The organism is Cupriavidus sp. GW823-FHT06D04, from assembly GCF_058795055.1.
Genome location: NZ_JBXAHL010000023.1, coordinates 1 through 56,754, shown reverse-complemented (window position 1 = coordinate 56,754; position 56,754 = coordinate 1). Strand labels below are relative to the sequence as shown.

At 66.1% G+C, this 56,754-nt stretch carries 50 protein-coding genes (1 of these 50 only partly in view); 21 read left to right on the top strand and 29 right to left on the bottom strand.

Going from position 1 to position 56,754, the window contains the following annotated elements; translation table 11 throughout:
- The 3 genes from AC1Q7H_RS24865 to AC1Q7H_RS24855 form a co-directional block, all read right to left on the bottom strand.
- Positions 1–350: the 5' portion of a thioredoxin family protein gene (locus AC1Q7H_RS24865; RefSeq protein ID WP_153953525.1), read on the bottom strand. The gene continues 169 nt to the left of window position 1, outside the view; the window shows 350 of its 519 coding nt (coding positions 1–350); it begins with the start codon at positions 348–350; its stop codon lies beyond the left edge, outside the window.
- A 3-nt stretch (positions 351–353) separates the two neighbouring features.
- A complete protein-coding gene (locus tag AC1Q7H_RS24860; protein ID WP_013953134.1) occupies positions 354–1,055 on the bottom strand; it encodes a cytochrome c biogenesis CcdA family protein in 702 nt (233 codons plus the stop codon).
- A 261-nt stretch (positions 1,056–1,316) separates the two neighbouring features.
- Positions 1,317–2,840: a Fic family protein gene (locus AC1Q7H_RS24855; protein WP_013953133.1), complete on the bottom strand. Its 1,524-nt coding sequence runs from the start codon at positions 2,838–2,840 to the stop codon at positions 1,317–1,319.
- A 1,080-nt stretch (positions 2,841–3,920) separates the two neighbouring features.
- Between AC1Q7H_RS24855 and oxlT the strand changes: the two genes are divergently transcribed.
- On the top strand, positions 3,921–5,240 hold the full coding sequence (gene oxlT / locus AC1Q7H_RS24850; RefSeq protein WP_211981571.1) for an oxalate/formate MFS antiporter: 1,320 nt from the start codon (positions 3,921–3,923) through the stop codon (positions 5,238–5,240).
- A gap of 197 nt (positions 5,241–5,437) precedes the next feature.
- Entirely contained in the window at positions 5,438–5,731 is a 294-nt protein-coding gene (locus AC1Q7H_RS24845; protein ID WP_153953526.1) for a DUF2917 domain-containing protein, read from the top strand.
- Here the strand turns inward: AC1Q7H_RS24845 and AC1Q7H_RS24840 are convergent.
- Positions 5,700–6,632, bottom strand: a complete 933-nt coding sequence (locus AC1Q7H_RS24840; RefSeq protein WP_492381847.1) for a LysR substrate-binding domain-containing protein — start codon at positions 6,630–6,632, stop codon at positions 5,700–5,702. The two genes, AC1Q7H_RS24845 and AC1Q7H_RS24840, sit on opposite strands and share 32 nt — an antisense overlap.
- A gap of 174 nt (positions 6,633–6,806) precedes the next feature.
- On the opposite strand from AC1Q7H_RS24840, the gene AC1Q7H_RS24835 reads away from it, so the two are divergent.
- Positions 6,807–8,096 (top strand): MFS transporter, encoded by a 1,290-nt coding sequence (locus AC1Q7H_RS24835; RefSeq protein ID WP_492381846.1) that lies wholly within the window; start codon positions 6,807–6,809, stop codon positions 8,094–8,096.
- 168 nt (positions 8,097–8,264) lie between these two features.
- Here AC1Q7H_RS24835 and AC1Q7H_RS24830 read toward each other — a convergent pair whose 3' ends face one another.
- The 3 genes from AC1Q7H_RS24830 to AC1Q7H_RS24820 all read right to left on the bottom strand — a co-directional run bounded on the left by AC1Q7H_RS24830 (position 8,265) and on the right by AC1Q7H_RS24820 (position 11,844).
- Complete coding sequence (locus tag AC1Q7H_RS24830; protein WP_492381845.1) at positions 8,265–9,482, bottom strand: polysaccharide pyruvyl transferase family protein; 1,218 nt, start codon at positions 9,480–9,482, stop codon at positions 8,265–8,267.
- A gap of 178 nt (positions 9,483–9,660) precedes the next feature.
- Positions 9,661–10,863: a chromate transporter gene (locus tag AC1Q7H_RS24825; RefSeq protein WP_153953528.1), complete on the bottom strand. Its 1,203-nt coding sequence runs from the start codon at positions 10,861–10,863 to the stop codon at positions 9,661–9,663.
- 24 nt (positions 10,864–10,887) lie between these two features.
- Positions 10,888–11,844, bottom strand: a complete 957-nt coding sequence (locus AC1Q7H_RS24820) for a chromate resistance protein ChrB domain-containing protein (RefSeq protein ID WP_492381844.1) — start codon at positions 11,842–11,844, stop codon at positions 10,888–10,890.
- Positions 11,845–11,965: 121 nt separating this feature from the next.
- Here AC1Q7H_RS24820 and AC1Q7H_RS24815 point away from each other — a divergent pair, with 121 nt between their 5' ends.
- The gene (locus tag AC1Q7H_RS24815; protein WP_228772340.1) at positions 11,966–12,466 is read left to right on the top strand and encodes a helix-turn-helix transcriptional regulator; all 501 of its coding nucleotides are present in this window, start codon (positions 11,966–11,968) and stop codon (positions 12,464–12,466) included.
- Between the two features lie 81 nt (positions 12,467–12,547).
- Entirely contained in the window at positions 12,548–13,417 is an 870-nt protein-coding gene (locus AC1Q7H_RS24810) for a dienelactone hydrolase family protein (RefSeq protein WP_492381843.1), read from the top strand.
- Here the strand turns inward: AC1Q7H_RS24810 and AC1Q7H_RS24805 are convergent.
- Together AC1Q7H_RS24805 and AC1Q7H_RS24800 are read right to left on the bottom strand one after the other, a co-directional pair.
- Complete coding sequence (locus AC1Q7H_RS24805; protein WP_153953530.1) at positions 13,342–14,352, bottom strand: tripartite tricarboxylate transporter substrate binding protein; 1,011 nt, start codon at positions 14,350–14,352, stop codon at positions 13,342–13,344. The two genes, AC1Q7H_RS24810 and AC1Q7H_RS24805, sit on opposite strands and share 76 nt — an antisense overlap.
- Positions 14,353–14,378: 26 nt before the next feature.
- The gene (locus AC1Q7H_RS24800; protein WP_492381842.1) at positions 14,379–15,560 is read right to left on the bottom strand and encodes a M20 aminoacylase family protein; all 1,182 of its coding nucleotides are present in this window, start codon (positions 15,558–15,560) and stop codon (positions 14,379–14,381) included.
- 155 nt (positions 15,561–15,715) lie between these two features.
- Here AC1Q7H_RS24800 and AC1Q7H_RS24795 point away from each other — a divergent pair, with 155 nt between their 5' ends.
- The 7 genes from AC1Q7H_RS24795 (at position 15,716) to AC1Q7H_RS24765 (ending at position 23,544) form a co-directional block, all read left to right on the top strand.
- On the top strand, positions 15,716–16,624 hold the full coding sequence (locus AC1Q7H_RS24795) for a LysR family transcriptional regulator (RefSeq protein ID WP_492381841.1): 909 nt from the start codon (positions 15,716–15,718) through the stop codon (positions 16,622–16,624).
- A gap of 150 nt (positions 16,625–16,774) precedes the next feature.
- Positions 16,775–19,102: an FdhF/YdeP family oxidoreductase gene (locus AC1Q7H_RS24790; RefSeq protein ID WP_492381840.1), complete on the top strand. Its 2,328-nt coding sequence runs from the start codon at positions 16,775–16,777 to the stop codon at positions 19,100–19,102.
- 16 nt (positions 19,103–19,118) lie between these two features.
- Entirely contained in the window at positions 19,119–19,565 is a 447-nt protein-coding gene (locus tag AC1Q7H_RS24785) for a phosphate-starvation-inducible protein PsiE (protein WP_153953532.1), read from the top strand.
- Between the two features lie 157 nt (positions 19,566–19,722).
- Complete coding sequence (gene fdhD, locus AC1Q7H_RS24780) at positions 19,723–20,568, top strand: formate dehydrogenase accessory sulfurtransferase FdhD (protein ID WP_153953533.1); 846 nt, start codon at positions 19,723–19,725, stop codon at positions 20,566–20,568.
- Positions 20,562–21,773: a molybdopterin molybdotransferase MoeA gene (locus AC1Q7H_RS24775; protein WP_492378055.1), complete on the top strand. Its 1,212-nt coding sequence runs from the start codon at positions 20,562–20,564 to the stop codon at positions 21,771–21,773. The genes fdhD and AC1Q7H_RS24775 overlap by 7 nt, the downstream gene beginning before the upstream one ends.
- A gap of 63 nt (positions 21,774–21,836) precedes the next feature.
- Positions 21,837–23,291 carry an aminotransferase-like domain-containing protein gene (locus AC1Q7H_RS24770; protein ID WP_492381839.1) on the top strand — a complete coding sequence of 485 codons (1,455 nt, stop codon included), beginning with the start codon at positions 21,837–21,839 and terminating at the stop codon, positions 23,289–23,291.
- Complete coding sequence (locus AC1Q7H_RS24765; RefSeq protein ID WP_010814452.1) at positions 23,278–23,544, top strand: helix-turn-helix domain-containing protein; 267 nt, start codon at positions 23,278–23,280, stop codon at positions 23,542–23,544. Before AC1Q7H_RS24770 ends, AC1Q7H_RS24765 begins: the two co-directional genes overlap by 14 nt.
- 24 nt (positions 23,545–23,568) lie before the next feature.
- On the opposite strand, the gene moaA is transcribed toward AC1Q7H_RS24765, so the two are convergent.
- The 9 genes from moaA to AC1Q7H_RS24720 all read right to left on the bottom strand — a co-directional run bounded on the left by moaA (position 23,569) and on the right by AC1Q7H_RS24720 (position 32,390).
- Positions 23,569–24,669 carry a GTP 3',8-cyclase MoaA gene (moaA, locus tag AC1Q7H_RS24760; RefSeq protein WP_492378056.1) on the bottom strand — a complete coding sequence of 367 codons (1,101 nt, stop codon included), beginning with the start codon at positions 24,667–24,669 and terminating at the stop codon, positions 23,569–23,571.
- A gap of 147 nt (positions 24,670–24,816) precedes the next feature.
- Complete coding sequence (locus AC1Q7H_RS24755) at positions 24,817–25,650, bottom strand: HlyD family secretion protein (RefSeq protein ID WP_153953536.1); 834 nt, start codon at positions 25,648–25,650, stop codon at positions 24,817–24,819.
- On the bottom strand, positions 25,647–25,859 hold the full coding sequence (locus AC1Q7H_RS24750) for a DUF1656 domain-containing protein (protein WP_013953112.1): 213 nt from the start codon (positions 25,857–25,859) through the stop codon (positions 25,647–25,649). Before AC1Q7H_RS24750 ends, AC1Q7H_RS24755 begins: the two co-directional genes overlap by 4 nt.
- On the bottom strand, positions 25,846–27,936 hold the full coding sequence (locus AC1Q7H_RS24745) for an FUSC family protein (protein ID WP_492381838.1): 2,091 nt from the start codon (positions 27,934–27,936) through the stop codon (positions 25,846–25,848). The genes AC1Q7H_RS24750 and AC1Q7H_RS24745 overlap by 14 nt, the downstream gene beginning before the upstream one ends.
- A gap of 4 nt (positions 27,937–27,940) precedes the next feature.
- Positions 27,941–28,078 carry a DUF2474 family protein gene (locus AC1Q7H_RS24740; protein WP_153953539.1) on the bottom strand — a complete coding sequence of 46 codons (138 nt, stop codon included), beginning with the start codon at positions 28,076–28,078 and terminating at the stop codon, positions 27,941–27,943.
- Positions 28,078–29,085 (bottom strand): cytochrome d ubiquinol oxidase subunit II, encoded by a 1,008-nt coding sequence (cydB, locus tag AC1Q7H_RS24735; protein WP_013953109.1) that lies wholly within the window; start codon positions 29,083–29,085, stop codon positions 28,078–28,080. Before cydB ends, AC1Q7H_RS24740 begins: the two co-directional genes overlap by 1 nt.
- A gap of 13 nt (positions 29,086–29,098) precedes the next feature.
- Positions 29,099–30,538, bottom strand: a complete 1,440-nt coding sequence (locus AC1Q7H_RS24730; RefSeq protein WP_153953540.1) for a cytochrome ubiquinol oxidase subunit I — start codon at positions 30,536–30,538, stop codon at positions 29,099–29,101.
- Between the two features lie 255 nt (positions 30,539–30,793).
- Positions 30,794–30,916: an MFS transporter small subunit gene (locus tag AC1Q7H_RS24725; protein ID WP_010809255.1), complete on the bottom strand. Its 123-nt coding sequence runs from the start codon at positions 30,914–30,916 to the stop codon at positions 30,794–30,796.
- A 43-nt stretch (positions 30,917–30,959) separates the two neighbouring features.
- Positions 30,960–32,390: an L-lactate MFS transporter gene (locus tag AC1Q7H_RS24720; RefSeq protein ID WP_013953106.1), complete on the bottom strand. Its 1,431-nt coding sequence runs from the start codon at positions 32,388–32,390 to the stop codon at positions 30,960–30,962.
- A 298-nt stretch (positions 32,391–32,688) separates the two neighbouring features.
- On the opposite strand from AC1Q7H_RS24720, the gene AC1Q7H_RS24715 reads away from it, so the two are divergent.
- Together AC1Q7H_RS24715 and AC1Q7H_RS24710 are read left to right on the top strand one after the other, a co-directional pair.
- On the top strand, positions 32,689–34,092 hold the full coding sequence (locus AC1Q7H_RS24715) for a sigma-54-dependent transcriptional regulator (protein ID WP_049800646.1): 1,404 nt from the start codon (positions 32,689–32,691) through the stop codon (positions 34,090–34,092).
- Entirely contained in the window at positions 34,065–36,128 is a 2,064-nt protein-coding gene (locus AC1Q7H_RS24710) for a sensor histidine kinase (protein WP_492378059.1), read from the top strand. Before AC1Q7H_RS24715 ends, AC1Q7H_RS24710 begins: the two co-directional genes overlap by 28 nt.
- Positions 36,129–36,160: 32 nt before the next feature.
- Here the strand turns inward: AC1Q7H_RS24710 and AC1Q7H_RS24705 are convergent, their stop codons facing one another.
- The 4 genes from AC1Q7H_RS24705 to AC1Q7H_RS24690 form a co-directional block, all read right to left on the bottom strand.
- Positions 36,161–36,955: an alpha/beta fold hydrolase gene (locus AC1Q7H_RS24705; protein ID WP_211981546.1), complete on the bottom strand. Its 795-nt coding sequence runs from the start codon at positions 36,953–36,955 to the stop codon at positions 36,161–36,163.
- A 97-nt stretch (positions 36,956–37,052) separates the two neighbouring features.
- On the bottom strand, positions 37,053–38,558 hold the full coding sequence (locus AC1Q7H_RS24700) for a DASS family sodium-coupled anion symporter (protein WP_492378060.1): 1,506 nt from the start codon (positions 38,556–38,558) through the stop codon (positions 37,053–37,055).
- Between the two features lie 108 nt (positions 38,559–38,666).
- Complete coding sequence (locus AC1Q7H_RS24695) at positions 38,667–39,800, bottom strand: DUF3300 domain-containing protein (RefSeq protein ID WP_211981544.1); 1,134 nt, start codon at positions 39,798–39,800, stop codon at positions 38,667–38,669.
- Entirely contained in the window at positions 39,797–40,690 is an 894-nt protein-coding gene (locus AC1Q7H_RS24690) for a DUF2950 domain-containing protein (protein ID WP_211981543.1), read from the bottom strand. The genes AC1Q7H_RS24695 and AC1Q7H_RS24690 overlap by 4 nt, the downstream gene beginning before the upstream one ends.
- A 396-nt stretch (positions 40,691–41,086) precedes the next feature.
- On the opposite strand from AC1Q7H_RS24690, the gene AC1Q7H_RS24685 reads away from it, so the two are divergent.
- The 4 genes from AC1Q7H_RS24685 (at position 41,087) to AC1Q7H_RS24670 (ending at position 45,202) form a co-directional block, all read left to right on the top strand.
- On the top strand, positions 41,087–41,725 hold the full coding sequence (locus AC1Q7H_RS24685) for a 2Fe-2S iron-sulfur cluster-binding protein (RefSeq protein ID WP_211982190.1): 639 nt from the start codon (positions 41,087–41,089) through the stop codon (positions 41,723–41,725).
- 14 nt (positions 41,726–41,739) lie between these two features.
- Positions 41,740–43,389, top strand: a complete 1,650-nt coding sequence (locus AC1Q7H_RS24680; protein ID WP_211981542.1) for an FAD-binding protein — start codon at positions 41,740–41,742, stop codon at positions 43,387–43,389.
- A gap of 19 nt (positions 43,390–43,408) precedes the next feature.
- Positions 43,409–44,653, top strand: a complete 1,245-nt coding sequence (locus AC1Q7H_RS24675; RefSeq protein WP_153953547.1) for a complex I 51 kDa subunit family protein — start codon at positions 43,409–43,411, stop codon at positions 44,651–44,653.
- A 147-nt stretch (positions 44,654–44,800) separates the two neighbouring features.
- Positions 44,801–45,202 (top strand): hypothetical protein, encoded by a 402-nt coding sequence (locus AC1Q7H_RS24670; protein ID WP_013953097.1) that lies wholly within the window; start codon positions 44,801–44,803, stop codon positions 45,200–45,202.
- 35 nt (positions 45,203–45,237) lie between these two features.
- Here the strand turns inward: AC1Q7H_RS24670 and cax are convergent, their stop codons facing one another.
- Both cax and AC1Q7H_RS24660 read right to left on the bottom strand, forming a co-directional pair.
- Positions 45,238–46,308, bottom strand: coding sequence for a calcium/proton exchanger (cax, locus tag AC1Q7H_RS24665; protein ID WP_492378062.1), 1,071 nt, complete (start codon positions 46,306–46,308; stop codon positions 45,238–45,240).
- Between the two features lie 126 nt (positions 46,309–46,434).
- A complete protein-coding gene (locus AC1Q7H_RS24660) occupies positions 46,435–46,839 on the bottom strand; it encodes a VOC family protein (protein WP_492378063.1) in 405 nt (134 codons plus the stop codon).
- Between the two features lie 88 nt (positions 46,840–46,927).
- Between AC1Q7H_RS24660 and AC1Q7H_RS24655 the strand changes: the two genes are divergently transcribed.
- Positions 46,928–47,506, top strand: a complete 579-nt coding sequence (locus AC1Q7H_RS24655; protein WP_013953094.1) for an NnrU family protein — start codon at positions 46,928–46,930, stop codon at positions 47,504–47,506.
- 43 nt (positions 47,507–47,549) lie between these two features.
- Here AC1Q7H_RS24655 and fdhE read toward each other — a convergent pair whose 3' ends face one another.
- Genes fdhE through fdnG form a run of 4 tightly spaced genes read right to left on the bottom strand, consistent with a single transcriptional unit; the run spans position 47,550 to position 53,074 of the window.
- Positions 47,550–48,413: a formate dehydrogenase accessory protein FdhE gene (fdhE, locus tag AC1Q7H_RS24650; protein ID WP_492378064.1), complete on the bottom strand. Its 864-nt coding sequence runs from the start codon at positions 48,411–48,413 to the stop codon at positions 47,550–47,552.
- Positions 48,410–49,084: a formate dehydrogenase subunit gamma gene (locus tag AC1Q7H_RS24645; RefSeq protein ID WP_492378065.1), complete on the bottom strand. Its 675-nt coding sequence runs from the start codon at positions 49,082–49,084 to the stop codon at positions 48,410–48,412. The genes fdhE and AC1Q7H_RS24645 overlap by 4 nt, the downstream gene beginning before the upstream one ends.
- Positions 49,085–49,097: 13 nt before the next feature.
- Entirely contained in the window at positions 49,098–49,988 is an 891-nt protein-coding gene (gene fdxH, locus AC1Q7H_RS24640) for a formate dehydrogenase subunit beta (RefSeq protein WP_013953091.1), read from the bottom strand.
- A complete protein-coding gene (gene fdnG, locus AC1Q7H_RS24635) occupies positions 49,985–53,074 on the bottom strand; it encodes a formate dehydrogenase-N subunit alpha (protein WP_492381837.1) in 3,090 nt (1,029 codons plus the stop codon). Before fdnG ends, fdxH begins: the two co-directional genes overlap by 4 nt.
- A 786-nt stretch (positions 53,075–53,860) precedes the next feature.
- Here fdnG and AC1Q7H_RS24630 point away from each other — a divergent pair.
- Positions 53,861–54,184, top strand: a complete 324-nt coding sequence (locus AC1Q7H_RS24630) for a hypothetical protein (RefSeq protein WP_013953089.1) — start codon at positions 53,861–53,863, stop codon at positions 54,182–54,184.
- Between the two features lie 155 nt (positions 54,185–54,339).
- Here AC1Q7H_RS24630 and AC1Q7H_RS24625 read toward each other — a convergent pair whose 3' ends face one another.
- A complete protein-coding gene (locus AC1Q7H_RS24625; RefSeq protein WP_492378067.1) occupies positions 54,340–55,923 on the bottom strand; it encodes an MFS transporter in 1,584 nt (527 codons plus the stop codon).
- Between the two features lie 370 nt (positions 55,924–56,293).
- Between AC1Q7H_RS24625 and AC1Q7H_RS24620 the strand changes: the two genes are divergently transcribed.
- Positions 56,294–56,754 (top strand): hydrolase (locus tag AC1Q7H_RS24620; RefSeq protein WP_492381836.1); only part of this gene is annotated, 461 nt, incomplete at its 3' end.

The window sequence follows — 56,754 nt, the reverse complement described above, 5'->3', positions numbered from 1 at the left end:
GGGTAGCGGATATCAAAGCGCTTGAGCGCTGCCTGCACGTTGGCGGTGGACTTCTCGAAGGGGAACTCCGGGGTGTGGACGCCGACCACAACCAGGCCCTTGTCGCGGTATTTGTCGTACCACTGCCGCACATGGGGCAGCGTGTTGATGCAGTTGATGCAGCTGTAGGTCCAGAAATCGACCAGCACGACCTTGCCGCGCAGCCCGGCAACGGTCAGCGGTTCAGCGTTGAGCCACTTGTCGATGCCGGTGAATTCAGGCGCCTTGCCATAGTCGGCAGGGGCGGCGGCTGCATACTGGGCGGCAACGATGGCGGTAGTGGCCAGCAGGGTACGAAGGAAGCGGTGCATGGTTCAGGCTCCAGGTTGGGAGGCAGGGAAAAGGGAGGTCAGCCAGGCGACGGCAAGCGTGTCGTACTGGAAGTACATGGCGATGGCGGTCGCCACCACCAGCACACCGAAGGCTTGCTGCAGCCGGTGCGTGTGACGGGCCAGGCGGCGCACGTGAGTGGTGGCGAACTGGCCGCCATAGGCAATGCCCAGCATCGGGATGGCCGCGCCAGCCGCGAACAGCGCCAGCAGCCCGGCGGCGCGATGCAGGTCTTGCGCCTTGGCCACCAGCGCGAGGATCGACGCCAGCACCGGCCCGGCGCACGGGGTCCATACCGCGCCCAGCGTCATGCCCAGCACAAAGCCGCCGGCCACGCCGGTGCCGGTCCGGCCGCCGGCGCCCGCCAGGCGGTCGACCACGCCGGCGAACGGGGCCGCCAGGCGCTCGAAGCCCGCCGGCCAGAGCCGCGCCAGGCCGGCGCCCAGCAGGAACAGGATGGCCGCGTTGCGCACCACGCCCGGGGCTTCGCTGAAGGCGCTGGACAGCGCGCCGAAGACAATGCCCAGTGCGGAAAAGGCGCTGACGAAGCCAAGCGCGATCGCCAGCGGGCGCAGCCGGCCGGATTCGCCCACCGAGCCGGCGAGCAGCATGGGCAGCACCGGCAGCACACAGGGCGAGGCAATGGTCAGCACGCCTGCGGCAAAGGCAAGGAAGGCGTCGATCATGGGCGGCCCCCGTTGGCGTGCGCGGTGCCGTAGCAGGCACGATGGCAGGGGCGGGGCGGCGGATGGATGGACATGGCGGAGAACTCCCGGTGTTGGCGATAGACGCATTCCACCGTCCGCACGTATCCCGGCTGTTACCGCTTCCGGGCATCCGTGCAATCTTTCATGTCTGCAGCGGCCCGGGATACAGAGCGATACATAGTAGCGCCGCACCCGCCGCACGGTGACCGCACCGGGCAGTGCCAACGCGGTGCCGCCGCTTCAGCGGCTGCCGTGGAGCTCGAGGTATTCCGTGAATTCGTCGCGCACGACGGCTTCAATGCGGGCGAGCTCGTCGTCCGTGATGTCTTCGAACAGCTTGCGCTTGCGCCTGGACAGCTCGCCGTGGTTCTGGACGATCAGGTCGATCAGGTTCGACAGGCGTGACTGGCGCAGGTCGAGCCAGCTTTCCAGGCGTGTGACGCTGGCATCGTAAGCGCGCAGGTACTGGATCTCCTGCGCAAGGTCTTGCTCGACGCACTGCTCAATGCATTCGAAGACGAATTCGCACAGCGCTGTCGCATCAAAGGATGCGTAAAGCCAGCCGGGCTGTGGCGACTTGATCAGGATCGTGTCGCTGTCCGAATCCAGCGCGTAGTTGAGCAGGGCCGTCCGCGGGGCGGAATAGGACTTCAGCAGGGCGGCATAGGTATCGATCTGCTTGAGCATCCGCGCGGACACCGGCAGCACTACGCCATCGGGCGTGACACCGGCCTGGCGCAGCAAATGGTGGATGAGGAACCGATGGAGCCGGCCGTTGCCGTCGTAGAACGGGTGGGCGAAGACAAAGCCAAACGATACGCACGCCGCGGCCACGATCGGGTTTGCCGCCTGTGCAGCGACTAGGCCCGCCACCGCGGCAATCCCGTCCATCATCGCGCCAAGCTGCTCGGGCGGCGGGGGAATATAGTCCGCGATGTTGCGCATGCGCCCGCCGCGGGACAGCCAGTTCTGCTTGTCGCGGTAGGAGAATTCAGCGCGCAGCCCCGAGATGATTTCGTTCTGCCACTCGCACAGCTGCTCTTCGGTAAGCGGGGCGGGATTGCCGGCGTACTCCAGCAGTCGCCTGAACTTGGCGACCCGCTGGTTATCGGGGATCTCGTGCTCGATGGAGTAGGTCGATCGAGTTTCCGCGAGGTAGAGGTAGTCCACCGCGCGCGCCAGCAACTCTGGCTCGAGCCGCTTGATGGCCGCGGCCACGCGGCCGGGGAGGTCGGCGGCAATGTACTGCGCCAGCTTCTCGGTGCGGCGCACCAGGGGGCAAAACGCGGCCGGGCCAAGGTGGTTGTTCTGGATGCCGAACTGCAGGTCCGGCGTTGCCGGGCCGGTCAGGTAGTGGGTCTCGTCCAGCGCCAGTACCCTGGGCGCCCCGGCCGGCAGCTTGTAGTCGAATTGCGCCCCGGCCAGCCATTTGGCATAGAACGCGCTCAGCCTCGCATAACGGGAGGTCGGGGTGGCCGCCAGCCACTCGCGTACAGCCTGCACCGCTTGCGCATGCTCGAACAGCGCCGCCAGCACGGTCAGGTCCAGGTGCTCCTTCTTCAGCGCGAACGTCAGGTGGTCCACGGTCGTGTCGGCGCCGCGGTAGCGGTTCCTTGGGTACACGGTGCGCGTGGTGCCGTCCGGTCCGGTGTGCGTGCTGAGGACCCCGGTCTTGTCGGCGAGAGCGGACGTCGAGCGCAGCGGCGGGACGCGCAAGCCGAACTTGCGGATAAGCGCATCGTAGCCTAGTGGCGCATGAGACATATGAAGTCGCAATACTTGGGTGCGGGTTTGCCCGGAGCTTACCAGAGTTTCTACAGAATTTACCAAAACCTCTACTTGATGGCCAAATGCTTTCCATTCTATCTATAACGAAGGACGGGCAACCTGATCGCCGGGCTTCCCAGGAGTTCTACAGGACTTACCGTTTCGTCTACTCTCGGGGGTAGCCTGGATGATCTTGTCTACAGGGCTTGCCTTCCGACCCGGGTAGCGGTGCCTCTGGTCGCCTGCAAATCGAAACCCATCATGACAAAAATGCCATCTTCTGAATCGGCCAAAATGGCGTTCAGGGTGTTTCGGTAAATCCGTCAGGGTTTTCGAGGGTTTCTGGTCGCTGCCCGGCAATAGGCATTGTTATTTGTTTATCTGGCTCGAATAATCGCCTATAACTGCATCTACATGCTGCGGCTGATGTCACGCATCATGCCTACGCCCGCCAGACTTGCCTGCGGGCATTTTTTTTGGGGACGCGAGGATGCTGTTTGTACGGTATTAATCGATCGGATTTATTTCGCTCATCATTCGACGCAGTCAAAATCATGACATTTCTGTAATCATGACATTTTTGTAATCATGCTGACTGACCGGTGGGTGGACTTCCGGGCATTACAAATTCGTAATGATTAAATTTAAGTCCTTTTCCTCATTCATTCAAAACGAACGCTCATCTATCGGCGGCGATTCGCCTGGAAGCGGCTCCAGCAAAGGATTTCATGGGCATCGGGTGGCGCCTGGCGACGCCTTTCTCCGGGGGCGGAGATGCATATTCAGCGTGAATATCCGGTGCCGATCCTTCCCCGTCATAAATTCAGTGAAAACCCTGCCATCCCTTTCTCTTGACTTGCTTGATATATCACATACTGTGTATCCCATCGCCACTCCGAACTTGAAGAGGGGTGAGGGCGGAGACCTCAGGTCGGCGTCGGAATAAGAGGCAAATAAATGCCAATGACACAGGAGACATGAAATGCCAGCAGCCACCCTTATGCTGAGGCGAAGCGCGTCCGCATACCCGCCCGCACCCCCGCAATTGAATGGTCAAAAGATTCAAGGAGCGCGCAAATGAATAATCCATCGGCAGCGCTGGGCGCTAAGCGCCAGGTCCCGGAAGGCACACGCTGGCTGCAATTGATTGTCGGTGTGGTCTGCATGATCGCCACCGCCAATATCCAGTACGCCTGGACCTTGTTCGTCCCTGAGATCCAGGGCACCTACGGCTGGTCGCGCGCCAGCATCCAGATCGCCTTCACCGTTTTCGTCCTTGTGCAGACCTGGTTGGCGCCGATCGAAGGCTATTTCATCGACAAGTTCGGCCCGCGCATGATGGTTGCCTTCGGCGCGGTCTTCATCGGCGCGGCATGGTGCATCAATTCCCAGGCCACTACCCTGATGGGCTTCTACGTCGGCGCAGCCGTTGGCGGCCTTGGCGTGGGCTCGATCTACGCCACCTGCATCAACAACGCGCTCAAGTGGTTCCCTGACCGCCGTGGCCTTGCGGTGGGCCTGACCGCGGGCGGTTACGGCGCCGGCTCCGCGGCGACGATCCTGCCCATCGCGGCCATGATCGAGTCGCAGGGCTTCCAGCACACCTTCCTGTTCTTCGGCCTGCTGCAGGGCGGGCTCGCCTTTGTCGCGGCGTGGTTCCTGCGCGCACCAAAGGGTAGCGAGGTGAGGGCATCGCAGAAGCTGGTCCAGGCCACGCGCGACTACACGCTCAAGGAAGCGATGTCCACCAGGCTGTTCTGGCTGATGTTTGTGATGTTCATCCTGGTCGTCACCGGCGGCATGATGGCCGTGGCCCAGCTTGGCGTCATCGCCAAGGACCTGGGCGTGAAGGAGTTCAAGGTCGACCTGCACTTCTTCGTGATGGCCGCACTGCCGCTCGCGCTGATGCTCGACCGGATCATGAACGGCATCTCGCGTCCGCTGTTCGGCTGGATTTCGGACAACATCGGCCGTGAGAAGACCATGGTCATCGCCTTCACCCTGGAAGGCCTTGGCATCATCGCGCTCGGCTACTTCGGCAGCAACCCGTACGCTTTCCTGATCCTGTCGGGCGTGGTGTTCCTGGCCTGGGGCGAGGTCTACTCGCTGTTCTCGGCACTTGCCGGCGATGCCTTCGGCACCAAGCACATCGGCAAGATCTACGGCGTGCTCTATACGGCCAAGGGCATCGGCGCACTGTTCGTGCCGGTCGGCAACCTGATGATGGAGGCGAGCGGCACCTGGTCGACGGTGCTCTACACGGTTGCGGCCATGGACCTGACCGCGGCCTTCCTGGCGATCATGGTCTTGCGGCCGGTGCTGGCCAGCCATGTTGCCACCTCCAGGAGTCTTTTCTCGAAGGAGACGGCGGCGGCGGGGACGCAAGTGCCAGCCTGACGGACAGGTCCGCAGGCGTTTCGCGGCAAGACGGGCGGGCATCTTCGGAAGCCCGCCTTTTCGTTTACCAGGGACTCGGCAATCCCGGTGGCTTTGCCGGGCCGTATGCGATCGGATAACGCATGGCTGGCCGACGCAATGCTCATGGCAAGCCGCGACGCCGGCTCGCACAATGAAATGGCTCACCGGAGCCTTTCATGCCATACACCCTTTGCCTTGAAGCGGAATGCCTGCGCTTGCGACTGCGGGCCGGCGCGGAACTGGTCTGCCGCGGCGGCAGCCTGTGGCTGACGTTCGAAACACGGGACAGGCCGTCCCCGGACGTCCTGCTCGCACCCGGCGAGCGCTATCAGCTGCATGGTGACGCCGACGTGTTTCTGGCGGCGCTGCACGGCGCCGGCCCCGTGTTATGCGGGATCGAGGCGCCGCCACCCCCGCGCCGTGCCGGCTTCCCCTGGCTCAGGTGGCTACGGGGCTCGCACGTGTCCTGACGGTGTGTGCGGCTTCCTGGTAAATCCACTCGGCTACACACCTGACGTCCTCGCGCGGATCGGCGGAGGCATGGACCAGCCAGTATGCGTTGGGGCTCGGCGGCGCTTGTAGCGCCGTCGGCACGATCACTAGCTGGCCGCCATCGATCAGGGGCCGCACCAGCTCGAGCCGGCCCAGTGCGACGCCCTGTCCCGCCAGCGCCGCGTGGATGACCTGGTCGTACTGATTGAAGCGAAGCACGCCGTGCTGGCTCGCCTGGCGGTAGCTGCGTGGCTCGAGCCAGCTGCGCCATTGCAGCCACGGACGGGGATCGTCGAATTCCAGCAGCGGCAACTGAAGCAGCGCCTCGTCGTGCCGGGCGACCCCGGCCACCAGCGATGGATGGGCAACCGGGGCGATGTTTTCGCCGAACAGGCGCACAGCATCGGGCGGCGCCGCGGCGTCGCGGCAGTAGCGCACGGCGAGGTCGATGCCCTCGGCACGCAAGTCGCTGATACGGTTGCTGGCGGACAGGCGCACATCCAGATGCGGATGCGTCTTCTGCAGGTTCCCCAGCCGCGGCAGCAGCCACAAGCCGGTCACGCCGATGCTGGCGGTGACCGTGACGGCGCGCTGGCCCTCGTTGCGGCGCACTTCGGCTACCACGTCCTGCAGCTGCTGCAGTGCGCTGTCGGCGCTGCGAAACAGCCGTTCGCCCTCGGCAGTGAAGGCCACGCCGCGATGCTTGCGCACGAACAGCGCCACCTTCAGCTGCTCCTCCAGCGCGTGGATCTGCCGGCTTACCGCCGACTGCGTCAGGCACAGGTCGTCCGCTGCCTGCGTAATGCTCATGCGTCGGCCGACAGCGACGAAGCCTTTGAGCAGGTCGAGCGGAAACAGCCGGACAAGCGGGACGGACATGCGGTGGCCTCCTGGCAGATTCGCGATACGCCATTACAGCACGATCCCCGGCCCTCTTGCCATGCGCGGCGCGCATGGCAAAACGACCAAATGATCGTTTGAAGCACGGCGCCCGGGCGGCTGCAATAGAGCCATCGCGCGCCTGCCGGCGCCATTGTCCGACAAGGGGCCGTCATGACTTCTCGCCTGCCGCACACTTGCGCCGCCATCGCCACGCCGCAGTCCGCCACGCCATGGTGGCGGGAGTTGTGGGTGCTCGTGATGGCGGGCGGCCTGCTGATGGGGCTGGCGTTGGGCGTGCGCCATGTGCAGGGTTTGTTCTTGCTGCCCATCATCGCCGAGCGCGGCTGGACCCGCGAGACCTTCGGCTTCGCGATGGCGGTGCAGAACCTGGTCTGGGGGCTGGTGCAGCCCTTCACTGGCATGCTGGCCGACAGGTACGGCTCGTGGAAGGTGATGGCCGGCGGACTGGCGTTATATGCCGCCGGACTTTACGGGATGACACAGGCCGACACGTCACCGGCCTTCGTCTGGTCGGCAGGCGTCTGCATCGGCATTGCGCTGTCCGGCACGACCTTCGGCGTAGTGTATGGCGCGCTGAGCAGAATGGCTGACACCGCGCAGCGCAGCCGCGCACTGGGCCTGGCCGGCGCCGTCGGCGGCATCGCGCAGTTCGCGCTGGTGCCGGCCGCGCAGGGGCTGCTGGTCACATCGGGATGGGCGACCACGCTGCTGATGCTCGCCCTGGCACTGGCCGTGCTGCTGCCGCTTGCGCTGCCGTTCCAGGACCGGATTGCCGCCGCGCCGGCGCCGGCCGCGGACGAGACCAACGCGGCCCGCGGCCAGCCGTCGCTGCTCGGCGCGGTGCGCGAGGCATTCGGTCATTCCGGCTTCTGGCTCCTGAACCTCGGCTTTCTTGCCTGCGGCTTCCAGCTCGCCTTCATCGCCAGCCACCTGCCCGCCTATCTGCTGGATCGTGGCATGCGTCCGGCCGACGGCATGGCCGCGCTCGCCATCATCGCGCTCGCCAATGTGGCCGGCATCTACGTGTTCGGCCTGCTGGGCGGGCGCCACAGCAAGAAATACCTGCTCGCCGGGATCTACCTCGTGCGCACCGCGGCGATGGCGCTGTTCCTGCTGCTGCCGCTGAGCACGCCCACGTTGTACTTGTTCTGCGCGGCGATGGGCTTCCTGTGGCTCGGCACCGTGCCGCTGACCAACGGGATCCTCGCACAGGTGTTCGGCGTGCGCTATCTCGCCACGCTGTTCGGCTTCGTGTTCTTCGGCCACCAGCTGGGCTCGTTCCTCGGCGTATGGCTGGGCGGGCTCGCGTTCGAACTGACGCGCTCGTACGACCCGGTCTGGTTCAGCGCCATGGCGCTGGGCGTACTGGCCGCGGCCTTGCACTTCCCGATCGACGACCGGCAGATTGTCAGGACCGGCCTCGCGCCTGTGCGGTCATGAGTCTGCGCCGCGGACCGGCGCTCGGCATATGGCTGTCGGTACTCGGCCTGGCGGGCCTGTGCATGGTGGCACTGACATCTTGGCTCGACCCGACTTTTGCGCTGGCGTGGGTACAGCTGATGGCGATGTGCCGATAGCAGTCGCCATGCCCCGCGGGACTCGATCGTGCTAGTTCTCCTGAACCAACTGGAATGCGGTCCTGCAGGCCTTGGCCCATTCCCTAGCCAATTCCCTACGCTGCGCGGTCCGGGACGCCATCGCTTCGTCCAGGCCGGCCGCAAGATCCTGCACGGTGACCGCGGCCGGCGCCCCGGCCGCGCCCCAGGCCGCGGCAAAGGCGATTTGCTTGCTGGTCCCAGGGTGTTGTGCGGCCCGGAGCAGGCCAAGCCATGGCAGGAAAAATGCGCCGGCGACAATGCCGCCGTGCAGGCTGCTGCCGACAAAACCCTGGCTGTGCGCAATCAGCGCACAGATATCCCACAGGTTGAGCGAGTCGAACAGGACCACAGGCGTGCCGCGCAGCCGTGCCGCCAGGCGCTGGTAGCAGGCCAGGTCGTCGTGCCAGGGCGCGGCGCCGGCGCGAAACAGCACCAGGCCCAGGGTCCTGGTCCGGGCGATACGTTCGAGCTGGGCCGCCAGCTGTGAAAGGGTATCGTCGTCGCCAAAATCCGCGCTGAACTGCACGGCCAGGTATCCGGCAGGGAACCCTGACACGATGCGGGCGCACTCGCCCTGGCGGGCGCGCCGGCGGATGCAGTCGCCGAACAGCTCGGCCACCAGCACGGCCGGATCAGGCTCCGGGCGGCAGTCAATGCCGTTCTCCGCGAGTATGGCCCGGGTCTGATGGTCTCGTATCCCGACGCTGGTGGCGGCCCCGAGCTTGGCCACCACCTCGGCCCGCATGGCAGGCTCAACCGATCCAAGTTCAATGCCGCCGGCGGCGTGGACAATGACACGCCGGACATTGGCAAAGATGCCGGCCGGCAACAGGTAGGGGACCCGGTCCCGTACGCCCAACTGCGCCTGGGCCCAGACCGTCCGCTCGTGCGGCCGGGCATCGAGCAGCGCCACCACCGCCCGGGCCTGCTCGGGAGGCTGCAGCATCACGGCCGCCTCCCAGAGCGAGCAGGTCAGGGTTTCGCCACCCACATGGATGACATCGACGGCGCTGTCGCCCACGGTGGCTGCCAGCCGCGCCAGGGTGTGGACCCGATGGCCGCCATGGATTCTCAGGTTGCGCTCGGCCAGGCCCCCGTAGAACGGGTTGGCCTGCCCGATCAGGCTTCGCACCACATGCGGCAGCAGCAGGTCACCGAAGTTGTGGCGATCGAAAGCGCCAAACAGGATCGTGGGGAAGCCGGTGGTTCCTGACCGGGAGGCTGGCATGGCGTTCGGCAAAAAAGTTGGCGCCCACGGGGTTCTCAGATCCGCATCGGGACGCCTCCTCCGTAGGATTAGATTCCCCAAAGCCGCCCATCGCAAGTAGCTTCGGCCACCAGGGCAGTGGGCCGGTTGCGCGCCCGAGACCGCAAAGCGATCTCATAGACTCGGCGCGGCACTCCCCTCAATGATGCATGAGCGGATAGACCACCAGGCCGATCAGCGCGGCGCCGGCCACGATCACGGGTTCGGGCAGCTTCTTGAATTTGAGCAGCAGCGCCACCGTGCAAAGCGCCAGCAGCACCGTCGGCACATCCACGATCGAACGCCTGGCCAGCACGATCACCGCGCCGGTGATGGCTCCCACCGCGGCAGCGGTCACGCCATCGACAAAGGCTAGGATGGCGGGCAGCTTGCCGTATTTCTTGAAGTAGGGGGCCGGCAGGACGGTGAACAGGTAGCACGGCAGGAAGGTGGCCAGCGCCGCAACCGACGCGCCCGGAAAGCCGGCCACCAGGTAGCCGATAAAGCCAACGGTGATCACCACGGGGCCGGGCGTGATCATGGCCACCGCCACGGCATCCACGAACTGCTTGTCATTGAGCCAATGGAAGTCGGTGACCACGCTGCCGTACAGGAACGGCACAATGGCCAGCCCCGAGCCGAACACAAATGCGCCCGCCTTGGCAAAGAACACGGCAATCTGCGCCAGCAGGGGCCAGTCAATGGCGCCGGCCACGCCGCCGGCCAGGGGCAGCTGTGTCGCCGCGGCCGCGTGCAGGCCGCCCTGGCGCAGCCATTTGGGCGGGGCGCGCCAGAACCACACCAGCAGCCCGGCCGCGAGGAACATCCACGCGATTTCGGATTCGGTGACCACCGTGACCGCGGCAAGTACCAGGTAGATCGCCCACAGCAGGCGGTCCTTGCCCACGCTCTTGGTGGTGAGCTTGTACGCGCTGATCGCAATGATGCCGATCACCGCGGCCCCGACGCCGTAGAACACGGACTGCATCCACGTCAGGCCGCCAAAGCGCACATAGGCCCAGCCCAGCGCCAGCACCATCAGGAATGACGGCAGCACGAACGCGATCCCGACCAGCGTCGCGCCCGCGATCCGGTAATGGACATAGCCCAGGTAGATGGCCAGTTGCGCGGCCAGCGGGCCAGGTGCCAGCTGTGCCAGGGCCAGCCCCTCCTTGTAGTCGGCGTCGGTGATCCACTGGCGCCGGTCTACCAGGTCGCGATGCATATAGCCGGCCAGTGCCACCGGACCGCCGAAGCCGAGCGTGCCCAGGCGCAGCATGTAGCCGACCAGCTGCCAGAGGGTGTAGTGCGGCCGTTCCGTGAGTGCGGCCGGAGGGGTTGGGGCCTGCGAGACGTTGCTCATGTCGTGGACCTCAGGGGCATGGTGCTATCGCTTTCCGGAAAAATGCACATAAAGGGAATCCAGGGTACGGCCGATTTCGGCCAGCAGTGCGTCGTCATCCGCCAGGTGCTCGCGCGCGCCGGCAAGTACGGCTTCGAAGCCGCTGGCTTCGGGCACCTGGGCCCCGCCGATATCCAGGGCGTGGACCATGCTGGCCAGGCGGGCCAGTCCGCGGTCGGCGTCCAGCCCGAAGCTGGCCAGCAGCACCTCAAATGAAACCTTGTTGCCCACATGCGTGAAGGCGGCGCCGTCGAAGTCGAAACCCAGCGCGTCATGCGGGCAGTCCGCGGGATGCTCCAGCCACAGGAAGCGCGCATGCGGGTCAATAAAACGCTGGATCAGCCACGCGCAGGCAACCCGGTCCACCCACAGGTGGCGCCGCGTTGCCCAGTCGCGCCCCTGGTATTGGGCAGGATCCCGGCGCGGGATGCCGCCGCTTGCAGGCTGGGGCTCGCCTGGCGAGCGCAGGGTTTCGACCGCACTGTTGAAGTCCCGCCATTGCAAGGCGGCGTTGGCCGAGGCGTCGTTGGGGAAAAAGTCGGTCCCGGCGATGGCATCAAAGGCACGGCCGTGCCGGCGCAGCAGGCGGGCGATCCCGGCTTCATCCTGGCCGGACAAGCTCTTGCGGTCCTCGGAGAGGGCGGCCAGCCAGCCGGCGTAGTCGGCCGTGCGGTCAAACAGTGTCCGGTAGGCGTGAGCCTCCGCCGGATCTTGCGCGCGCACGTTCAGCAGCCAGGCCTGGCCGCCTTCCTGGATGGTTTCATCGGCCAGGTCGCGCAGTTGAGCGCTTTGCGCGCTTGCCGTCGGCAACAGATAGGCGCCGTCGCGCAATGCAGCGCAGCCTAGTGCCTTGAGGGCTCGCCAGATGCGCATCCGGGCAGTAGCGCCCTTGGTTGGCAGGCTGATGACGAGGAGGGTCCACAGTTCCGGAGCTGGTTCCATGGGCCGATACTAAGTATTTGTAGAGTGTTGATCAACTATGTAGCGATATCTACAAATTCATCTGTGAGTGCCTTTATCACAAGGCGCGCCGCGGCGGCCACACCGTCAACTAGCGCCGGTAGTGCTATTAAATGCCCTGGCCGGATACCTTGGGGATGGCGCGGCCCACGCGCTCAGCGCCGACCTGAGCGCCGCCTGGACGCCGGCGCGGATTGCCTGCCAGCTGGACGCGTGGTTGCTGCAGCGCATGACGGCTATCCGGCCGCCTGCGGAACTGGCGACGATCAGGGCGGCGCATGCGCTGCTGCGCCAGGGACGGCAGGTGCAGGAAGTCGCCAGCCTGACCGCCGTCAACCGGCGCCAGCTGAACCGCTGGTTCGAGCGGCACCTCGGCCTTGGCCCCAAGCAGTTGATGGACCTGGAGCGATTGCAGTTCAGCATCCAGGCCGTGCAACGCGGCGAGGGCGACGCGCTGTCGGGCTATAGCGATCAGCCGCATAAGATCCGGAGCTGGCGACGGCGCCTGGCCCAGACGCCGGGCGACTATGCGCGCAACGGGCCATCGCCGCTTGCCGAGTACTTCGGACGCCTGCCAGACGATGCCCCGGCCTTCTATCTCTGACGACGCAAGCACCTGGCGTCCCAAACGTTCAATACAGCGCTCCCAGCCTGCCGCATGCTGGCGGCTCGAAAGAAGCATGCTATGGACGCCGGGAAACTGCCGCTGGAACGATCGTTGGTCGAGTACACGGATGGCACGACTGTCTTCGAAGGGTATGTAGCGCGGCCCGCCGGGCTGGCGCAACGCACGCCGTGCGTGCTGCTGGCCCATGAATGGAGTGGACTCAACGCCGCGATGCGCCGCTGCGCCGACCAGCTCGCGGCACTGGGCTACATCGGCTTTGCCGCAGACGTGTACGGCAAGGGCGTCCGTGGTGACGAGCTGGGAGACAACGCGCATCTCATGGGCCCGATGATGGCCGATCGCCGCCTGTTTCGCCGGCGCCTGTTGGCCGGGTTCGATGCGGCCACCAGGTTTCCCGGAGTCGATGCGCACCGGATGGCCGCGCTCGGGCATTGCTTCGGCGCCCTGTGCGCCCCGGATCTGGCGCGCGCGGCCCCGCCAAACCTTCTGGCTACCGTCAGCTTTCACGGGGTGCTCCACGCGCCGCGGATCGGCCCGCAAGCACCCATCACCTCCAGCATCCTGCTACTGCATGGTTGGGAAGACCCGGTCGCGCCGACGAACGACGTTCTCGGCATTGCAGGGGAACTGACCGGCGCCGGCGCGGACTGGCAGCTACATGCCTATGGCCATGCCCGGCACGCATTCACGTTCGAGGGGCGAATCTTCCGGAACGTGGCATTGCCTATGATGCGGCGGCGGACCGCCGGTCCTGGGCGGCAATGCAGGCCTTCCTGGCCGAACGGCTTGCCCCAGGTGTGTCACCCAAGGCAGCCTGACCGGCCAGCTCAGGCGCCTGCTGCGACAAGCCTTCAGGACGCGTTGGTCTTGCGGCCCACGTTCCGGATCAGTTGTGTGACACGTCCCAGGTACTGGTCGAAGACCTGATTCGCCTGCTCCTGGCTGTCGATCGGCTGTGCGACCGTACGTCCCTCGGCTTCCAGCTTGGCCCGGATCTCGGGCTTGGCAAGGGCTTCGCCAATCGCCTTGCGCAGTACCGCCACCCGGCTCGCGGGCGTGCCCTGCCTGACGAAGTAGCCGCCGCCGATCGAGTACTCGAAGTCGGGCACCATCCGGCTTTGCGAGATCAGCGGAATATGCTTGAGTGCCGGGGGCAGAGCCCTGGCGAAGCTGCTTAGCACCTTCAGCCGGCCCTGTTGCTGCATGCTGTCGAAACTGGACTGGTAAGGCAGGATGGCAAAGTCGACCTCACCGCCGGCAAGGCCCTGCAGCGCCGGTGCGCCGCCCTTGTACGGCACGTGCAGGAAGGGCACGCCGAGCCGGGCAGCGAGGGCATCGCCCATGAGGTGATAGATGGAGTCGATGCCGACCGTGGCGTAGGTCAGCGGTTTTCCCTTGCTTTGCTTCGCATAGTCCAGGAACTTGTCCAGGGCATCGACGGCAATGCCGTTCCTGACGAGCAGCACGATGTTGGCGTCGCTGATGGGTGCGGCCAGCTGGAAGTCCTGCGGCTTGTAGCGCGCCGCCGGGTTGAGCATGGGGGCCAGGAAGACCTCGTTGATCGACCCGTGGAAGAAGGTGTAGCCATCAGCCGGTGCGCCCAGCACCTTGTTGGCGCCGATCAGCCCAGTACCGCCACCGTAGTTCTCGACGATCACCTGCTGCCTGACGCTCTTGCCGATGGATTCCCCGAAGATGCGGGCAGAAGTGTCGCTGGCACCGCCGGCCGGGTAGGGGACCACCAGGGACAGCGACTTGGCGGGAAAGTTGTCTGCGGCAAAGGCCGGCAGGCCGGCCAGCACGGAGGTGCCGGCGGAAAGACCGGCGTATTGAAGGAAGCGGCGGCGGTTCAGTGAAGCCATGGCGGATGTCCCCGGGGAATTGTTGTTCAAACCAGATAGCTTTGCGTCAGGTGTGCCCAGAATGCGGCACCGACAGGCAGAGCCTTGTCATTGAAGTCGTACAGGGGGTTGTGGACCATGCAACCGCCATCTTCGCCCAGGCCGTTGCCAAGCCGGATGTAGGCACCGGGCCGGTGCTCCAGCATGTAGGCGAAGTCCTCGCTGCCCATCACCGGCGGGCGCTCGACCACGTTGTCCGCGCCCACCAGCCGGATCGCGGCCTGGCGCGCGCGCTCGGTCTGCGCGTCGTGGTTGACCAGCACCGGGTACATGCGTTCGTAGACGACCTCGGATTGCAGCCGGAAGCTCTGGGCCTGGGCGGCGACAAATTCGCTGATGCGCGCCTCGACCAGCGTGCGCACCTGCGGGTCCAGCGTGCGCACGCCGATCTTGATCGTTGCGCTATCGGGCACGACGTTGTAGGTGGTGCCGGCCTGGATGGAGCCCACGGTAATGACCGCCGACTTGAGCGCATCGATCTCGCGGCTGACGATCGATTGCAGGCCCAGCACGATGCTGGCGGCGCACTGCATGGCGTCGATGCCATGATGGGGCATGGCGCCATGGGCGCCGCGGCCGCGCAGCGTGACCGTGGCGCGGTCGAACGAGGCCATGGCAGGGCCGGCGATGACCCCGATCTGGCCGACCGGCAGGCCCGGGGAATTGTGCAGCGCATAGATTTCGTCGCAGGGGAATTGCTCGAACAGCCCATCTTCCAACATGCGCAGCGCACCGCCTTCGTTCTCTTCGGCCGGCTGGAAGATCAGGTTCAGCGTGCCATTGAAATCGGCGGACTCGGCCAGGTACCTGGCGGCGCACAGCAGGATCGCCGTGTGCCCGTCATGGCCGCAGGCGTGCATCTTGCCGGCGATGGTGCTGGCGTAGTCCAGGCCGGTCTTCTCCTGGATCGGCAGCGCGTCCATGTCGGCGCGGATGCCCAGCGCCTTGCTGCCTTGCCCCTTCCTGAGCCTGCCCACGACACCGGTGGTGCCCATGCCACGATGCACTTCGTAGCCCCATGCCGCCAGCCGCCCGGCGACCAGATCGCTGGTCCGGCGCTCTTCAAAGGCCAGTTCGGGGTGTGCATGGATCTTTCGGCGGATCTCAACGAACTCCGGCGACAGGGTCTGGATGGATTGGTGCAGATCGGCAAGCGGGGCCTGGTTCATGGCGGTATCGGAGCGTGGTCGTCCACCGCATTCTCCACGCATGCGCTTGCCGAAACCATGACAATGGTAAGAGCGAAACGTTGCATAATTTGCAACATTAGAAGAATCCGCGCGCTGCCGTCCTGGGCCGGCGCCGCGAGCCAGAGGAGGAAGACATGGAAGATGTGCTGGACCGCAAGCGCGCGCTGTGCCTGTTGCAGATCATCGAGACCGGCACTGTGCGCGGCGCGGCCGAGGTGCTTGAGTTGGATCCGTCGGTGGTGAGCCGCGCCGTGGCGAAACTGGAGCAGGATACCGGGCTGACTTTGCTTGAGCGGCGCGGGCGGGGTGTTGTCGCCACCGATGCCGGGCGCCTGCTGGCGCTGTTTGCCCGGCGCCAGCAGGACCTGAACGATACCTTCCTTGCCGAGGTCAACAACCTGAAGAATGCCCGGCGTGGCCACGTGGAGCTGGTCTTTGGCGAAGGCTTCGTCGACCTGGTGCTAGAGCCCGTGCTGCAGGGCTTCCTGCGCAAGCATCCCGACGTGAGCTGCAGCATCCAGGTGGCCGGCACCGATGAAACGGTGCGGCATATCCTGGAGGACCTGGCGCATATCGGCTTTGTCTTTCAGCCGCCCGACGATGTGCGCCTGCGCTCGCACTATTCAAGGCTGTCGCCGATCCGCGTGCATGTGCACAAGGACCATCCGTTGGCGCGCAGGCGCCGCGCGCTGACGCTCGCGGACCTGGCGCCGCACCAGGGAGCGGCGCTGACGGAATCGTTCGGTGTGCGCAAGCATATCCAGGCGGCGGAGCTGGACGAGCACGTCACCCTGAAGCCGATGCTTGTGACCAACTCGTTCAAGGTGCTGTGGGAATATGCAGCGATGGGGCTGGGCTACATCATGACGGCACGCTCGGTGGCGCTGAAGGAGCCGCAGTTCAGGCAGCTGGTGTCATTGCCGCTGGCCAATCCCATCCTGAACAATAGCCGCATCCACATCATCACCCGGACCGGCCGGCACCTGTCGCCGGTGGCTGACAGCTTGCTGCAGCACCTGGTGAAGGCGTTCCCGCTGGTCTGAAGCAACTGTGCTCCCCGGGGGAGCGCCTGTTTGTATGTACCCGTGGGCACCCGGGAAATCTAATCTGGTGACACCGCAACGATCCGGCCCCCTTCGATAAGCAGCGCAGGCCGCCGGACAGCGCCCCCGTCGTTACAGGACACCACGCCAATGAGCTCCCCGACCCCTGAAAAAGGCCACATCGCCCCCTACACCCACCCCGCTGCCGGCTGGGGTGCGCTGAAGTACGTTGCCATCAACCTGATCAAGGAGAAGGTTGCCGGAGGCAAGTACAAGATGCTGTTCAAGCAGAACCAGGCCGATGGCTTCGACTGCCCCGGCTGTGCCTGGCCGGACCGGCAGCACGCCTCCACCTTTGAATTCTGCGAGAACGGCGTCAAGGCCGTGGCCGCCGAATCCACCAGCATGCGCGTGACCCCTGAGTTCTTTGCGCAGCACACGGTGACGTCGCTGATGGCGCAGACCGATTATGAGCTGGAGCAGCACGGGCGGCTGACGCACCCCATGGTCTATGACGCGCAGACCGACAAGTACCGTGCGATCGCCTGGGACGAGGCCTTTGCGCTGATCGGGCGCCACCTGCGCGCGCTGCCGGACCCGAACCAGGCCGCATTCTATACGTCGGGGCGCGCCAGCAACGAGGCCGCCTTCCTCTACCAGCTGTTCGTGCGAGCCTATGGCACCAACAACTTCCCCGACTGCTCGAACATGTGCCACGAGGCCACCAGCCGGGGCCTGCCGCCGACCATCGGCGTGGGCAAGGCCACCGTGGTGCTGGATGATTTCGAGCATGCCGACACCATCCTGCTGTTCGGCCACAACGCGGCCACCAACCATCCGCGCATGCTGGGCGAGCTGCGCGAGTGCGCGCGGCGCGGCGCCGCCATTGTGTCGATCAACCCGCTGCGCGAACGCGGGGTGGAGCGCTTTACCAGCCCGCAGCACCCGGTGGAGATGCTCACCGGCTCCAGCACCAAGATCGCCTCGATGTTCGTGCAGCCCAAGCTGGGCGGCGACTTTGCGTTGATCAAGGGCATGGCCAAGCGCCTGGACGAACTCGACGAAGAGGCCATCCGGCACGGCCGCGAGCGCCTGATCGACGTGGATTTCGTGCGCGAGCACACCATCGGCTTCGGCGACTTCATCGAAGACCTGCGCGCGGAAAGCTGGGCCGACATCGTCGCCGAGTCGGGCGTGTCGCAGGAAGATATCGATGCGCTGACCCAGGTCTACGCCAGGGGCAAGCGCGTGATCGCCTGCTGGGGCATGGGCCTGACGCAGCATAAGCACTCCGTGCCGACGGTGCAGATCCTGTCCAACCTGATGATGATGCGCGGGAACATCGGGCGCCCCGGTGCGGGGCTGCTGCCGGTGCGCGGGCATTCGAACGTGCAGGGCGACCGCACGGTGGGTATCGAAGAGAAGCCTGAGCAGGAATTCCTGGACCGCCTGCAGGCCGCCTTCGGCTTCGAGCCGCCGCGCAAGCACGGGTATGACGTGGTCCACACCATCTCGGCGATGCTCGAGGGCAAGGTCAAGGTCTTTGTCGGCCTGGGCGGCAATTTCTCCACCGCCACGCCGGATACGCCGCGCACCTTCGAGGCCCTGCGCCAGTGCGACCTGACCGTAAATATCGCCACCAAGCTCAACCGCAGCCACCTGGTGCACGGCAAGGAGTCGCTGATCCTGCCGACGCTGGGCCGCACCGAGATCGACCAGCAGGACGGCGTGGCGCAGGGCGTGACGGTCGAGGACTCGGTCTGCATGGTCCATATCTCCTTCGGCATGAACGCGCCGGCGTCGCCGCACCTGTTGTCGGAGATTGCCATCGTCGCGCACATGGCGGCCGCCACGCTGGGCTCGCAGAAGATCGACTGGCTCTGGTATGCGCAGGACTATGCCCGCATCCGCGACGCCATCGAGCAGGTGATCGACGGATTCGAGAGCTACAACGAGCGCGTGGCGGTGCCGGGCGGGTTCCACCTGACGCCGGCGGCATGCAACCGGGTCTGGCATACGCCGTCGGGCAAGGCGCAGTTCCTGGTCAACCGCATCGAAAAGGACACCCCCATCAGCCGGGCCCGCCAGAAGTATGGCGACAAGCTGATGGTGATGATGACCACGCGCTCGCACGACCAGTACAACACCACGATCTATGGCCTGGACGACCGCTACCGCGGCGTGTTCGGCCTGCGCCGGGTGGTCTTCATCAGCCCCGCTGACCTGGCGCGGCTTGGCCTGAAGGCGGGCCAGCACGTGGACATCACCAGTGTCTGGGACGACGGCGTGCAGCGCCAGGTCGAGGACTTCGTGCTGGTCGAATACGACATCCCGCAAGGCTGCCTGGGGGCGTACTACCCCGAGACCAATCCGCTGGTGCCGCTGGAAAGCACTGGCGATGGCTGCGGCACGCCCACGTCGAAGTCGGTGCCGGTGTTGCTGACCCCGTCCCGTCGGCAGCCCGCGGCGGCGGCCTGACCGCGCCAGCACAGCCATGAACATGGACAAAAGCCCCGGCGCCCGGCCGGGCCAGAGCCGCGTGCGCGCCCGGGTGGAATCCTTCCTGGGCATGGTGGAACTGGCTGGCCTGGTCGTGATCGGCCTGGCCACGACCTTTGCCATGGCACAGGAAGGCTGGAAGGTCGCGGCCATGGGGGTCTTCTCGATCACCGACCTGCTGCTGATGTTCCTGTACCTGGAGGTGCTGGCGATGGTGGTGCGCTACCTGAGGCTGGGCCAGCTGCCCGTGCGCTTCCCCTTGTACATCGCGATGGTGTCGCTGGCGCGCGACCTGATCCTGCGCTTCAACGAGTCCACCGAGTTCCACATGCTGGCCTTGTGCGCGGGCGTGGTCATGCTGGCCTTCGGCGTGCTGATCCTGCGCTACGGGCAATACCGCTTCCCCAGCAACGACGACAGGGAAGCCGGCGCCGGCGAGTGAAGCCCGAAGCGCGACGGCATCTGTAGATGCCGGCGATCGGCGCAACTGTACGCCTCGTACGGGGCGGTCCGCGCCTACCATCATTCCCAACAGACCCGATCACTCCCGACCAGCGCCGGCCTTGTGCCGGCGCGGCATCCATCTTGGCGAGACCCCCATGCAATGCACCGAACTGGTTGAACACTCAGGCTATGAAGCGCGCAGCATCGTGCGGCACAAGAACTGCGTGGTGCAGCCGGCCACGGACAACGTGGCGGAAGAGCTCCCGGTGGCGCTGGTGTACAACGGCATCTCGCACGCCGTGATGATGGCCACGCCGCTGGACCTGGAGGCATTCGCGGTCGGCTTCTCGCTGACCGAGGGCATCGTCGGGCGCAATGCGGAGATCCACGACCTGGAAGTGCGCGTGCACGCGCACGGCGCCGAGGTACAGATGGAGATCAGCGAACACGCCTTTGCCACCATGCGGGCCCGCCGGCGCGCGCTGGCGGGGCGCACCGGCTGCGGCGTCTGCGGCATCGAGAGCATCGAGCTGCTCGACCTGGAGCCCGCGCGCATGCCCGAGCCGGCCACCCGGCTGACGCCGTCGCGCGAGATGATCGAGCGCGCCGTCGCGGCGCTGCCGTCGCACCAGCGGCTGATGCAGGCTACCGGGGGCGTCCACGCCGCGGCCTGGTGCGGTGCGGGCGGCGAGATCCTGCATGTGTTCGAGGATGTGGGCCGCCACAACGGCCTGGACAAGCTGATCGGCCACCTGGCGATGCAGCGCATGGCGATGGACGACGGCTTCGTGCTGCTGTCCAGCCGCGCCAGCTATGAACTGGTGCGCAAGGTGGCGCGCATGAATATCCAGATGCTGGCGACGATCTCGGCGCCGACCTCGCTGGCGATCCGCATCGCCGAGCAGGCCGGCCTGCGCCTGCTCAGCTTCTGCCGCCAGGATGGTTATGTCGACTATACCGGCGCCGCATTGGACGCCAGCCGCGGAGACGCAGCATGCTGAACTTTGACGAGGCGCAGGCGGTCTTCGCGATGTGCGCGGAGCCCGTGCGGCAGACCGAAACCGTGTGGCTGGGCTTGCTGACTGGCCGCGTGCTGGCCGGCGACGTGGCCGCGGTCATGGATACGCCCGCGGCGGACCGCAGCGCCATGGACGGCTATGCGGTGCGCTGCGAAGACTGTCGCGAGGGCGCCTGCCTGCCGCTGCAGCAGGTCGTCTTCGCCGGCACGCAGCCGCAGCCGCTGTTGCCCGGCCAGGCCATCCGCATCTACACCGGCGGCGTGATCCCGCCCGGCGCCAATGCCGTGGTCGCGCTGGAAGATGCCGAAGAGACCTATCGCGGTGTGGTCTGCGCGCGCGCACCCGTGGCGGGCCAGCATATCCGGCGCAAGGGCGAGGACGCCCGCCGGGGCGACCTGTTGCTGTCGGCAGGAACCCTGCTGCATGCGGGGCATATTGCCGCGCTGGCGTCGCAGGGACTGACAGAGGCCACGGTCTGCCGGCTGGTGGAGGTGGCTATCCTGACCTCGGGCGACGAGGTGGCGGCGCACGACGAGCCGCGCGACGTGTATCAGGTGCATGACGTCAATGGCCCGATGCTCGAGTCGCTGGTGCAGTCGATGGGCGCCGTGGTCAGTTGCCACCGCCACGTGCAGGACGACGAGCGCGCCTTGCACGACATGCTGCGGGAACTTGCCGCCGACGCCGACCTGGTGCTGGTCACCGGCGGTGCCTCGGTCGGCCAGCGCGACCTGGTCGCGGCGGCGCTGGCTTCGGCGGGCGGCGAGCTGCTTTGCCGTGGCGTCAACATGAAGCCCGGCAAGCCGGTCACGGTGGGGCGCCTGCGCGGCAAGCCCGTGGTGTGCCTGCCGGGAAATCCGGCGGCAGCTTATGCCACCTTCGCGCTGCTGGTGACGCCGCTGCTGCGCCGCCTGCAGGGGCGCGCCGAGCTGTTCCCACCGGTAGGCCGGGTCAGGGCGGCGCTGGCCGGCACGCGCCCGCACCGGGGCGATGCCTTCTGGCGCGTGGGCGAAATCGGCAACCTCGGCGGCCGCGAGAGTTTCGTGCAGGTCAATGCACAGCAGGGCGCCGCCTCGGTGTCGGCGCTCGGCCAGGCCAGCGGCTTTGTGCGGGTCGAACCCCAATGTGCCGGACAGCTCCAAAATGTGCCCCTGCCGTACTATGATCTCCATCGTTGGCTCAGCTGACGGCGGCCCGGCAAGGTGGCCGGTCCGGGCACCGACGGGGCGCAAGGGAAAGGGGAGCGCAGCGTGAAACTATATGAAAAACTGGCTGCGGACATCGAGGCATTGGTGCAACAGGGCGTGCTGCTGCCCGGCGAGCGGATTCCCTCGGTGCGGCAGACCAGCCAGCACCACCGCATGAGCATCACCACGGTGATCCGGGCCTACGTCTTGCTGGAGAGCCGCGGCATCATCGAAAGCCGGCCGCAGTCCGGCTACTTTGTGCGCGCGCGGCCGGGCGAGCCGGTGTTCGAGCTGCGCCCGTCCAGGCCCAGTGCCAAGCCCTCAGCGGTGGACGTCAGCGCGCTGGTGCTTTCCACGCTGCGCTCGATCCGTTCCGATGATGCCGTGCCGCTCGGTTCGCCCTATCCGGACCCTTCGCTGTTTCCGTGGCAGCGCATCAACCAGTACGCCAACAACATCGCGCGCCGCTATGCCAAGTGGACCATGCTCGACGACCTGCCGCCCGGCAGCCCCGAGCTGATCCGGCAGATCTCGCGCCGCTACCTGGAGAACGGCTACGCCATCGATCCGAACGAGGTGATCGTCACCATCGGCGCGACCGAGGCCATCAACCTCTGCCTGCAGGCGGTGGCCAGGCCGGGCGATACCATCGCGGTGGAGTCGCCGACCTTCTACGCCATGCTCCATGCCATCGAACGGCTGGGCATGCGCGCCATCGAGGTGGCGACCGATCCGGCGGAGGGCATCGACATCGGCGAGCTGGCGCGGCTGATCGAAGAAAAGGGCGTGGCTGCCTGCATGGTGATGCCCAATTTCCAGAACCCGCTCGGCTTCCAGATGCCCGATGAGAAGAAGCGCGCGCTGGTGGCCATGCTGACCGAGAAGGACATCCCCGTCATCGAGAACGACGTCTACGGCGAGCTCTATTACGGCGAGGCCCATCCCAGTTCATTGAAGGCGTTTGACAAGGCCGGCATCGTGCTGCATTGCTCGTCGTTCTCCAAGACGCTGACCAATGCCTACCGGATCGGCTGGGCGCTGCCGGGCCGCTACCGCGAGGCCGTGGAACGACTCAAGTTCCTCAACACGCTGACCACGCCGGCGATTCCGCAACTGGCGATTGCCGAGTTCCTGAAGAACGACGGCTACGACTTCCACCTGCGGCGGGTGCGCAAGGCCTATGCGCAGCAGGCCAGCATCATGGCCGCCGCGGTGCGCAGGTTCTTCCCGGACGGCACCACCACGTCGCGCCCCGCGGGGGGCTATGTGCTGTGGGTGCAGTTGCCGGAGGGCATCGATGCGATGGAGATGTACCACGCCGCGCTGGAGCACCGCATCACCGTTGCGCCGGGGCATATGTTTGCGCCCGGGGCCACTTACGGCAACTGCATCCGGCTGAACTACAGCTCGGAATGGACGCCCGGCATCGAGTCCGCCGTGCAGACGCTGGGCAAAATCGCACAGCACCTGCTGGCACGCAGCCGGGAACGCGTAGAGGAAGAGCATGCAAGACGCTGACATCGATCCCGCCATGGTCGCGGCGCTCCAGGTCCTGTGGCAGGCTGGGCGCGAGGGTGGCGGCAGCCCCTGGTCGCTCGCCAAGATCGCGAAGCGGGCACAACTGCCGATGAGCGTGCTGCGGCGCGTGTTGACGCAGCTGCAGGCCGCCGGACTGGCGGACGTGGCGATCGACGAGGAAGGCCGCGGTCACGCGAGCCTGACACCAGCCGGCGCGGAGCTTGCCGCGCAGGCCTTCCCGAATCCTGACTGAGTGACCGGGAGCCGCGCCCGCGGCTCAGCCCCCGACCAGCGACATGCGCACCGTCGGGTACTGGCGCTTGCCGCTGGCCAGCCGGTCAGCGCGCAGCTCAGAGTAGCGGTCGCCGCGGGCCTGCCACGCTTGCCGGACCGCGTCCGCCACGGCTTCATCCGGGTGGGCGGTGCCCAGGTGCTGGCGCAGGTCGACGGAACTGGTGGCGAACAGGCACAGGTGCAGCCGGCCGTCGACCGAAACGCGTGCGCGGGTGCAATCGCCGCAGAATGGGTGCGAAACGCTGGAGATAAAGCCCACCTTCAGGCTGCCGTCGGCCAGCAGGTAGTTGCTGGCGGTTTCGCCGTCGCGCCGAGTGACCGGCAGCAGCGCATGCGCGCGTTCGACCATGCCGCGGATCTCGTCGGACGGGACGACGCGCGACTGTGACCAGCCGCTCGGGCCTTCCACATCCATATATTCGATAAAGCGCAGCGTGACGTCGCTGCCGCGGAAGTGTTCGACCAGCGGCAGCACCTGCGCGTCGTTGGTGCCGCGCTCGACCACGCAGTTGACCTTGACTGGCGCCAAGCCCGCCGCGATGGCCGCGTCGATGCCCTCCAGCACGCGGCCGACCGGGAAATCCACATCGTTTATGGCGCGGAAGATCTGGTCGTCGAGGCTGTCCAGGCTGACCGTGACCCGGCCCAGGCCCGCGTCGCGCAGCGAACGCGCCTTGCGGGCCAGCAGGCTGCCGTTGGTGGTCATGGCCACTTCCACCTGCCGGCCCTCCAGGGTACGCATGGCCGCAATGCGTTCGACCAGAGACTCGATGCCTTTGCGCAGCAGCGGCTCGCCGCCGGTCAGGCGCACCTTCTCAACGCCCAGGCTGACAAAGGCGCGCACGATGCACAGCAATTCGGCATCGGACAGGCGCTGCTCAGGCGACAGGAACGGATAGTCGCGCCCGAAGCGCTCCTTGGGCATGCAGTAGGTGCAGCGGAAGTTGCACTGGTCGATCACCGAGAGGCGCAGGTCGCGCAGCGGACGGCCCAGCTGGTCCCGGCAGGCGGGTGATGCGTGGTCCGGCTCGGGCGCCTCAAAACTGCGGGCGGCGGGCATTTTTTGCACAAGCGCTGCTTGCATGGCGAATCTCCCGGGGGCAATGGGGTAGGGCATGGCGCATGCCATGCCATCCATGGTACGAACCGATGGCCGCCCGGCAGGCGCACAAATCGGCAGGAGCGGAAGCAGAACAGTTCCGGCGGGACCGGTGCGGCTGAATTGGGCGCCTCATTCGCGCGGCGCCCGGATGCGCACCGTCGCGGTCTGGCCGGCGATCAGGTGGGCCCCGGCCGGCACCTGGTCCAGCGCGATGCGCACCGGTATGCGCTGCGCCAGGCGCACCCAGTTGAAGGTCGGGTTGACGCTGGGGAGCATGTTCGGCCCGATGGCGCGGTCCTGGTCCTCGATGCCGGGCGCAATGCTCTGCACATGTCCGCGCAAGGGGGTGCGCTGGCCCATGATGTGCACTTCGGCGGCGCTGCCGACGCGGATCGCGGGCAGCTTGGTTTCCTCGAAATAGCCCTCCACGTACTGCGAGCCGCTGGCCACCACCGACAGGGCTGGCTTGCCGCGGGTGGCAAAGTCGCCGGCGCGCGGCAGGCGGTCGCTGACATAGCCGTCGACCGGGCTGGTCACGCGGCAGCGGGCCAGGTTCAGCCTGGCCACGTCCACCGCGGCATCGGCTTCGTCGATGCGCGCCTGCGCGGCGGCCAGGGCGGCAACGCCGGCCGCGTTCGACGCCTGGCGCCGGCCCAGTGCCAGCGCGGCGCGCGCCGAAGCGGCCTCGGCCTGCGCCTGTTTCAGGGCCAGGCTGAAGCGGTCCTGGTCCACCACGAACAGGACCTGGCCGCGTTGCACCCGGGCGTTGTCGCCGACGAGCACGGCCGTGACCAGGCCGGAGACATCCGGCGCGACCTGGATCACTTCTGCGCGCACATGGCCGTCGCGGGTCCAGGGCGCCTCGGTGTAGTACTGCCACAAATGCCAGGCGGTCAGCGCCGCGGCGACCACGGCCGCCAAGGTCACCGCAACGGGGCCGAGCAGTGAAAGTTTGCGAATCATGATGGGGCCTGCCAGACGAGCGCGACGATCGCGCCCAGTACGAGGATATAGAGCGAGAAATTGAACAAGGACCGGTGCCAGATGATGCGGTAGAAGCCGATCCGGGCGAGCACGACGCGCACGCCGGCGGTCACGGCGAAGGCGGCCAGCATCCACACCACGGTGGCTGGCACGAACACGCCGTACAGGTCGAACTCAGTGGCGTGCATGGTGATCTCCTTCATGCGGATGCAGGGCAAGCCGCAGGGTGGCCAGTGCCGCCAGCGCGGTGCGCGGGCTGCCATGGGCCGTCGTGGTCAGCGCCGCGAAGGCCGCGTCGATGTGCGCGGCCAGCGCCGGCGCGGGCGGGCTAGCATGGCCGGTGCGCGCGCATTGGCGGTAGTGGCGTGCGACCCCTGCCAGCACGCGCTCCACGGCCCGGCGGCGCGGCGCGGGCACGCCAGCCGGGACGCGCCGCAGCGCGAGCGCGGCTGATTCGACCAGGAAGTCGGCAACGGCGCTGCCGGCCTGCCTGCCGCTGGCATTGTTGCGGCGGGTCAATGGCGGCCACTGGCGCAGCAGCCGGTCCAGCATGCGGCCGCGCAGCCGCGCGCTGTTGACCGGCGCGCGCGGGTGCGCCGCCAGCGCGATCTCGTTCCAGTTGGCCCTGGCCAGCCGGTAGGCCACCAGTTGCTGGCCGAAGGGCTGCATCAGGACTGCCCACAAGGCCGCGAACACCTGCGCCGCCAGGCTCGCCAGGCTGCTGTTGAAGATGCCGGCGAAACTGGCGGCGGTCAGGTGCTGCGGGCCCGGGAACGACGCCGCCGTGACCGCCAGCAACACGCCGAACAGCGCGTTGCGCGGCTGCGTGGTCATGGCGCCGATGACCAGGTAGGGGCCGCACAGCAGGGCGGCAAGCGAGCCAAAGTCATGGGCCAGTTGCAGCACCACGAACTGGTAGTACCAGGACAGCAAGGCACAGCCGATGCTCCACGCGATCACCCGGCCGGCCATCAGCCGCGGCTCCGCGGTGGTGGCGATAAAGCAGCTGGCGAGCGCGGCCAGGCCGACCGGGCCGGCACCATCGACCCACCCCGACACCATCCACAGCAGGCCCGCGACGAAGGTGGCCGAGCCGGCGGTAGCGCCGCGGAACAACAGCTGCGCGTGATCATGGTGCCGGGCCTGCCCGGCGGGTTCCACGCGGTAGCGCAGCGCGGTGGGCTCGCTCCCGCCCTGGCGCAGGCTGGCCTGCAGCAGGCGGCAGTCCTGCCAGAGATCGCCCAGTTCATCCAGGTAAGTGCAGGTCGCCGCGACCAGCCGTGCATGCCAGTCCGCGGGTGCGGCCGGCGTGCTGCCTGCCGGGTACCAGGAAGGCGGGGGCCGGGACGCACCGGCGTCGCCGGCGATCCAGGCCAGCGTGGCGCGCATGCGCTGCGCGACGGCGTCAGGCATGCCCGCCGGATGCCGGCGCAAGGCGCTGGCGGCATCGGCCAGCGCGAGCACCAGCGGCAGCAGGGCCGTCATGCGCTGGTGCAGGGCACGTGCGCGCCGCAGGGTCAGGGCGCCGTCGGCTTCATAGGTCAGCTGGGCCAGCTGGGTTTCCATTGCGAGGATATCGGCGGCCAGCAGGCTGAAGCTGTCATGGCGCTGGCCTGCGCTGGCACCGGCGGCCAGCACGTCGGTGATCCAGCGCGAGGCATGGTCCAGCCACGCCGACGCGCGTGCGGCCAGCGCCGGCGTGGTGCGCGAGGGAAAGACCACAGCGCTGACCACGCTGGCGCAGACGATGCCGATGATGATTTCCTCGATGCGGGTGAGGGCCACGTCAAAGACGGTGGCCGGGTTGGTGACCGTCGGCAGCGCCACGATCGGCAGTGTATAGGCGGCCAGCAGGCAGATGTAGTTGCGCGGCGCCGGTTCCAGCAAGGACAGGTAGAGCATGGTGCCGGTCCAGCACGCGATCGCGGCCATCAGCAGCATGGGCTCGTCGACCAGCCAGGGCACCAGCGCCACCGCGCACACGGCGCCCAGCAGCGTGCCGAAGACGCGGTAGGTGCCCTTGGCATAGGTGGCGCCGGCCAGCGGGCTGGACACCAGGTAGACGGTGGCCATGGCCCAGTAGGGCCGCGGCAGCCCGAGCGCCAGCGCCACGTAGAGCGCCAGCATTGCCGCGCCGAACACCTTCAGCGAATGCAGCCAGGGTGCAAGGTCGGCGCGTCGCGCCCAGGCTGCCGCGAGCGTGTCGAGCACGCCGGCGGTGCGCGCGGGCAGCGCGGGGCGTGAGAGCGGACTTGAGGACGGCATGGCTTCAGTTGGCAAGCCCAGCCGCGCGCATCAGCAGCTTCATCAGGCTGGCGCAGACGAAGACCGTGCCGACCCCTGCCAGCCACAGGGCCAGCAGCCAGCCCAGGCGCGCCGCCAGCCGCGAATGCAGGATCCCGGCCATCAGTGGTACCCCTCCCCGCGCTTGACCTTGCCGCGAAACACGTAATAGGACCAGGAGGTGTAGGCCAGGATGATCGGCACGATAAACAGGGTGCCGACCAGCGCGAAGCCCTGGCTTTGCGGAGGCGACGACGCGTCGAAGATCGAGATCGACGGCGGGATGATATTGGGCCAGATGCTGATGGCAAGCCCCGTATAACCCATGAAGATCATCAGCAGCGCGTACAGGAACGGCGACACGTTCGGGTGGTTGCGCAGGGACCGGTAGATGCCGAAGGCGGAGAACAACACCAGCAGCGGCACCGGCAGGAAGAAGAACAGGTTGGGCAGCGCGAACCAGCGTTGCGCGATCTCCGGATGGGTCAGCGGCGTCCACACGCTCACCGCGGCGACCATTGCCAGCATCACGCCGGTCAGCACGTTGGTCACGCGCAGCATGGTCCATTGCAGGCGGCCCTCGGTCTTCATGATGAGCCAGGTGACCCCGAGGAAGGCATAGGTAATCACCACGCCCACGCCGCAGAAGATCGGGAACGGCGCCAGCCAGTCGAGCGCGCCGCCGGTGAAGGTGGTGCCTTCCATGGTGATGCCGTCGATATAGGCGCCCAGCGTCACGCCCTGGAAGAAGGCGGCGACCACCGATCCCCACGTGAACGCGGCATCCCAGTAAGGGCGGCTGCGGTCGCTGGCCTTGAAGCGGAATTCAAAGGCCACGCCGCGGAAGATCAGCCCCATCAGCATGAACATCAGCGGCAGGTAGAAGGCGCTGAGCAGCACCGAGTAGGCCAGCGGGAAGGCGCCCAGCAGCGCCGCGCCGCCCAGCACCAGCCAGGTTTCGTTGCCGTCCCAGACCGGCGCCACCGTGTTCATCATGACGTCGCGGTCATGACGGTCGCCGACGAAGGGGAAGAGAATGCCGATGCCAAGATCGAATCCGTCCATGATGACGTACATCATCACGCCGAAGAAGATCAGGGCGGCCCAGATAACGGGAAGGTTGATACCCATGTTGATCACCTGTTCAGGATTCGCGCTGGCCGTGCGGGGCCATCGGGTTGGGTGTGGAAGCCGCGGCGATGGCGGCGGGAACGACGCTGCCGGGGCCGTAGGACGGCTCATCGTGCGGGTGCGCGTCGGGGGCGGGGCCGGCGCTGGCCAGCCTGAGCATGTAGCGGATGCCCACGCCGAAGCAGACGAAGTAGATCACCACGAACAACGCCAGCGACAGCGCCACCGGGCCGGCGGCATGCGCGGAAACGGCATCATGGGTACGCAGCAGTCCATAGACCACCCACGGCTGGCGGCCGATCTCGGTGGTCATCCAGCCGGCCAGCAGCGCGACCAGGCCGGCGGGGCCCATCACCACCGCGAGGCGCAGGAAGGCCTTGGACCGGTACAAGGCGCCATTGCGGCGCAGCACCCAACCCAGCAGGCCGAACAGGATCATCGCCACGCCCAGCCCAACCATGACGCGGAAGGTGAAGAACAGCACCGTGGCATTGGGGCGGTCTTCTCTGGGGAAGTCCTTCAGGCCGCGGATCTGGCCGTCAAGGCTGTGCGTGAGGATCAGGCTGCCCAGGCGCGGAATCTCGATGGCGTAGCGGGTTTCCTCGCGTTCCATGTCGGGGATGCCGAAGACGATCAGCGGGAAGCCGCCCTTGTCATCCCTGGCGGCGGTGTTCCAGTGCCCCTCCATCGCCGCGATCTTGGCGGGCTGGTGCTCCAGCGTGTTCAGGCCGTGGGCGTCGCCCACCACCGCCTGGATCGGCGCCGCGATCAGTACCATCCACAGGGCCATCGACAGCATCTTGCGGGCGGCGGGCACGGCGCGGTCATGCAGCAGCTGCCAGGCCGAGGATGCCGCCACGAACAGTGCCGTGGACAGCAGCGCGGCGATCACCATGTGCGTGAGGCGGTAGGGGAACGACGGGTTGAAGATCACCTCGAGCCAGTCGGTGGGCACCACCTTGCCGGCAACGACGACGTAGCCGGCCGGCGTATGCATCCAGCTGTTCGACGCCAGGATCCAGGTGGAGGAAATCATGGTGCCGAGAGCCACCATCACCGTCGAGAAGAAATGCAGCCCCGGCCCGACGCGGTTCCAGCCGAACAGCATCACGCCCAGGAAGCCCGCTTCCAGGAAGAAGGCGGTCAGCACCTCGTAGGTCAGCAGCGGTCCGGTGACGCTCCCCGCAAACTGCGAGAAGCCAGACCAGTTGGTGCCGAACTCATAGGCCATGACCAGGCCGGAAACGACCCCCATGCCGAAGTTCAACGCGAAGATCTTGATCCAGAACTGGTACAGGGTCCTGTACACCGTGTCCTTGGTGTAGAGCCAGCGTGCTTCCAGGAACGCCAGGAAACATGCCAGCCCGATCGTGATGGCGGGAAATAAGATATGAAAGGAAACCGTGAATCCGAACTGGATTCGAGCGAGCTCCAGGGCTGTGAGTCCGTGCATCGATGTGCTCTCCGTGGGGTTGCCGCCGGCACGACGGCGTGTCGCGCGACACTACGGACAAGCGTAAGGAGTACAGCCTGCCCGCGAAGGATACAGTTCTTGCAGAACCGCTAAAGCTCAGTTTGCAGAGCCGGAAGAAGCGCTCGCCAGGCGCCGCAAAGCAAATACAGATAGCGCCATTGCGCGGGATCACAGTCATGGATGGACCCCGCTGCATCGACGGATCGTGATGCAGCGGACGGCCAGGGCGAGCGCTTAGCTGAACAGCTTCATGGCCTTCCCGAGGGTCGACCAGATGCCCGCGCCCAGCGGGATCAGCACATAGGCCCAGAACGCGAGCAGCAGCAGCGTCTTGCCGAAAGTTCGGTCGTCTTGCACGGTGGTGTCTCCTGTGTATTGGTATCGGAATCCGGGGTGGCGCTCAGGCTGCGCTGGTGGCTTCGCGCAGGTGGTGGCGCTCATGCACCGGCCGGATCAGCAGGTTGCAGACGAACCCCGCCACCAGCAGGCCGGCCATGATGTGCAGGGTGTCGACATAGACCTCTGACCTGGGAACGCCCATGGCCAGCTTGTGCTCGCGGATGTAGTTGACCAGCGCCGGGCCGGCAATGCCGGCGGCGGCCCAGGCGGTCAGCAGGCGGCCGTGGATGCCGCCGACGTAGGCGGTGCCGAACATGTCAGCCAGGTAGGCGGGAATGGTGCTGAAGCCGCCGCCATACATGGTCAGGATCAAGAAGTAGCAGGCCACGAACAGGGCCACGTTGCCGGACGCGCCGACGGCCGGCACCGCCATGTACAGCGCGGCGCCAAAGGCGAAGAAGATGGCATAGGTGATCTTGCGGCCGAAGTAGTCGCTGGCGGAGCTCCACAGGAAGCGCCCCGTCATGTTGCCGATGCTGAGCAGGCCGACGAAGCCGGCGGCGGCTGCCGCAGTGATGCTGCCCTTGAAGGTTTCCTGGATCATCACCGCAGCCTGGCCCAGCACGCCGATGCCGGCGGTGATGTTCAGGAACAGGATCACCCACAGCAGGTAGAATTGCGGCGTCTTCAGCGCCTGGTCGATGTGCACGTGGGCGTGCGTGACCATCTTGCGGGCCTTGGTGGTGGGAACGTAGCCCGGGGGCGCCCAGCCCGGGAGCGGGATGCGGATGGCCAGCGCGCCGATCGACATCGAGATGAAGTAGACCACGCCCATCACCAGGAAGGTCTGTGCCACGCCCGCGCTGGTCGCGCTCTTGAAGGTGTTCATCAGCGCGACCGAGAGCGGCGCGCCAATCATCGCGCCGCCGCCGAAGCCCATGATCGCCATGCCGGTGGCCATGCCGCGGCGGTCGGGGAACCAGCGGATCAGCGTGGACACCGGCGACACGTAGCCCAGCCCCAGCCCGATCCCGCCCAGCACGCCGTAGCCCAGGTACAGCAGCCAGATCTGGTGCAGCCAGATGCCGAGCGCCGACACCAGGAAGCCGCCGCCGAAGCAGCACGCCGCCGTGAACATGGTGCGCCGCGGCCCGACCTTCTCCAGCCACTTGCCGGCAAATGCGGCAGAGATGCCGAGGAAGAAGATCGCCAGCGAGAACACCCAGCCCAGCGTGGTCAGTTGCCAGTCGCCCGGCGCCGACTGCGTGACGCCGAGGATCCGGGTCAGCGGTTCGTTGAAGACCGAGAAGGCATAGGCCTGGCCGATGCACAGATGCACCGCCAGCGCGGCGGGCGGAACCATCCAGCGGTTGAAGCCGGGGCGGGCGATGATGGCCTCCTTGGAGAAGGCCGACGGGCGTGACGTTGGCCGGGACGGCGACGCGTGTTGGGACTTCTGCGAGGGCGTTTGCGCTTGCGCGGGGTATGACATGAAGTTGTCTCCTACCTGGAAGTGGCAGCCTCTTCTTGCGCGTGATGCGATGGGCTGGAGTGCGTGGTTCAGCAAAAGCCATGCCCATGGCGGATTTCGTTTGCCGTCAATGGCTTGCCGCGCGCGGACCGGGCCGTCAGGCGCAGCCGTGGACAAAATGTCCTGGCGGCGGCCCCGCGCGCGGGCCAAACTGTCCATCCGTGGCCGCGGTTTGCGGGGCTGGCTCGGTTTACCCCCAATACAGGCGGATAGCGCACTGTCGCTAGACTCTTCCCTTGCCCCCGCAACTACTAAAGTGATGAACGAAAGACAAAGCAACGCAGCCGATGCCGACAACTGGCAGCGCCGCACGATCCTGGTGGTGGACGACGAGGCCGGCATGCGTTCGTTCCTGTCGCGCGCGCTCGAAGGCAAGGTGGGCAGCGTGGTGACGGCCGACAGCGCCGAAGCGGGTGCCGCGCTGCTGGAGCAACGGCATTTCGACCTGATCCTGCTAGACGTGGCGCTGCCCGGTATCAGCGGGGTGGAGTGGCTCAAGGCACTGCGCGCGGCCGGCAACCCCGCCGATGTGATCCTGATGACCGCCTTCGCCGACATGGACACGGCGATTGCCGCGCTGCGCTCGGGCGCGGCGGACTTCATCGTCAAGCCGTTCCGTGTCGACCAGATGCTCAATGCGATCCGGCGCTGCTTTGACCGGACCCGGCTCGCGCGGGAGAACTACCTGCTGCGCCGCGAGCTGGACAAGTACACCATCCACAAGCACTTCATCGGCGAGTCCGAGGCCATGAAGAAGGTCATGGCGCTGGTGGCACGGGTGGCACCGATGCCATCGACGGTACTGGTGACGGGCGAGTCCGGCACCGGCAAGGAAGTGGTGGCGCGCGAACTGCATCACCTGAGCGGACGGCAGGGCCAGTTCGTGCCGCTGAACTGCGGCGCGATGGCGCCCGAGATCATCGAAAGCGAATTGTTCGGCCACGCCAAGGGTGCCTTCACCGGCGCGGCCGGCGGGCGCCATGGCCTGTTTCTCTATGCCGACGGCGGCACGCTGTTCCTGGACGAGATCTCGGAGCTGCCGCTGGGGATGCAGGCCAAGCTGTTGCGAGTGATCGAGGACCGGCGCATCCGGCCGCTCGGCACCGAGCGCGAAATTGCCGTGGACGTGCGCATCGTCGCGGCCTGCAACCGCAACCTGGCCAACGAGGTCGCCGCCGGGCGCTTCCGCCAGGACCTGTACTACCGGCTCGACGTTGTGTCCATCGCCATCCCGCCGTTGCGCACGCGGCCGGAAGACATCGTGCCGCTGGCCGAGCATTTCTCGGAGCAGCTGTCGGCCCAGCTCGGACTGCCCGCGGTGCCGCTCTCGCCCTCATTGATCCGGGTGCTCAAGGGCTACGACTGGCCAGGCAATGCGCGCGAGCTGCGCAACCTCGTGGAGCGGGCGCTGATCCTTGGCGAATACCCGGTCGAGCTGCTCGCGCACCAGGCCGATTCGCCTCAAGCGAACCTGCCGGAAGCGGAGCACGAGGACGCAGCCATGCCGGCCGACGACGGCACGCTGCTGGAGTCGGTGGAGCGGAGGCACATCCTGCAGGTACTGGCGGCCGAGGGCGGCAACCGGGTGGAAGCGGCGCGCCGGCTTGGCATCTCGCGCCGCACGCTGGACCGCAAATGCCTGCAGTGGGGCCTGCGTCCTTGAGCCCGGCCGCGCTGCTGCGCCGCTATCGCGCCTCGCTGCGGGCCAAGCTTGTGTCCATCGTGGTCGCGCCGCTGCTGGTGGCGCTGCTGGTGCTGCTGCTGATCATGGGGTTGTGGGGTAATCGCGCGTTCCAGGCCTTGCTGGCCTACAAGGTCAACAGCGACCTGCTGGTCGCCCACGAGTACTTCGAGCATATGGTGGGCGGCGTGGAAGACCGGGTCCTGCAGGAGGCGCGCTCACATGCGCTGGTGGCCGGGCTTGGCCGCGGCAACGCCATGCCCGCCATCCTGGCCGACGCGCGGCGCACGCACGGGCTGGACTTCCTGCAACTGCTGGATCCGCAAGGGCGGCTGCTTGCCGCTGCGCCCGCTGGCACAGGGGCTGACCCTGCCGCCTGGCGCATCGTGAGCAGCGCCGCGGCCGGCCGCGCGGCGGCCGCCACCGACGCCTGGTCCGCGGCCCAGCTGGCATCCGTGTCCGCCGAGCTTGCCCGGCGCGCGCAGGTGGCGCTGCGGCCCACCGCCAATGCGGTGCCCACCGACAAGACCCTGGAAACCCGCGGCATGGTGGTGCACGCGGCGGCGCCGGTGTTCGATGAAGCCGGCACACTGGTGGCGATCCTGCACGGCGGCACCTTGCTGAACAACAACCTCGGCTTTATCGACACCATCAACGCGCTGGTCTACCAGCCCGAGTCATTGCCCCGCGGCAGCCAGGGCACGGCGACCCTGTTCCTGGACGACACGCGCATCGCCACCAACGTGCGGCTGTTCCATGGCGAGCGCGCGCTGGGCACGCGGGTCTCGCGCCAGGTACGCGACAAGGTGCTGCTGCGCGGCGAGAAATGGCTGGACCTGGCCTTCGTGGTCAACGACTGGTACATGAGCGCCTATGAGCCGATCGCGGACAGCCGCGGCCAGCGCATCGGCATGCTGTACGTGGGTTACCTGGCCAAGCCGATCAGCCAGGCCAAGGACCTGGCGCTGGGCGTGCTGGTGGGCCTGTTCTTGCTGCTGGGCGTGGCCGGCGCGCTCTTTTCGCTGCTGTGGGCTAGGCGCGTGTTTGCGCCGATGGCGCGGATGGTCGGCACCATGCGCGCGCTCAAGGCCGGCAACACCGGGGCACGCGTCGGCCCGGTGGGCAGCGAAGACGAGCTGGGCCAGCTTGCCGGCCAGTTCGACCAGTTGCTGTCTGACCTGCAGCAGCGCAACGCCCAGCTCAAGGACTGGGCGGACTCGCTCGATCGCAAGGTGGCCGAACGCACCCGCGAGCTGGAAGAATCCAACGCCGTCCTGCGGGCGGCCCGGCAGCAGCTGATCACGTCGGAAAAGCTCGCCGTGGCGGGACAGCTCACCGCCGGCGTGGCCCATGAGGTCAACAACCCGATTGCCGTGATCCAGGGCAACCTGGACGTGGCGCGCGAGATCCTGGGCCCGGCCGCGGAGCCGGTCCGCCATGAGCTGCGGCTGATCGACGAGCAGGTCCGACGCATCCAGCAGCTGACCAACCGGCTGCTGCAGTTTGTCCGGCCAGAGGCCTACGCCGGCAATATGGAGCGCCTGGACGTGGGTGAAGTGGCGGCCGGCTGCGTCGACCTGGTCCGGCACATGCTGAAGGGCGCGTCGATCCGGGTCGAGCTGGACTGCCTGGCCACACGGCAGGTGCGCATCAGCCGCAGCGAGTTGCAGCAGGTCGTGGTCAACCTGCTGACCAATGCCATCCACGCCATGCCCGAGGGCGGCACGCTCACTCTGGGCACGCGCGACTGGGAAGGGCAGGGCGTGACGCTGCACGTGCGCGACACCGGCCACGGCATCCGGGAAGAAGACCTGCCCAACCTGTTCAATCCGTTCTTCACGACCAAAAAGCAGATGGGGACGGGCCTCGGCCTATCGATCAGCTATGCGCTGGTGGAGCGCTACGGCGGCCGCATTACCGTGGAGAGCGCGGTGGGACAGGGCGCCGAGTTCATTGTCTGGCTGCGCGAGGACGGGGCGGCCCCGGCGCAGGCAGAGGCGGGCGGCGGTGAGCCATGACATGGCATGATGGCGCCGTGCCCTCGCACCGATCATCGCTCGTGCTTGGCAATGAAGGCTTCCACAGTGTCGTGCAGGAGTACGGGCTTCTCCAGGAAGATGAAGTGGCCACCGTCCAGGGTGGCAAACTCCGCTCCCGGAATCCGCGCTGCAAGCTCCGCAGAGAAGTACGGCGGGGCGCAGAAGTCGCGCTCGCCCACCAGTACCAGCGTCGGTGTCGTGATCGATGGAAGATCATCGAAGGCGTCGTGTCCTACGATCATGTCGATCCGGGCAAAGCCGATTTCCGGGTCGAACGTGCCGGCCGATGCGGCATTCACCCACGCCTGCACCTGCTCCGGGTGCTCGCGGCTGAATTTCGGGTCGAACAGAAATAGTGCGTTCGCCTCGGTGGACGCGCGCAGGCCGGAATCGGTCAGCATGCGTCGCCGCATGTCGAACTGGCGACGGTAGACGGCGTCCGCGCGAGCAATCGAAGAGACAATGGTCGCGCTGCGCAATCGTTCGCGGTGATGGATCGCCAGCAGCTGCGCGATGGCGCCTCCGGTCGAGGACCCGACCACATGGACCGGCCCACACCCGACTGCCTCGATGACCCGCGCCATGTCCCGCGCGTGTTGCGCAATCGTCATGCCGCGCGCGGTGCGCTCGGACTGACCGGTGCCGCGGTGATCCGGCACGATCACCTGGTGATGCCCGGCGAACAGGTCGATCTGTGGCCCCCAGGAGGCGCCCACTCCCGCAAGCCCCGCCAGGAGAAGCACGGGCGAACCCTGGCCCTTGACCTCGTAGTGGATCGAAACACCGTCGGACGTTACGGATGGCATTTTGCGTCTCCGGGTTCAGAGCGAGGCGAAGAAGCGGCCGAACGCGTCGACCTGGCGGGATCACGAGCGGTTCATCGGGCGTCGTCCGGCTGCGTGTTCACCAGAAGCCAAGCACCTTCCACCAGACGCTCCCGACCACGGCGAAGATCAGCAGCTCCACCACGCACATCACAAAGCCGACGCGCCACCAGGTTCCCATCATGACAAAACCGCTGCCGAAGATGATCGGCGAGGTGCCTGTCGCATAGTGGGTCAGCGTCATCATGATCGCCGAGCCGGCCGCCATAAGCAGCATGAACGGCACCACATACTCTGGCGGCATCAGATGGACTCCGACTGTCAGGAAGGCGAGCATCATCGCACTGATGTGCGCGGTCGTGCTGGCGAACAGGTAGTGCGAGAACACGAAGACCGCCACCAGGATCGCAGCCGTGCCACCCCAGCCGATGCCACTGGCCACAATCGCGTCGCTCATGCCCTTCGAGAACCACCCGATCACACCCTGCTTGTTCAGTTGCTCGGCCAGCATGATCAGCGCACCGAACCATATCAGCGTGTCCCAGGCGCTCTTCTCGGACAGCACGTCGTCCCAGTCGAGGGTGCCAGTGATGATCAGCACGAACAAGCCGACCAAGGCGACCACCGTCGGGTCCAGCGTGAGCGAAGGACCGAACACCATCGCCGGAACGTTGGCCCATAGCAGCAGCAGCAGCGCGAAGGTGAATATCATGACCATTTCCTTCGGCGACACTGGACCCATCTTCGCCATTTCGGCGTGCGCATACTCCACCGCATTAGGTGTGGCCTTGAGCTGCGGCGGCGACAACACAAAGATAACCAGCGGCATCACCAGCATGCATAGCAGGCCGGGCACCAACATGCAAAGTGCCCAGCTCGTCCAGCTCAGATGCAGACTCTGGTTGGTCGCCTTGGCGATGTAGTCCACCACCAGCGGGTTCGGGGCGGTGGCGGTCACGAACATCGCCGAGGAGATAGGATTGGCGTGATAGTTGACCAACGCCAGGTAGGTGCCGACCTTGCCCTCCGTGCCCTTGGCCGGGTCCGAGTCGAATGCATTGGCGATCGACTTCATGATCGGATGCACGATGCCGCCACCGCGCGCGGTATTGCTCGGTGTGAAGGGCGCCAGCACCAACTCGCAGGTGGCTAGGCCATAGCCGATGCCTATCGTTCGTTTCCCCATCAGGGCGATGAACATCAGGCCGATACGGGTGCCCAGGCCGGTCTTCTTCACGCCGCGGGAGATCAGGATGGCCACCACGATCAGCCAGATCAACGGACTGTCGAAGGCGGTCAGCGCATCGGCGATCGCCCCCTTGGACGAGGTCGAGGTCACCTGCGACAACGAGAGGACCACGATGGCCATCATCGCCATCACCCCGATCGGCATGACCTTCAGGATGATCGCAACGATTGTGGTCAGGAAGATGGCAACCAGGCCCCAAGCCTTGGGCGTGAGCCCCTCTGGCACAGGCAGCAGCAGCAAGGTGATCAGCACCACCGTCGTGATCAGGGCGGGGCCCAGCCGGAACGGGACCACGCTATTGAAGTAGAGGAACGCCGCTTTCAGTTTGGTGAGCATCTTGCGATCCTTCCCAGAAGAGTTGATGGAGTTCCGGATGCAGACAGGGCAGCCCAACCGCCGACCAGAGGAACGCGACCTACACCGCCCGAGACGGGCATTGCTTCCCTAACGTCGTCCACCGCCACCTCGTCCGCCGCCAAAGCCACCGCCGAAACCGCCGGCGCGGCCGGAGCCTGAATGCAGGCTCGCGCTTCCGCGATTGACGTCACGCTGCACGGCGCTGCCGCCACTGCCCACGCCCTGGAAGCCATTGTCCCGGCCCCCCGAAGCATCGCGCCCGCGAAAGTTGTTGCGGCCCGCCGCATCGGCCATGCTCCGGCCGTATCTCTCCCGTGTGGCATTATCGCGATAGGCAACACCCTGGCGGTGCCGCGCGTCGTGCTGCCAGCGGCCTCCCTTGAACTTGCTGGCGTCGAAATTGCGGTCGATGTTCCGGGCCTTGTGGTGCTCCACATGTACCCCGCCATTGTTCCAGTCGCAGTCGCCAAATATGGCAATGGCCCCGGCCAGGCCGATGCCCCATGCGATGCCTCCGACGAAGGCATCGCCGGGGTAGTAGGGCGCGTAGGGTGGCCAGTAGTAGTACGGGTAGCCCGCATAGCCCCAGCCGCCGTAGACGATCGCCGGGTCATACACCGGCACATAGATCACCTGGGGATCCGCCGGCTCGATGCGCACGATGGTCTGCTGCGCGGCTTCACCGGAGGTTGCGGTTTCCACGGTCACGGTCTGCTGCGGCCCCGACTTGAGGTGTCCGGCTTGCTGGGCGCGCACACGCAGGCGCTGCACGGCATTGAAAACCTCCTTCTGCTGGGCCAGGAATGCATCCCCCAGCTTCTGGGTCCAGTCCAGCTTGTCGCCCATTGGCGCAAGGATCTGCGGAAACGCCACTAGCGATTTCACGCTGACGTCCCAGGACTCGTTCTGCACCGCCTTGACTGCGTCGTCACCCTTGAGGTTCGGATGGGCCTTGCTCCAGCGCGCGGCGAGGGCGACTTCCAGTGGGTAGGTGGAGGCCATCAACACCTGTGACAGCAGCGGATCGGGATAGAGCGCGATCGGCGCCACCAGCGCCTCGATTTCTTCCGCCTTGTAAGGCGCGGGTTCCTTCTGGGCCTGCATCGTGCCCTCGCGGGACATCGCCGGCGTGGCCGTACCCGCTGCGGGCGGAGCGGCGCTTTGGCACCCGCCGAGCGCAAGCAGGACACAGCAAGCGGTGGTCAGGGCGCGCGGGTTCATGGCGACACCTTCCGCCAGCCGGGAGCTGGATCAAAGGATGTCGTTGCCGCTGCCTTGGCGGCACTGTTGGTTCCGAGGTCGCGCTCATAGACCTGACCCTTGTGGCTGATGATGAAGCTCATCACGCCGGTGTCGCCGTAGCGCACGGGCCAGGCCATGACCGCGAAGCCGCCGAACAGCTCGCCGTCGACGACATAGTTCACGCTGCCGCCATCGCCGTGCGACCCTTGCGCGGTGAGGAGCTTGTAATGGTAGCCGTGGTAGCCCTCCTTGCTTGCATTGCGCGTGCCGGCGTCACGGAAAGCCGGCCCGAGCGGGCTCTGTGGTTCATCCGGTCCGCTCGGCCAGTAGAGTCCGTCGTGCTTGCCCGGCGAACTGGACAGCCTGCCGGCGTAGACGAGCCGTTTCCCGCCATCGTGGCTCGTCTGGGCGTATTCGGTCTGCGCATCGCAGATGGCCCGCATGGTCTGGATCACCGCGAGTTCGTTGCGCCCGATGCGGCGCAGGCGCATTTCCCGGGCGCCGGCCAGCGTGTCGAACTGCCAGCCCTTGGCTGACCTGACCAGCGGTACGGGCAGGGTCCATCCGTCGTCGCCCGCGACGATGGACGCGTGCTTGCCCCTTTGCTGCACGCGATGCGCTTGTGTCCAGGCCGTGTTGAACTTGTTCCGCGCTTCGGCGCCGACCGGGGGGATGATGTCGCGGAAGTTGGTGCCCAGCATGGCTCGCATGGCCGTCTCGTCGTCATTGAGGACCGCTTGGCCAAAGGCCGCCATGGCTGCATCCGGCGAGTCGAAAACCTGGCGCGCGAAGGCATGCGTCGCACCAAACAGGCAGATGCAGCTCAGCGCGGCGAGGAGCCCGCAAGAAAATCTCGGCAGTCTTGCCATGGCCCGGTCCCTGAGCGTCATGATTTGCCGGCACGCTGGTCGCATGGTAAGGCGCCATCTGGCGTAAATGGTCAGCCCCGGGCTGCGGGTCGCGTTTGGGCACGCAGGCGGATCCACGCATGCGGCCTGATCGCGGCGGTGGGAAGTGCGGTGCAGCATGGGTCCTCAGGGCTCCGATTCAAAGCAAGAGCGGCACGCCGGTCATAAGGAATACGGCGATGCAGATCACGCCGCGATCCCGGTTGCCGCAAGCAGCGAAGCGAGCGGTGTCCAGCAAGCCTGGATGCGGCGCCCCCTTCGCAATGACCTCCCTTGTGCTAAGGTTTATATGACCTTTTCTGTGGAAATGCCAGTGTGGCGCTAACGACGCCGGGCAATAAAGGCGACGCGATGGGACTGGTACGCTTGAGCATCGAAGGACGCTCGGTCGAAGCACCGGCAAACTGCTCCATCCTGCAGGCCTTCCTGCACGCGGGGGAAACGCTTGTCGAAGGCGTCGGCTGCATGGGCCAGGGGGTGTGCGGCTCATGCCGCGTCATGGTGCGGCGCAACGGCGAGCAGGATGTCAAGACCGCGCTCGCCTGCGAAACGCTGGTCGAAGATGGCATGCAGGTCGCGTTCCTGGATTACTTCACGGCGTCGGAGCGGCACGTCTATCGTATCGAGGAAATCGGCGACAGCTGGGACGCCTTGCAAACAATCTCTGAAGTATTCCCGGAGGCCGCGCATTGCCGTCACTGCAGCGGATGCGACCGGGCCTGTCCGAAGGGACTCGATGTTCAGGAGGGCGTGAGGTTCGCGGTGGAGGGCAAGCTGACCGCCTCGGGCCAGGTGTTCGACGAATGCGTCATGTGCAACCTCTGCACGCTGGCCTGCCCAGAGCATATCCGGCCCAACCATCTCGGCCTGTTCGTGCGGCGGATGATCGCGGCGCAGACGCTGCGGCCGGCCAATCTCATGCTGCGCCTGCAGCAGATCGAGAACGGCGCGATGACGATCGACTTTGACGCACCCGGCGCGCAGCCGCCGCGCTGACGGGACGAACCATCATGCCAGCTGGCATCCCCTACGAAGAGGCGCGCAAGCGCTACCGTCCAGGTGTGGCGCCGGCGGTGCGCGGCGATGACATCTCCGTCGAAGCACTGCTAAAGGCCTATCACCCCGACCACGGGCCCAATGCGCGCGTCGCGCTGGCCGTCGGCGTCAACCGCGGCGAGCCTTGTCAGCCGGATCTCGCGCGCTATCTGCAAGCCAATGCGCTGATCGACGACGTCGATATTGCCGGGGCGCAACTCGTGTCCACCGATGTGCTGATCATCGGCGGGGGCGGTGGCGGCTGCGCGGCGGCGCTGACCGCGGCCAGGCAAGGCGCGCAGGTGATTCTCGCCACCAAGCTGCGCCTCGGTGACAGCAACACCGTGATGGCCGAAGGCGGGATCCAGGCGGCTATCGGCGAGGACGACAGTCCCCAATTGCATTTTGAGGACACCTTGCGCGCCGGGCACTTCTGCGGCGAGCCCGAGCTGGTCGCGCAGATGGTGATGGACGGACCCGACGTGATCCGATGGCTGATCCGGCTGGGCATGATGTTCGATCAGGAGGAAGACCGGCCCCTCGGCGGCAACCTTCTGCGCAAGAAGCCAGGGGGAGCATCGGCCGCGCGCATTCTCTCCTACCGGGACTATACCGGCCTGGAAATGATGCGCGTGCTGCGCGAGGCGGTGGACCTCGAGGCCGGCATCGCGGTGTGGAACCGCTGCCCCGCAGTCGAGCTGCTGTCCGACGAGCGGGGGCGCTGCGCCGGGGCGGTGATCTACAACCTCGAATGGCGCACCTTTATGCTGGTGCGCGCGCGCGCCGTGATTCTCGCCACCGGCGGGGCGGGGCGCCTGCACCTGAATGCCTTCCCGACGTCCAACCATTACGGGGCTACCGCAGACGGCCTGGTGCTGGCCTATCGGATCGGGGCGCGCCTGCGCGAGCTGGATTCGTTTCAATACCATCCCACCGGCATCGCCTACCCGCCGCACCTGGCGGGCGGCCTGATCTCGGAAGCCGCCCGCTCGGCCGGCGCGAAGCTGATCAACGGCGAGGGCGAGCGTTTCGTCGATGAACTCAAGCCGCGGGACATCGTGGCCTCGGCAATCCTGCGCGAATGCGCGCAGGGGCGCGGCATCGAGCGGGGCGGACAGGTTGGTGTCTTCCTCGACACGCCGACGCTGGAAATGGAGAACCCCGGCATCCTGGAAAAACGGCTCGTGACGCTGCGCCATCTCGCCCACAAGTGCGGGCAGGATGCGTCCCAGGAGCCGTTCCTTGTCTACCCGACCCTGCACTACCAGAACGGCGGCGTTGCCATCGACATGGAGGGCGCGACCAGCGTGCCAGGGCTCTATTGCGTCGGCGAGGTCACGGGCGGCATTCATGGGCGCAACCGGTTGATGGGCAACGCGCTGCTCGATATCCTGAGCATGGGCCGGCGCGCCGGTGCCAGCGCGGCGCAAGCCGGGCGCAGCGCCATGGCCGCCCGCGCCGGCATCGGCCACGTGCACGCCTGGCAGCGGGAACTGACGCTGGCCGGGCTGCCCCTGCATGTCAAGGCACCGCAGCTGTTCCCCGGCTACGCGAATTTCGATCTGCGCGTCGACGCAGGGTTGCACTCCGGCGCGTGGGGCCGGGCGGTCGGCGGCACCCGGTAAGCGGGGCACGGAGCGCGCGATGGAACAGCTCAATCAGGTTCTGCTCAACGAGGACATCCGGGTTGGCGCCGACCTGGATGCCTGGCTGGCACGCGGCGGCGGAGAGGGGCTGGCCCGGGCCCTGCGCGAACCGGCCGCGGTCATTGCCGAGATCGAGCAGGCCGACCTGCGCGGGATGGGCGGCGCTGGTTTCGCGACGCATCGAAAATGGGCGCCGGTGGCCGCCGCGGCGGCTGGCGACAAGTACATCATCTGCAATGGCAACGAAGACGAGCCGGGGACATTCAAGGACCGCTTTCTGCTTGAGCACACGCCGCACCAGGTGATCGAGGGCGCGCTGATCGCCGCGGCCGCCACCCGCGCCAACCATGTCGTGCTGTACGTCAATCCCCATCAGCCGCTGTCGCTGGCGCGGACGCGCGAGGCGGTGCAGCAATGGCAGGCACACCCGCAGTTCGCCGAGCTGGCCGGGCTGGTCGGCGGACCGGTGTCGCTTCGCGTCCTGCCCAGCTCTGGCTTGTATATCGGCGGCGAGGAAACCGCGGTCATCGCGAGCGTCGAGGGCGGGTTCCCGTTTCCGCGCCGCAAGCCGCCCTTTCCCGCCGAATACGGCGTGCATGGCGCACCGACCGTCGTCAACAATACCGAGACGCTGGCCCACGTACCGGGCATCTTGCGCAACGGTGCCCAGTGGTATCGCGGCCTCGGCATCGGTCATGCCGCCGGAACCAAGTTGTACTCGCTCTCGGGCGATGTCTTGCGGCCTGGCCTGTATGAGCTGCCGATGGGCACGAGCCTTGAAACCCTCGTGTTCCGGCATGGCGGCGGGATGCTCCAGGGCAAGGAGTTCAAGGCGGTCTTCACGGGCGGTCCCTCCAATACGCTGCTGACCAAGCGCGATCTCGATGTGGCGCTGGACTTCGACTCCGTGCGGCAACGGCGTTCGCGGCTGGGAACCGGTGCGATGATCGTGGTGTCGGAAGGGACCAGCATCGTCCGCAAGGTGGCAGAGTACGTCAGCTTCTTCGCCCAGGGCTCGTGCGGCCAGTGCCCGCCATGCAAGGGCGGGACCTTCCAGCTGATGCGCCTGCTGAACCGGATCGATACGGGCCGCGGCGTGCGCGCGGACCTGGAATCGTTGGAAAACCTGTGCCGCATCCTTCCCGGCAGCGGGCGTTGTGGCCTGATCGACGGCGCCGTGACGGTGGTGGACAGTTCCCTCCATCAGTTCCGGGAGGAATACGAGGCGCTCCTGATGGCATAGGCTCGGCATCGAACGCCCGGTTTGCGAGGCGTCGCGCCATGCGAGCGCGCGGCCGCGCGTAGCGATGTCCTGGCGTCTTGTGGGGTCGCCGAACGGCGGCCAGGCGGCTTTCCAATGGATGCGAAGGGCGAGATCACGGAGCCAACCATGCACTACATTGCACCTTATGCGCTGTGCTTGTCGATGGCTTTGGTCGGGGCATGCGGCAACCGCGAGCAGCCGCCAGCCCCGGCAAGCGGTAAAACACCCGTCGCTGCCGGCAGTGAAGCGGTTGCCATACCGCCGCCCCAGCGAGCCGATGATATGCCGCAACAGGCTGGACCTGGCCGCTATCAGATCGTGAGTCAACCCCAGGTCCGTGCAGGCCCCTTCTTGCTCGACACGCAGACGGGTCGCATCTGGCAGTTGAGGGAATTCCCCGGACTTGAAGGCGCGCCGAGCGCGTGGCGCGAGATGACGATCATCGATGACAAGGGCACAATGGGGATCACGACGGCACAGTTCCAGAAACTCTATCCGCCGCGGCATGCTGCACCGCGGCGGCGGTAGCGGGTGTCTGATGCCAAAGTCGCCGGCGGCAGTCTTCAGCGCGGCAGGAAGAAGAAGGTGAGGGCGAGGGCAAGATAGACGATTAGGAGCTGCGTGCCCTTGAACCAGTCGGCGTGCCCGTCGCTCGCCATTTGCGCCGTGACCAGCACGGACAGGACCACCATCAGGACCAGGGCGGGACGAAAGGCCAGGTCCATCGGGGCCGGACCGAGAAAATGACTCGTCAGTACCAGCACCGGCGCGACAAACAGCGCCACCTGGACACTCGAGCCAACCGCAATGGAGAACGACAGGTCCATGCGATTCCTCAAGGCTGCGGTAATGGCCGATGCATGCTCGGCCGCATTTCCGAGGATCGCTACCACAAAGGCACCGACGAATATGTCGCTGAGGGCGTAGTCGCGCATCATGGGGCCGAGCGCACCCACCATGATCTCGCTCATCCACGCCGTCCCTACGGTGGCTGCCGCCAGTATCGCTATCGCCCGCGCTACGGACGAGGAGGGCTGGTCCTCCACGCCTTCCGGAGCAACCGCCTTTGCTTCGTATGCGCCGCGGAACAGCGCGGGGTGAGTGACCAGCGAGAACACCAGGTACAGCGCATAGACGACCAGAAGCGCGATGGAAATCCAGGCGCTGAGCCGGTACAGCACGGCTGTCGTGCCTTCTACCGCTTCAAAGCTGGCAGGCAGGATCAGCGCGATCGCCGACAGTATGAGCATGGTCGCCTGGGAACGCGCGCCGCGCGGGTTAAAGCTTTGCTCAGGATAGCGAATGCCGCCTGCGAGCATCGCGGCGCCAAACACCAGCAGCATATTCCCGACAATGGAACCGACGATGGAGGCTTCCACCACCTGATGGAGGCCGGCCCGCAAGGCGACAAGTGCGATGATCAGTTCAGCCGCATTGCCGAATGTCGCATTTAGCAGCCCCCCGACCGCCTCGCCCATGCACTCTGCGAGTTGCTCGGTGGCATGGCTCATCCGCCCGGCAAGCGGCAGGATGGCCAGGGAGGAAGCGATAAAGATCAGGAGGTGGTGATCGGAAGCAAGGAATTCCAGGGCGATTGCGATCGGCACAAAGATCAGAAGCAAATTCATCCACATGGATTGCCCCCTGCTTTCGGTGATGACAGCTCGTCCTCGAACAGTCCTTTTATCTCCCACCGGGGTTGCAGGCAAGAGACAAGACAGCTTGGTACAGCCGCGGGTAGTTCGATCAGGCCGACGGACTCACCTGATCGGTTGCCCGATGGCAAGGAGATTGCCCTCGCTGTCTCTGAACCAGGCACCTTTCTCGCCTATGCCACCCTTGGACAGGTAGTTCCCCTGGACCTCGGCGATCCCATTGATGGTCTTGAGGCCGGGAAGATCGTATTCTTCGAACACGACTCCCAGGTGCCGCAGCTCGCTAACGGTTGCCTGGATGTCATCGACCTCCCAGGCCATTTGTGTGTGACTTCCAGAGGCCGAGCCAGCCGACTCGAAAAGTACGAAGTAGCTGTTGCCGCACTTGTAGCGCAGTCCGCCCGGCCGTTCCTCGACTGGCTCAAGACCGAGCTTGCTCGAGTAGAAGGATCTCGCCCTTGCGAGGTCTTGCGCAGGAATCCTGGCCGCGACGTCACTGGTCTGAAGCATGGGAAACCCTCCTGAATAAGGCTGGACCGCTGCAACGCAATATGTCTAGCATAGGCGTGCGGCGGGCGCTAAAGAAAGGGGTGGCAGCATGACGGTACTGGTTTTGGGATTGCTCATTTTTCTGGGTGCGCACTCGGTACGCATGGCTGCTGACCCATGGCGCACCGCGCAGATTGCCAGGCTCGGCCCCGGCCGCTGGAAAGGCTTGTACACCCTGGTTTCGATAGCCGGCCTGGCGCTGGTTATCTGGGGCTACGGCCTGGCCAGCGCGCATCCTGTGGTGGTCTGGACGCCGCCGGTGTGGGGGCGGTACGTTGCCGCATTGCTCACGATCCCGGCCTTTGTGCTGATTGCGGCGGCATATGTGCCTCGCAACCGCATCAAGGCTGCGCTTGGTCATCCGATGCTGGCAGGCGTGCAGGCCTGGGCCCTGGGGCACCTGCTTGCCAACGGAACACTCGCCGCATTGGTGCTGTTTGGCGCGTTCCTGGCGTGGGCGGTGGCGGACTTCGTGTCAGCGCGCGGGCGGGACCGGGAAGCGCGAACCAGCTACCCGACCGGGACACCTGCGCGCGATGCGATGGTGGCGGTCGTCGGGCTGGCGGGCTGGGCGCTGTTCGGATTCGTGCTTCATGAATGGATGACCGGCGTGCGGGCGTTCGGGTAAGCAAAAAATCTGGCGGTTAGCAATGGATATGTCGGGCAGCCCCTCATCCCGGCAGCGCGAAGGGATTGAACCCGGTGCGTTGATAGCCCTCCGCCGTCACCGCATCGTCCAGGGCCAGGGAGGCAAGGTCATCGGCCACGGCCTCGGCCTGCGGGTCGCGTTCCAGTGAGATCACCTTCAGGTAACCGTGGCACACGCCGCAGCTTTCGGCGCGCACCGTGGCTTCGGGGGTGTCGAAGCTGAGGTAGTCGAGCTCCGAGGCGTCGCCGCAGTTGGTGCATTTCGCCCGCACCATGTGCCACTGGCTCTCGCAGAGCGCGCAATGCAGATAGCGCATGCCCTGGCGATCGCCGATCAGGATCAGGCTTGCCACGGGGGCAGTGCTGCAGACCGGGCAGGACGCGTGCTCGGCCGGGCCGCTGTCGGGCACGGGCGCGGCCCGCGCGGCGCTGGCACATTGCAGCGAGAGTGCAGCCCAGAGGAAGGGCGCGATTGCCGCCGGAACCGCATCAAAGCGGCCCTCGGTCAGCGCCTGGGCGGCGCCAAGGCGCGCGTCCGCAGGGAGGGCGCGCAGCGCCGCAAGATGCGGGGCGACCGGGGCGGGAACATCGTGCGCGAGCCGCTCAATCATCCGATCAAGCAGGGCACCCCAATGCCCCTCCTGCGGGATGGCCCTGGCGTCTGCCGGGCCGGACCCACCGGCCCCGGGCGCAAGCGATGCCTGTACTTCGGCCACGCGGGCGGCCAGGAGCAGGTAATCGGCAAGGTCGTGCCCGTCGGCCAGCGCACGCAGGCGTGCGGCGCGGCGGCTGTAAAGACCGGCAAGGTCTGGCTGGATCAGCGGGGTGAAATGGCGGGAGGCCTCGTTCGATGACAGTGTTCCCGGCGTGGTCTGATGCTGGTTCATGCTTCGTGGCCCTTCGCTTGCGCCGCTTTCGACTGATTCAACTCTTTCGCCTTCAACTCGCCATACCAGCGGTCATGGTGCTGCCTGGCCCAGGCACGCGAGACGTAGCCCGTCACCATGCCCGTGATCGAGCCGCGGACCCAGATTGCAAGATAGATGTGGCCCACGATCAGCAGGATCAGGCCGATCCCCGCGACGGAATGGGCCAGGATCGCCAGGCGGAGCACGGGAATCGGGAAATACTCGGCGAAATAGGCGCGCCACATGATCAACCCGGAGATCAGCAGGGCCAGGATCGACGCCATGATGAGCCAGAACAGCACCTTCTGGCCGGCGTTGTACTTGCCGATCTGCAGCGGTTCGCCGCCATGCTGGATCAGCAGCACCTCCCTGAAGCGGCGGAACCAGATCGCGTCGGTGCGCGCGGGCATGTTGTAGCCCACGAAGCGCCAGAACATGTAGCAAAGCCCCGCGAAAACCGCGATGCCCAGGAACGGGTGGAGCAGCCGCGCCATCTGCGGCGTGCCAAGGAAGCCGCTCAGCCAGCTCACCGTCGGGAAGAACCACGAGATTCCCGAAACCGCCGCGAGGAAGAAGCAGAGCACGATCGCCCAGTGACACAGCCGCTCGGCGAATTTCGTGCGCAGGATCCTGTCGTTGTTGGTCGCCATTTCCGGTCTCCGCTTATGCCGCGCCGTCAGTCGGGGCGTCGTGATCGTCTGTTTCGGTGGTGTTGGGGCCGACCGCCATGAAATGCGCCGCCATGCCCACCACCGCCGCCGCGCCGACGAAGCCGGCGGCGGGTTTCAGTCCATCCTTCCAGCCGGCGACCACCGAGCTGATCCCCGGGTCCTTCGGCAAGCCCGCATAACGCTTCGGGTCGTCGGCATGTTGCAGTACGTACATCACGTGGGTACCGCCGACTCCCGCCGGGTCATACAGGCCGGCCTTGGCATAGCCGCGCTCGTTCAACTCGGCCACGCGCTCGCCGGCAAGGGATTGCATCTCCGCTTTCGAGCCGAAGGCGATGGCGCCGGTCGGGCAGGTCTTGACGCAGGCAGGCTCCTGCCCGACCGAGACGCGGTCCGAGCACAGCGTGCACTTGTAGGCCTTGTTGTCCATCTTGGAAATACGCGGCACGTCGAAGGGGCAGCCGGCGACGCAATAGCCGCAGCCGATGCACAGGTCGGACTGGAAGTCGACGATGCCGTTGGCGTACTGGACGATGGCGCCGGGCGCCGGGCAGGCTTTCAGGCAGCCGGGATCCTCGCAATGCATGCAGCCGTCCTTGCGGATCAGCCATTCCAGCTTGCCCGCCTGGTCCTCATGCTCGGTGAAGCGCATCAGGGTCCAGGTGTTGGGCGACAGGTCGCGCGGATTGTCGTAGACGCCGACATTCTCCTGCACGTCGCCGCGCAGGTCGTTCCATTCGTTGCAGGCGACCTGGCACGCCTTGCAGCCGATGCAGATCGACACGTCGATCAGCTTGGCCACTTCCATCTGATGGTCGCGGATGCGGGGGGCGGGTGTCAGCTCCGACGAGGCCGAGCTACGGATGATGTTCTGCGAGTTCATGCTTGTGCTCCCGCCACTTTTTCAATGTTTACAAGGAATGCCTTGAATTCCGGCGTTTGCGAATTGGCGTCGCCGACACCCGGCGCAAGCGTATTGGCGAGATAGCCCTTGCGGGTCGCCCCCTCGAAGCCCCAATGGCAGGGGATGCCGATCTGATCGACCGCCTGCCCGGCCACCTGGAGCGTGCGCATGCGCTTGGTCACCACGGCCTTGGCAGTGATATGGCCGCGCTTGGTCGTGATCTTCACCGTGTCGCCATGGGCGATGCCCTTGTCCGCGGCCAGCTTTTCGCCGATCTCGACGAATTGCTCGGGCTGGAGCATGGCGTTCAGGTGCGAGTGCTTGGTCCAGTGGCGGAACAGTTCCGTGATGGAATAGGTCGTGGCGACATAGGGGAACTCGGTGCGGTTGCCCATTCGCTGTGCATCGTTCTGGAAGATGCGGGCGGTCGGGTTGTGCGTGACCTTGTCGTGCAGGGGGTTCTTCGCGATCGGGCTTTCAATCGGCTCGTAATGCTCGGGGAAGGGGCCGTCGATCATGCCGCCGACGGAGAACAGGCGCCCAACGCCTTCGGGTAGCATGATGAAGGGTCCGACGGGCGTGCCGGGTGCCGCAGTGAGCGGAAAGTCGGGCACGTCCGCGCCCACCCATTTCTCGCCGTTCCAATGCAGGATCTGGCGCGTGGGATCCCAGGGGTTCCCCATCTCATCCATCGAGGCGCGGTTGTAGAGGATGCGGCGGTTGGCAGGCCAGGACCAGGCCCAACCCGGCGTGTTCCCCAGGCCGGTGTCGGTGTTGTCGCGCCGGGCCATCTGGTTGCCCGCCTCGGTCCAGGAGCCGGTGAAGATCCAGCAGTAGCTTGAGGTCGTGCCGTCGTCGCGCAGTTGCGCGAACGAATCCAGCAGCTGGCCCTTGCGCAGGATCTTCTTCCCGGTCTCGTCGAACACGTCTGCCAACGCATAGCCGTTGGCTTCCTTGGCCATTTCCTCGGGATGGGGGCTGTGGGGATCGTGATAGGTTGCCTCGTCCCAGGTCATGTGCAACACCTGTGCCGGGCAGGCGCCGCCTTCCTTCTCGTAGAGCCGCCGCAGCTCCATCATGATGCCGCCGAGGATGGCCGGATCGTGCCGCGCCTCGCCCGGCGGCTGCTGGCCGGCGTAGTGCCATTGCAGCCAACGGCCGGAGTTCACGACCGTCCCGTCTTCCTCGGCAAAGCAGCTCGACGGCAGCCGGAAGACTTCAGTCATGATCTCTTCGGTCTTGACGTCGTTGAACTTGCCTTCGTTGCGCCAGAAGTTGGAGGTCTCGGTCACCAGCGGGTCGATGACCACGAGGAACTTAAGTTTCGACAGCGCGGCCGAGGTCTTGTTCTTGTCGGGCATCGCCGCCAGCGGGTTGAACCCCTGGACGAGATAGCCATTGACCTTGCCCTGGTACATCAGGTCGAAATAGGCCAGCATGTCGTAGCTGCGGTCCCACTTTGGCAGCAGGTCAAAGGCCCAGTTGTTTTCCGCAGTGGCGTGCTTGCCGAACAGGTTCTTCTGCAATGAGACGAAGAACTTGGGCAGGTTCTTCCAGTAGTTCACCTGATCGGGCAGCACAGCCTTGGGCGTGGCATCGGCCAGGTATTGCTTCAGGGTCTGCTGCCTGTCGGTGGGCAGGTCCATGTAGCCAGGCAGCCGCACCGACAGCAGGCCAAGGTCGGTATAGCCCTGGATGTTGGAATGCCCGCGCAGCGCATTCACGCCGCCGCCGGACATGCCGACATTGCCCAGCAGCAACTGGATCATGGCCGCGCCGCGGATGATCTGCGCGCCGCCGGTGTGGTGCGTCCAGCCGAGCGCGTAAAGCCAGGTCAGTGTCTTGTCCTTCGCCGAGCACGAGCCGACGATTTCGGCGATCTGCAGGAAGTCGGCCCGCTTGACGCCGGTGATCTCCTCGACCTTCTCGGGCGTGTAGCGTGACACGTGCTGCTTCAGCAGGCTCAGCACGCAGCGCGAATGGCGCATCGAGGGATCGCGTTTCGCGTTCCCCGCCGCGTCGAGCTCATAGTTCCAGGAGGATTTGTCGTAGACGAGCTTCTGCGGATCGAAGCCCGAGAACAGCCCTTCGTCGAAGCCGAAATCCTCGCGCACGATCAGCGATGCATTGGTGTAGGCGCGCACATAGTCGTGCTGGATCTTGTCGTGCTGCAGAAGCCAGTTGACCATGCCCATCAGGAAGGCCGTGTCCGACCCCGCCCGGATCGGCGAGAAGATATCGGCAACCGAGGCGGTGCGGTTGAAGCGCGGATCGATGACGATGACCTTGGCCTTGTTCCTGATCTTGGCCTCGATCACCCATTTGAAGCCGACCGGATGCGCCTCGGCCGGGTTGCCGCCCATGACGATGACGACATTGGCGTTCTTAATGTCCACCCAGTGGTTCGTCATCGCGCCGCGGCCGAAGGACGGCGCCAGTGCCGAAACCGTTGGCCCGTGGCACAGGCGTGCCTGGCAGTCCAGCGCGAGCATCCCCAGCGAGCGGGCAAACTTGAAGTCGAGAACCCCGGTTTCGTTGGAAGCCGCCGACGAGGCGAGCATGCCCGAACTCAGCCAGCGGTTCACCAGCTGGCCCTTCTCGTTGCGCGCGATGAAGTTCTTGTCGCGGTCGTCTTTCAGCAGGCGGGCGATGCGCCTGGTCGCATCGTCCCAACTGATGCGCACCCACTCCTTTGATCCCGGCGCGCGGTATTCCGGATACTGCAGCCGGTTTTTCGAATGGACGATGTCCAGCAGCCCCGCGCCCTTGGGGCAGAGCGAACCACGGCTGACCGGGTGATCGGGATCCCCCTCGATGTGGAAGATGCGGGGCTTCGCGTTTTTGGCGCCGTCGCCCAGCGAGTACATCAGCAGGCCGCACCCGACCGAGCAATAGGTGCAGTTGTTGCGCGTCTCTTTCGCACGCAGCAGCTTGTAGGGGCGCACGCCGGCAGGCGCCTGCGCCCAGGCTGTACCCAGGCCCAGGGCCGAGGCCGAGACGGCAACAGATCCAAAGCCAAGTATCTTGAGGAACTGCCGACGTCCGATATTGGTGGTGTAAGTCATCGTGGTCTCATCGTCATTTCTTCTTCCACCCATCCCTGCTGCCAGGGGTGGGGGCGATCGCATTCGAGACCCGCGGCGTGATTTGGGCGCACGTATCCCCGGGGCGCCCGGATCGCGATCGATCACGGAGATGCCCCGTCCGGTACGTCCCTGAGGCGCACGCGCAAGAGGATGACCAACCACAAATGAAGTTGCGTCGCCGGTCACGACGCGACGTCATCCGTGCCGGTTTCCCGCGCGCACGGCTCCACGAGCGGAGAAATGCCGCTCAGGTTCGAATGCAGATAAATTTGGATAAGCGATGAGAATGAGCCCGAAACGCCCTGCGGATTGCCCTGCAGATGCGCGGCCCCACCGGGGCACGACGTCGGGACGGGTATCGCTCGCTGAGGAGCGTAGCACGACCAGCCCATTACTCCAAATAGGGGAAAATCCCGTTCGGCGCGGGCAGCTTATGCCCCAGGGGGCCCTCCATCCGAGTCATCGCTGTCTTGCTGCCGTGATCCCAGGCAAGAGAGTCGGCGCAACCGCATCGTCTGCCGAGTCAGGCCAAATGGCTGGCCGGGTTCCAGTGCGCTTGCCCATTTGCGCTGCGGCGCAGCAGTGCCACCACGTGACCGTCCTGTGCCGGCAGCGATTCCCGTCACGCTTGACTTCCGTGCCGGGCGTTTCTACCAATGACATTGAACAGAACGGAAATTGGCCTGCGCCGCTGGCATCCGGCCTGCGCTGTGGGCTTGAATGACTTTTACACTCCACAGGCTGGCAGCGGCCAAAGGAGTGATCATGCAAGAGCAGACCTTTCGCGCCCTGCTGTACCGCTACTTTTTCTTCGGTTGGCTGTACCGGGACGCCAGCCAGGGCAACCGCGCTGAACGAGCCCTCGCCTGGCATTTCAACAAGGCGCGCGCGCATTGGCTGCTAACGTACATGCGGCGCTGGCTCTGGTGCGGTGTCTGTTGCTATGGGCTGGGTAGCGTGGTGGAACTGGTGCTGTCCGCGCCTGCGCTGTCCGCGCTCTTCTACGTGCCCGGCGCGCTCTGCGTACCGGTCAATGTTGTCATCGTGGTGCTCTGGATCGGCCTGAAGACGCTGCCCGGGCCGCTGTAAGCGGCGACCGGTTGCTCCTGCGCCTGGACTGGCATCCGGCTGCGACGCCAGAAATGGCGCCAGCGGCACGACATTCCCCGGTTTCTTGACCCATCTGCCTTCGCCGCGGGGAGGGCGCCGACAGGCAACGGACGCGTCCGGAGACACGAGGCATATCACCTGCGGGGTTGGATGGTCGCCACCGCGAGACCCGCTCCGGCGAACGCGCACACAGCGGACACCAGCGCAACGGCGCGCAGCGCGTCGGTGATAGCTTCGGCTTCTGCCAGCGCCACGGGTGTCTGAGTCGGCAAATGGGCATCGCCCTCTGCGGCCCCGGCTTGCGCGCCCGGCTCCAGCAACTGCCCGGTCCGGCGTGCGTCCCTGGGAACGTCCAGTTCATCGAGCCGCGCCGACAGCGCCGCTTGGTGCGACCACACGAACACGATGCCCAGCACCGCAATCGCCAGCAGGCTCGCCACACGTGCAACCGCATTGTTGATGCCGGACGCAACGCCTGCGTGGTCAGCCGGCACCGAGTCCATCACAATCGTCGTGAGCGGCGCGACGGTGATCGTCATGCCAAGCCCGAGCACGCTGAGCGCAGGGAAAAATCCGGCCCAATAGCTGCCGCGCACGAACGGCAACGCCAGCATCACGAACCCGATTCCGGCGACACTCGGGCCAGCGCTCAACAGGATCCGCGAACCGAAGCGGCTCGTCAGGCCGCCGGTGAAGCGCGACAACAAGCCGATGACGACCGGCACCGGCAGCAGCGCCGCGCCCGCTTCGGTTGCGGTGTAGGCATGTGCGCGGATCAGCGTGAACGGCAGGAAGAACAGTGCGCCGCTCAGGCCGAAGTAGAGCAGCAGTGTGACGAGGTTGGCGCCGGTGAAATCGCGTGAGCGGAACACGTCGAGCGGCATCATGGGGTGACGGCTGTTCGCTTCGATCATCACGAATGCGACCAGCACGAACGCGCCGGCGCCGATCGCGCACAGTACAAGCGGATCCGCGAAACCGCGCGCAGACGCCTCGGTCAGACCGTAAGTGAGGGCAGCGAGCCCCGCTGCGACGCTAAGCGCGCCGGGCCAGTCCAACCGTTGAGGCGCATCGAGCTTGTGGCTGTTCGGCACCGACGAAATCGCGAGCGCGATCGTCACCGCTGCAAGCGGGACGTTGAGGAAGAATATCGCGCGCCAGGACAACACGTCGACGAGCCAGCCGCCCGCCACCGGCGCCACCGCGGACGTGATCGCCCCGACGGCCGCCCAGGTGCCGATTGCCCGTCCGCGCGCTTCTCCTTCGTACACGGCGCCGATGATCGCGAGACTACTGGGTACGAACAGTGCTGCGCCAATGCCCTGCACTGCGCGCGCGGCGATCAGCGAATTCGCGTCCGGCGCGAACCCGCAAGCGGCCGACGCCAGCGTGAAGACCCCGATGCCCGCGATGAACACCGTGCGGCGGCCGAGCTTGTCGCCCATCGATCCGCCCACCAGCACGAGGGACCCGAGAAAGAGCAGGTAGGCGTTAACGATCCACTGCATTGCAGCGACGCTCGTGCCGAGTTCGCTCTGAATGGCGGGTAGCGCGACATTGAGGGCGGAGCCGTCGATGAACGCCATGCTTGAGCCGAGGATCGTCGCGGCGAGTGCCAGACGCTTGCGCCGGCACGGGCGGTCGACCGCGGTGGGCTGCGTGCGGATGACGAGTTCGTCGCACGGGCTCGCTTGGGCAGCGACGACGTGCGCGGTCATTTGGTCGCTATCGAGAAGATCCGGGTTATCCAAGTTCGCTCCCGTGCCGGTCGATGGTGACTAGCATAGTAAAGGGAGCGCGGCCTACCCGAGAGTTGCCCTTGGCGACTGGGCCGGGAAGCGCCATAGGTCGACCCGTGCCCGGTTGGCACTTCCCGAGTCGCATCCCTCGCTGCACCTCCGGAGTTACCGTTTGGCGAATCTCAAAAATTCAAAATATTTGAATAACATGTCAGCGAATGGATCACTTTGAGCAAAGCTATCGCCGCTATAGTTCTGCACATGGACGACGCTACAACGCAACAGAGCGAAAGCAGCGCCGGCAGCCAGAAGCTCAAAATCATTGAATAAACATATACCGGAGAACATTATGTCGAACGCCAAACTGGAAGTCCTGACCCCGCACAACAGCCAGATTATCTTCATCGACCATCAGCCCCAGATGGCCTTTGGCGTGCAGTCGATGGACCGCCAGACCATGAAGAACAACGTGGTCGGCCTGGCCAAGGCGGCCAAGATCTTCGACATCCCGACCACCATTACCACGGTCGAGTCTGACTCGTTCTCGGGCTATACCTACCCCGAACTGCTCGACGTGTTCCCGGGTAAGCAGACGCTCGAACGCACCTCGATGAACTCGTGGGACGACCAGAAGGTGCGCGACGCGCTGGCCGCCAACGGCCGCAAGAAGGTGATTGTCGCCGGCCTGTGGACCGAGGTCTGCAACACCACGTTCGCGCTCTGCGCGATGCTCGAAGGCAACTACGAGATCTACATGGTGGCCGACGCCTCGGGCGGCACCACCAAGGAAGCGCACGACTACGCGATGCA

Coding starts and splice junctions, on each gene's coding strand:
- AC1Q7H_RS24755 (WP_153953536.1), bottom strand. CDS start 25,650: ATGATTCGCAAACTTTCACTGCTCGGCCCCGTTGCGGTGACCTTGGCG.
- AC1Q7H_RS24660 (WP_492378063.1), bottom strand. CDS start 46,839: ATGCTTCAGACCAGTGACGTCGCGGCCAGGATTCCTGCGCAAGACCTC.
- oxlT (WP_211981571.1), top strand. CDS start 3,921: ATGAATAATCCATCGGCAGCGCTGGGCGCTAAGCGCCAGGTCCCGGAA.
- moaA (WP_492378056.1), bottom strand. CDS start 24,669: ATGCAAGCAGCGCTTGTGCAAAAAATGCCCGCCGCCCGCAGTTTTGAG.
- AC1Q7H_RS24750 (WP_013953112.1), bottom strand. CDS start 25,859: ATGCACGCCACTGAGTTCGACCTGTACGGCGTGTTCGTGCCAGCCACC.
- AC1Q7H_RS24720 (WP_013953106.1), bottom strand. CDS start 32,390: ATGTCATACCCCGCGCAAGCGCAAACGCCCTCGCAGAAGTCCCAACAC.
- AC1Q7H_RS24625 (WP_492378067.1), bottom strand. CDS start 55,923: ATGACCGCGCACGTCGTCGCTGCCCAAGCGAGCCCGTGCGACGAACTC.
- AC1Q7H_RS24675 (WP_153953547.1), top strand. CDS start 43,409: ATGGAACAGCTCAATCAGGTTCTGCTCAACGAGGACATCCGGGTTGGC.
- AC1Q7H_RS24705 (WP_211981546.1), bottom strand. CDS start 36,955: ATGCCATCCGTAACGTCCGACGGTGTTTCGATCCACTACGAGGTCAAG.
- AC1Q7H_RS24790 (WP_492381840.1), top strand. CDS start 16,775: ATGAGCTCCCCGACCCCTGAAAAAGGCCACATCGCCCCCTACACCCAC.
- fdnG (WP_492381837.1), bottom strand. CDS start 53,074: ATGACTTACACCACCAATATCGGACGTCGGCAGTTCCTCAAGATACTT.
- AC1Q7H_RS24695 (WP_211981544.1), bottom strand. CDS start 39,800: ATGAACCCGCGCGCCCTGACCACCGCTTGCTGTGTCCTGCTTGCGCTC.
- AC1Q7H_RS24670 (WP_013953097.1), top strand. CDS start 44,801: ATGCACTACATTGCACCTTATGCGCTGTGCTTGTCGATGGCTTTGGTC.
- AC1Q7H_RS24700 (WP_492378060.1), bottom strand. CDS start 38,558: ATGCTCACCAAACTGAAAGCGGCGTTCCTCTACTTCAATAGCGTGGTC.
- AC1Q7H_RS24855 (WP_013953133.1), bottom strand. CDS start 2,840: ATGTCTCATGCGCCACTAGGCTACGATGCGCTTATCCGCAAGTTCGGC.
- AC1Q7H_RS24805 (WP_153953530.1), bottom strand. CDS start 14,352: ATGGCTTCACTGAACCGCCGCCGCTTCCTTCAATACGCCGGTCTTTCC.
- AC1Q7H_RS24745 (WP_492381838.1), bottom strand. CDS start 27,936: ATGCCGTCCTCAAGTCCGCTCTCACGCCCCGCGCTGCCCGCGCGCACC.
- AC1Q7H_RS24740 (WP_153953539.1), bottom strand. CDS start 28,078: ATGGCCGGGATCCTGCATTCGCGGCTGGCGGCGCGCCTGGGCTGGCTG.
- AC1Q7H_RS24785 (WP_153953532.1), top strand. CDS start 19,119: ATGAACATGGACAAAAGCCCCGGCGCCCGGCCGGGCCAGAGCCGCGTG.
- AC1Q7H_RS24645 (WP_492378065.1), bottom strand. CDS start 49,084: ATGGCGACCAACAACGACAGGATCCTGCGCACGAAATTCGCCGAGCGG.
- AC1Q7H_RS24860 (WP_013953134.1), bottom strand. CDS start 1,055: ATGATCGACGCCTTCCTTGCCTTTGCCGCAGGCGTGCTGACCATTGCC.
- AC1Q7H_RS24730 (WP_153953540.1), bottom strand. CDS start 30,538: ATGCACGGACTCACAGCCCTGGAGCTCGCTCGAATCCAGTTCGGATTC.
- AC1Q7H_RS24840 (WP_492381847.1), bottom strand. CDS start 6,632: ATGTCCGTCCCGCTTGTCCGGCTGTTTCCGCTCGACCTGCTCAAAGGC.
- fdxH (WP_013953091.1), bottom strand. CDS start 49,988: ATGAACTCGCAGAACATCATCCGTAGCTCGGCCTCGTCGGAGCTGACA.
- AC1Q7H_RS24820 (WP_492381844.1), bottom strand. CDS start 11,844: ATGGAACCAGCTCCGGAACTGTGGACCCTCCTCGTCATCAGCCTGCCA.
- fdhE (WP_492378064.1), bottom strand. CDS start 48,413: ATGAACCAGCATCAGACCACGCCGGGAACACTGTCATCGAACGAGGCC.
- AC1Q7H_RS24765 (WP_010814452.1), top strand. CDS start 23,278: ATGCAAGACGCTGACATCGATCCCGCCATGGTCGCGGCGCTCCAGGTC.
- cax (WP_492378062.1), bottom strand. CDS start 46,308: ATGTGGATGAATTTGCTTCTGATCTTTGTGCCGATCGCAATCGCCCTG.
- AC1Q7H_RS24845 (WP_153953526.1), top strand. CDS start 5,438: ATGCCATACACCCTTTGCCTTGAAGCGGAATGCCTGCGCTTGCGACTG.
- AC1Q7H_RS24825 (WP_153953528.1), bottom strand. CDS start 10,863: ATGAGCAACGTCTCGCAGGCCCCAACCCCTCCGGCCGCACTCACGGAA.
- AC1Q7H_RS24715 (WP_049800646.1), top strand. CDS start 32,689: ATGAACGAAAGACAAAGCAACGCAGCCGATGCCGACAACTGGCAGCGC.
- AC1Q7H_RS24795 (WP_492381841.1), top strand. CDS start 15,716: ATGGAAGATGTGCTGGACCGCAAGCGCGCGCTGTGCCTGTTGCAGATC.
- AC1Q7H_RS24810 (WP_492381843.1), top strand. CDS start 12,548: ATGGACGCCGGGAAACTGCCGCTGGAACGATCGTTGGTCGAGTACACG.
- fdhD (WP_153953533.1), top strand. CDS start 19,723: ATGCAATGCACCGAACTGGTTGAACACTCAGGCTATGAAGCGCGCAGC.
- AC1Q7H_RS24630 (WP_013953089.1), top strand. CDS start 53,861: ATGCAAGAGCAGACCTTTCGCGCCCTGCTGTACCGCTACTTTTTCTTC.
- AC1Q7H_RS24655 (WP_013953094.1), top strand. CDS start 46,928: ATGACGGTACTGGTTTTGGGATTGCTCATTTTTCTGGGTGCGCACTCG.
- AC1Q7H_RS24690 (WP_211981543.1), bottom strand. CDS start 40,690: ATGGCAAGACTGCCGAGATTTTCTTGCGGGCTCCTCGCCGCGCTGAGC.
- AC1Q7H_RS24775 (WP_492378055.1), top strand. CDS start 20,562: ATGCTGAACTTTGACGAGGCGCAGGCGGTCTTCGCGATGTGCGCGGAG.
- AC1Q7H_RS24800 (WP_492381842.1), bottom strand. CDS start 15,560: ATGAACCAGGCCCCGCTTGCCGATCTGCACCAATCCATCCAGACCCTG.
- AC1Q7H_RS24710 (WP_492378059.1), top strand. CDS start 34,065: ATGCCTGCAGTGGGGCCTGCGTCCTTGAGCCCGGCCGCGCTGCTGCGC.
- AC1Q7H_RS24830 (WP_492381845.1), bottom strand. CDS start 9,482: ATGCCAGCCTCCCGGTCAGGAACCACCGGCTTCCCCACGATCCTGTTT.
- cydB (WP_013953109.1), bottom strand. CDS start 29,085: ATGGGTATCAACCTTCCCGTTATCTGGGCCGCCCTGATCTTCTTCGGC.
- AC1Q7H_RS24835 (WP_492381846.1), top strand. CDS start 6,807: ATGACTTCTCGCCTGCCGCACACTTGCGCCGCCATCGCCACGCCGCAG.
- AC1Q7H_RS24680 (WP_211981542.1), top strand. CDS start 41,740: ATGCCAGCTGGCATCCCCTACGAAGAGGCGCGCAAGCGCTACCGTCCA.